The sequence below is a fragment of the Microvirga sp. BSC39 genome (genome assembly GCF_000739015.1).
Classification (GTDB): Bacteria; Pseudomonadota; Alphaproteobacteria; order Rhizobiales; family Beijerinckiaceae; genus Microvirga.
Window position 1 is genome coordinate 1 of record NZ_JPUG01000056.1, and the last position, 55161, is coordinate 55161.

57 protein-coding genes and 1 pseudogene (1 of these 58 only partly in view) are annotated in these 55161 nt (G+C 65.7%); 33 read left to right on the plus strand and 25 right to left on the minus strand.

Annotated features, from left to right (window positions below):
* The 3 genes from infB to truB all read left to right on the plus strand — a co-directional run.
* Positions 1 to 2237: translation initiation factor IF-2 (gene infB, locus MA07_RS08790; protein ID WP_036349515.1), on the plus strand; the 2237-nt coding region annotated here is incomplete at its 5' end.
* A gap of 104 nt (positions 2238 to 2341) precedes the next feature.
* Complete coding sequence (gene rbfA / locus MA07_RS08795; RefSeq protein WP_036349517.1) at positions 2342 to 2776, plus strand: 30S ribosome-binding factor RbfA; 435 nt, start codon at positions 2342 to 2344, stop codon at positions 2774 to 2776.
* Complete coding sequence (gene truB / locus MA07_RS08800; RefSeq protein WP_036349520.1) at positions 2773 to 3693, plus strand: tRNA pseudouridine(55) synthase TruB; 921 nt, start codon at positions 2773 to 2775, stop codon at positions 3691 to 3693. Before rbfA ends, truB begins: the two co-directional genes overlap by 4 nt.
* A 231-nt stretch (positions 3694 to 3924) precedes the next feature.
* On the opposite strand, the gene MA07_RS08805 is transcribed toward truB, so the two are convergent.
* Positions 3925 to 4467, minus strand: a complete 543-nt coding sequence (locus MA07_RS08805) for a ferritin-like domain-containing protein (protein WP_081928860.1) — start codon at positions 4465 to 4467, stop codon at positions 3925 to 3927.
* 296 nt (positions 4468 to 4763) lie between these two features.
* On the opposite strand from MA07_RS08805, the gene rpsO reads away from it, so the two are divergent.
* Positions 4764 to 5033 carry a 30S ribosomal protein S15 gene (gene rpsO, locus MA07_RS08810; protein ID WP_036349523.1) on the plus strand — a complete coding sequence of 90 codons (270 nt, stop codon included), beginning with the start codon at positions 4764 to 4766 and terminating at the stop codon, positions 5031 to 5033.
* A gap of 220 nt (positions 5034 to 5253) precedes the next feature.
* Positions 5254 to 7428, plus strand: coding sequence for a polyribonucleotide nucleotidyltransferase (pnp, locus tag MA07_RS08815; RefSeq protein WP_036349526.1), 2175 nt, complete (start codon positions 5254 to 5256; stop codon positions 7426 to 7428).
* Between the two features lie 85 nt (positions 7429 to 7513).
* Here pnp and MA07_RS08820 read toward each other — a convergent pair whose 3' ends face one another.
* Positions 7514 to 9193, minus strand: a complete 1680-nt coding sequence (locus MA07_RS08820; RefSeq protein WP_081928861.1) for an adenylate/guanylate cyclase domain-containing protein — start codon at positions 9191 to 9193, stop codon at positions 7514 to 7516.
* Positions 9194 to 9338: 145 nt separating this feature from the next.
* On the opposite strand from MA07_RS08820, the pseudogene MA07_RS08825 reads away from it, so the two are divergent.
* Positions 9339 to 9953 (plus strand): annotated as a pseudogene (locus tag MA07_RS08825) (pyridoxamine 5'-phosphate oxidase family protein).
* Positions 9954 to 10026: 73 nt separating this feature from the next.
* Positions 10027 to 10377 (plus strand): RidA family protein, encoded by a 351-nt coding sequence (locus MA07_RS08830; RefSeq protein ID WP_036349533.1) that lies wholly within the window; start codon positions 10027 to 10029, stop codon positions 10375 to 10377.
* A 59-nt stretch (positions 10378 to 10436) separates the two neighbouring features.
* Here the strand turns inward: MA07_RS08830 and MA07_RS29555 are convergent, their stop codons facing one another.
* The 4 genes from MA07_RS29555 to hslV form a co-directional block, all read right to left on the minus strand.
* The gene (locus MA07_RS29555; RefSeq protein WP_244445199.1) at positions 10437 to 10904 is read right to left on the minus strand and encodes a BA14K family protein; all 468 of its coding nucleotides are present in this window, start codon (positions 10902 to 10904) and stop codon (positions 10437 to 10439) included.
* A gap of 72 nt (positions 10905 to 10976) precedes the next feature.
* A complete protein-coding gene (locus MA07_RS08840) occupies positions 10977 to 11747 on the minus strand; it encodes a Fe-S cluster assembly protein HesB (protein ID WP_036349535.1) in 771 nt (256 codons plus the stop codon).
* Positions 11748 to 11956: 209 nt separating this feature from the next.
* Positions 11957 to 13267, minus strand: a complete 1311-nt coding sequence (gene hslU, locus MA07_RS08845) for an ATP-dependent protease ATPase subunit HslU (protein ID WP_036349538.1) — start codon at positions 13265 to 13267, stop codon at positions 11957 to 11959.
* 139 nt (positions 13268 to 13406) lie between these two features.
* Entirely contained in the window at positions 13407 to 13937 is a 531-nt protein-coding gene (gene hslV / locus MA07_RS08850) for an ATP-dependent protease subunit HslV (protein ID WP_036349541.1), read from the minus strand.
* A gap of 284 nt (positions 13938 to 14221) precedes the next feature.
* Here hslV and hisB point away from each other — a divergent pair, with 284 nt between their 5' ends.
* From hisB to MA07_RS08900, 10 genes are all read left to right on the plus strand, one after another.
* Entirely contained in the window at positions 14222 to 14809 is a 588-nt protein-coding gene (hisB, locus tag MA07_RS08855; RefSeq protein ID WP_036349657.1) for an imidazoleglycerol-phosphate dehydratase HisB, read from the plus strand.
* Positions 14810 to 14880: 71 nt separating this feature from the next.
* Positions 14881 to 15372: a DUF2628 domain-containing protein gene (locus MA07_RS08860; protein WP_036349544.1), complete on the plus strand. Its 492-nt coding sequence runs from the start codon at positions 14881 to 14883 to the stop codon at positions 15370 to 15372.
* Complete coding sequence (hisH, locus tag MA07_RS08865; RefSeq protein WP_036349546.1) at positions 15369 to 16019, plus strand: imidazole glycerol phosphate synthase subunit HisH; 651 nt, start codon at positions 15369 to 15371, stop codon at positions 16017 to 16019. The genes MA07_RS08860 and hisH overlap by 4 nt, the downstream gene beginning before the upstream one ends.
* Positions 16007 to 16762 (plus strand): 1-(5-phosphoribosyl)-5-[(5-phosphoribosylamino)methylideneamino]imidazole-4-carboxamide isomerase, encoded by a 756-nt coding sequence (gene hisA / locus MA07_RS08870; RefSeq protein WP_200879342.1) that lies wholly within the window; start codon positions 16007 to 16009, stop codon positions 16760 to 16762. The genes hisH and hisA overlap by 13 nt, the downstream gene beginning before the upstream one ends.
* 138 nt (positions 16763 to 16900) lie before the next feature.
* Positions 16901 to 17707 (plus strand): imidazole glycerol phosphate synthase subunit HisF, encoded by an 807-nt coding sequence (gene hisF, locus MA07_RS08875; RefSeq protein ID WP_036349552.1) that lies wholly within the window; start codon positions 16901 to 16903, stop codon positions 17705 to 17707.
* A 13-nt stretch (positions 17708 to 17720) separates the two neighbouring features.
* The gene (map, locus tag MA07_RS08880) at positions 17721 to 18470 is read left to right on the plus strand and encodes a type I methionyl aminopeptidase (protein WP_036349555.1); all 750 of its coding nucleotides are present in this window, start codon (positions 17721 to 17723) and stop codon (positions 18468 to 18470) included.
* A gap of 7 nt (positions 18471 to 18477) precedes the next feature.
* Positions 18478 to 18798, plus strand: a complete 321-nt coding sequence (locus MA07_RS08885) for a phosphoribosyl-ATP diphosphatase (RefSeq protein ID WP_036349557.1) — start codon at positions 18478 to 18480, stop codon at positions 18796 to 18798.
* A 19-nt stretch (positions 18799 to 18817) separates the two neighbouring features.
* On the plus strand, positions 18818 to 19795 hold the full coding sequence (gene coaA / locus MA07_RS08890) for a type I pantothenate kinase (RefSeq protein ID WP_052002975.1): 978 nt from the start codon (positions 18818 to 18820) through the stop codon (positions 19793 to 19795).
* A gap of 7 nt (positions 19796 to 19802) precedes the next feature.
* Positions 19803 to 20156, plus strand: coding sequence for a hypothetical protein (locus MA07_RS08895; protein WP_036349560.1), 354 nt, complete (start codon positions 19803 to 19805; stop codon positions 20154 to 20156).
* A 50-nt stretch (positions 20157 to 20206) separates the two neighbouring features.
* Positions 20207 to 20749 (plus strand): DUF202 domain-containing protein, encoded by a 543-nt coding sequence (locus tag MA07_RS08900; RefSeq protein WP_036349563.1) that lies wholly within the window; start codon positions 20207 to 20209, stop codon positions 20747 to 20749.
* 153 nt (positions 20750 to 20902) lie between these two features.
* On the opposite strand, the gene MA07_RS08905 is transcribed toward MA07_RS08900, so the two are convergent.
* From MA07_RS08905 to MA07_RS08925, 5 genes are all read right to left on the minus strand, one after another.
* Positions 20903 to 21904 carry an adenosine kinase gene (locus tag MA07_RS08905; protein ID WP_036349566.1) on the minus strand — a complete coding sequence of 334 codons (1002 nt, stop codon included), beginning with the start codon at positions 21902 to 21904 and terminating at the stop codon, positions 20903 to 20905.
* A 121-nt stretch (positions 21905 to 22025) separates the two neighbouring features.
* Positions 22026 to 22445: a helix-turn-helix domain-containing protein gene (locus MA07_RS08910; RefSeq protein WP_052002982.1), complete on the minus strand. Its 420-nt coding sequence runs from the start codon at positions 22443 to 22445 to the stop codon at positions 22026 to 22028.
* Between the two features lie 4 nt (positions 22446 to 22449).
* The gene (locus MA07_RS08915; protein WP_036349567.1) at positions 22450 to 23016 is read right to left on the minus strand and encodes a Smr/MutS family protein; all 567 of its coding nucleotides are present in this window, start codon (positions 23014 to 23016) and stop codon (positions 22450 to 22452) included.
* Positions 23013 to 24131, minus strand: coding sequence for an MltA domain-containing protein (locus MA07_RS08920; RefSeq protein WP_036349664.1), 1119 nt, complete (start codon positions 24129 to 24131; stop codon positions 23013 to 23015). The genes MA07_RS08915 and MA07_RS08920 overlap by 4 nt, the downstream gene beginning before the upstream one ends.
* A gap of 62 nt (positions 24132 to 24193) precedes the next feature.
* Positions 24194 to 24916 carry a Tim44/TimA family putative adaptor protein gene (locus tag MA07_RS08925; protein ID WP_036349570.1) on the minus strand — a complete coding sequence of 241 codons (723 nt, stop codon included), beginning with the start codon at positions 24914 to 24916 and terminating at the stop codon, positions 24194 to 24196.
* Between the two features lie 268 nt (positions 24917 to 25184).
* On the opposite strand from MA07_RS08925, the gene secB reads away from it, so the two are divergent.
* Positions 25185 to 25667 carry a protein-export chaperone SecB gene (secB, locus tag MA07_RS08930; RefSeq protein ID WP_036349572.1) on the plus strand — a complete coding sequence of 161 codons (483 nt, stop codon included), beginning with the start codon at positions 25185 to 25187 and terminating at the stop codon, positions 25665 to 25667.
* Positions 25668 to 25854: 187 nt separating this feature from the next.
* A complete protein-coding gene (locus tag MA07_RS08935; RefSeq protein WP_152568789.1) occupies positions 25855 to 26496 on the plus strand; it encodes an alpha/beta hydrolase in 642 nt (213 codons plus the stop codon).
* Positions 26497 to 26511: 15 nt separating this feature from the next.
* On the opposite strand, the gene dnaQ is transcribed toward MA07_RS08935, so the two are convergent.
* The 5 genes from dnaQ to MA07_RS08960 are packed head-to-tail and all read right to left on the minus strand — an operon-like array spanning position 26512 to position 30157.
* Positions 26512 to 27231 (minus strand): DNA polymerase III subunit epsilon, encoded by a 720-nt coding sequence (dnaQ, locus tag MA07_RS08940; protein WP_036349574.1) that lies wholly within the window; start codon positions 27229 to 27231, stop codon positions 26512 to 26514.
* A gap of 15 nt (positions 27232 to 27246) precedes the next feature.
* Complete coding sequence (gene coaE / locus MA07_RS08945) at positions 27247 to 27849, minus strand: dephospho-CoA kinase (RefSeq protein ID WP_036349577.1); 603 nt, start codon at positions 27847 to 27849, stop codon at positions 27247 to 27249.
* Complete coding sequence (locus tag MA07_RS08950; RefSeq protein ID WP_036349580.1) at positions 27846 to 28694, minus strand: shikimate dehydrogenase; 849 nt, start codon at positions 28692 to 28694, stop codon at positions 27846 to 27848. The genes coaE and MA07_RS08950 overlap by 4 nt, the downstream gene beginning before the upstream one ends.
* Positions 28695 to 28705: 11 nt before the next feature.
* The gene (locus MA07_RS08955) at positions 28706 to 29323 is read right to left on the minus strand and encodes a nucleoside triphosphate pyrophosphatase (protein ID WP_036349583.1); all 618 of its coding nucleotides are present in this window, start codon (positions 29321 to 29323) and stop codon (positions 28706 to 28708) included.
* Positions 29324 to 29326: 3 nt separating this feature from the next.
* Entirely contained in the window at positions 29327 to 30157 is an 831-nt protein-coding gene (locus tag MA07_RS08960; RefSeq protein ID WP_036349586.1) for a pyruvate, water dikinase regulatory protein, read from the minus strand.
* 380 nt (positions 30158 to 30537) lie between these two features.
* On the opposite strand from MA07_RS08960, the gene hemE reads away from it, so the two are divergent.
* The 5 genes from hemE to MA07_RS08985 all read left to right on the plus strand — a co-directional run bounded on the left by hemE (position 30538) and on the right by MA07_RS08985 (position 35358).
* On the plus strand, positions 30538 to 31575 hold the full coding sequence (hemE, locus tag MA07_RS08965; protein WP_036349588.1) for a uroporphyrinogen decarboxylase: 1038 nt from the start codon (positions 30538 to 30540) through the stop codon (positions 31573 to 31575).
* 9 nt (positions 31576 to 31584) lie between these two features.
* The gene (gene hemJ / locus MA07_RS08970) at positions 31585 to 32013 is read left to right on the plus strand and encodes a protoporphyrinogen oxidase HemJ (RefSeq protein ID WP_036349668.1); all 429 of its coding nucleotides are present in this window, start codon (positions 31585 to 31587) and stop codon (positions 32011 to 32013) included.
* 8 nt (positions 32014 to 32021) lie between these two features.
* Positions 32022 to 32354: a hypothetical protein gene (locus tag MA07_RS08975; protein WP_036349591.1), complete on the plus strand. Its 333-nt coding sequence runs from the start codon at positions 32022 to 32024 to the stop codon at positions 32352 to 32354.
* A 220-nt stretch (positions 32355 to 32574) separates the two neighbouring features.
* Positions 32575 to 33840 (plus strand): transcription termination factor Rho, encoded by a 1266-nt coding sequence (gene rho / locus MA07_RS08980; RefSeq protein WP_081928863.1) that lies wholly within the window; start codon positions 32575 to 32577, stop codon positions 33838 to 33840.
* A gap of 138 nt (positions 33841 to 33978) precedes the next feature.
* A complete protein-coding gene (locus MA07_RS08985; RefSeq protein ID WP_052002977.1) occupies positions 33979 to 35358 on the plus strand; it encodes a DUF2254 domain-containing protein in 1380 nt (459 codons plus the stop codon).
* A 79-nt stretch (positions 35359 to 35437) separates the two neighbouring features.
* Here the strand turns inward: MA07_RS08985 and MA07_RS08990 are convergent, their stop codons facing one another.
* The gene (locus MA07_RS08990; RefSeq protein ID WP_036349593.1) at positions 35438 to 36367 is read right to left on the minus strand and encodes a DMT family transporter; all 930 of its coding nucleotides are present in this window, start codon (positions 36365 to 36367) and stop codon (positions 35438 to 35440) included.
* 124 nt (positions 36368 to 36491) lie between these two features.
* Here MA07_RS08990 and MA07_RS08995 point away from each other — a divergent pair, with 124 nt between their 5' ends.
* Complete coding sequence (locus tag MA07_RS08995; protein ID WP_036349596.1) at positions 36492 to 37001, plus strand: Lrp/AsnC family transcriptional regulator; 510 nt, start codon at positions 36492 to 36494, stop codon at positions 36999 to 37001.
* 9 nt (positions 37002 to 37010) lie between these two features.
* On the opposite strand, the gene MA07_RS09000 is transcribed toward MA07_RS08995, so the two are convergent.
* Entirely contained in the window at positions 37011 to 39035 is a 2025-nt protein-coding gene (locus tag MA07_RS09000; RefSeq protein WP_036349599.1) for a thioredoxin domain-containing protein, read from the minus strand.
* A gap of 127 nt (positions 39036 to 39162) precedes the next feature.
* Between MA07_RS09000 and mnmE the strand changes: the two genes are divergently transcribed.
* The 5 genes from mnmE (at position 39163) to MA07_RS09025 (ending at position 44930) form a co-directional block, all read left to right on the plus strand.
* Positions 39163 to 40473: a tRNA uridine-5-carboxymethylaminomethyl(34) synthesis GTPase MnmE gene (gene mnmE / locus MA07_RS09005; RefSeq protein ID WP_036349601.1), complete on the plus strand. Its 1311-nt coding sequence runs from the start codon at positions 39163 to 39165 to the stop codon at positions 40471 to 40473.
* 215 nt (positions 40474 to 40688) lie between these two features.
* Positions 40689 to 42575 carry a tRNA uridine-5-carboxymethylaminomethyl(34) synthesis enzyme MnmG gene (gene mnmG / locus MA07_RS09010; protein ID WP_244445202.1) on the plus strand — a complete coding sequence of 629 codons (1887 nt, stop codon included), beginning with the start codon at positions 40689 to 40691 and terminating at the stop codon, positions 42573 to 42575.
* Complete coding sequence (gene rsmG / locus MA07_RS09015; protein WP_036349606.1) at positions 42572 to 43195, plus strand: 16S rRNA (guanine(527)-N(7))-methyltransferase RsmG; 624 nt, start codon at positions 42572 to 42574, stop codon at positions 43193 to 43195. Before mnmG ends, rsmG begins: the two co-directional genes overlap by 4 nt.
* A complete protein-coding gene (locus MA07_RS09020) occupies positions 43192 to 44031 on the plus strand; it encodes a ParA family protein (protein WP_152568791.1) in 840 nt (279 codons plus the stop codon). Before rsmG ends, MA07_RS09020 begins: the two co-directional genes overlap by 4 nt.
* Positions 44032 to 44048: 17 nt before the next feature.
* The gene (locus tag MA07_RS09025; RefSeq protein WP_036349610.1) at positions 44049 to 44930 is read left to right on the plus strand and encodes a ParB/RepB/Spo0J family partition protein; all 882 of its coding nucleotides are present in this window, start codon (positions 44049 to 44051) and stop codon (positions 44928 to 44930) included.
* Between the two features lie 213 nt (positions 44931 to 45143).
* Here the strand turns inward: MA07_RS09025 and holA are convergent, their stop codons facing one another.
* Genes holA through leuS form a run of 3 tightly spaced genes read right to left on the minus strand, consistent with a single transcriptional unit; the run spans position 45144 to position 49312 of the window.
* Positions 45144 to 46163: a DNA polymerase III subunit delta gene (gene holA / locus MA07_RS09030; protein ID WP_036349612.1), complete on the minus strand. Its 1020-nt coding sequence runs from the start codon at positions 46161 to 46163 to the stop codon at positions 45144 to 45146.
* 4 nt (positions 46164 to 46167) lie between these two features.
* Positions 46168 to 46704, minus strand: a complete 537-nt coding sequence (gene lptE / locus MA07_RS09035) for an LPS assembly lipoprotein LptE (protein ID WP_036349615.1) — start codon at positions 46702 to 46704, stop codon at positions 46168 to 46170.
* Positions 46691 to 49312, minus strand: coding sequence for a leucine--tRNA ligase (gene leuS / locus MA07_RS09040; protein ID WP_036349618.1), 2622 nt, complete (start codon positions 49310 to 49312; stop codon positions 46691 to 46693). The genes lptE and leuS overlap by 14 nt, the downstream gene beginning before the upstream one ends.
* A 126-nt stretch (positions 49313 to 49438) precedes the next feature.
* On the opposite strand from leuS, the gene MA07_RS09045 reads away from it, so the two are divergent.
* Positions 49439 to 50122 carry a YggS family pyridoxal phosphate-dependent enzyme gene (locus MA07_RS09045; RefSeq protein WP_036349620.1) on the plus strand — a complete coding sequence of 228 codons (684 nt, stop codon included), beginning with the start codon at positions 49439 to 49441 and terminating at the stop codon, positions 50120 to 50122.
* Positions 50123 to 50272: 150 nt separating this feature from the next.
* Here the strand turns inward: MA07_RS09045 and MA07_RS09050 are convergent, their stop codons facing one another.
* Complete coding sequence (locus tag MA07_RS09050; RefSeq protein ID WP_036349623.1) at positions 50273 to 51268, minus strand: aldo/keto reductase; 996 nt, start codon at positions 51266 to 51268, stop codon at positions 50273 to 50275.
* Positions 51269 to 51386: 118 nt separating this feature from the next.
* Here MA07_RS09050 and MA07_RS09055 point away from each other — a divergent pair, with 118 nt between their 5' ends.
* Together MA07_RS09055 and MA07_RS09060 are read left to right on the plus strand one after the other, a co-directional pair.
* Complete coding sequence (locus MA07_RS09055; protein ID WP_036349626.1) at positions 51387 to 52322, plus strand: LysR family transcriptional regulator; 936 nt, start codon at positions 51387 to 51389, stop codon at positions 52320 to 52322.
* Between the two features lie 279 nt (positions 52323 to 52601).
* A complete protein-coding gene (locus MA07_RS09060) occupies positions 52602 to 54116 on the plus strand; it encodes an ABC-F family ATP-binding cassette domain-containing protein (RefSeq protein ID WP_036349629.1) in 1515 nt (504 codons plus the stop codon).
* Between the two features lie 60 nt (positions 54117 to 54176).
* Here the strand turns inward: MA07_RS09060 and MA07_RS27650 are convergent, their stop codons facing one another.
* The 3 genes in view from MA07_RS27650 to MA07_RS09070 are tightly spaced (at most 9 nt apart) and all read right to left on the minus strand, a layout consistent with a single transcriptional unit that may run on beyond the window.
* Positions 54177 to 54620, minus strand: a complete 444-nt coding sequence (locus MA07_RS27650; RefSeq protein ID WP_160195409.1) for a hypothetical protein — start codon at positions 54618 to 54620, stop codon at positions 54177 to 54179.
* Between the two features lie 9 nt (positions 54621 to 54629).
* The gene (locus tag MA07_RS27655; protein WP_052002979.1) at positions 54630 to 55013 is read right to left on the minus strand and encodes a hypothetical protein; all 384 of its coding nucleotides are present in this window, start codon (positions 55011 to 55013) and stop codon (positions 54630 to 54632) included.
* Between the two features lie 4 nt (positions 55014 to 55017).
* Positions 55018 to 55161 carry the 3' portion of a L,D-transpeptidase family protein gene (locus tag MA07_RS09070; protein ID WP_036349632.1) on the minus strand. The gene runs 390 nt beyond the window's last position, so only the last 144 of its 534 coding nucleotides appear in the window; its start codon lies beyond the right edge, outside the window — the gene reads right to left on this strand; the stop codon is at positions 55018 to 55020.

The window sequence follows — 55161 nt, forward strand, 5'->3', positions numbered from 1 at the left end:
CCCGCTCCGATGGGCCGCGTCCCGCCGGCGCCCGTTCGGACGGCCCGCGCCCCGGCGGCCCGCGCCAGGATGGTCCCCGTCCGGGTGGCTATGGTGGCCCCCGCAGTGGCGGTGGCACCATGGGAGGCCGTCCGCCGAGCCTGAACCACATGGCACGACCGGCTGCCCCGGTCGTTCCCGATCCGGAGACGGCAAAGCCCCATGCCCGCACGGCTCCGCCCGTTGCGGCCCGTGCCGCCGTGGTGGATGACGAGGAGGGCGCACGCACCATTCGTCGTCCCGGTGTTGCAGCTAAGCCCGCAGCCCTGCCGAAGACCCCCAAGGCCGCTCCCGGCGAAGAGAAGCGCCGCGGCCGCCTGACCCTTGCCAATGCGACCTCGGGCGAGGACGAGCGCACCCGCTCGCTCGCCGCCTTCCGGCGCCGCAACCAGCGTCTCATGGGCCACCGTCAGGTGGAGCAGAAGGAAAAGATCGCCCGCGAGGTGATCATTCCCGAGACGATCACCATCCAGGAGCTCGCCAACCGCATGTCGGAGCGCGCCGTGGACGTGATCAAGATGCTGATGAAGCAAGGTCAGATGCACAAGATCACGGACGTGATCGATTCCGACTCGGCCCAGCTGATCGCGGAAGAGCTCGGCCACACGGTGAAGCGCGTCGCGGAATCGGACGTCGAGGAAGGCCTGTTCGATACCCCGGACGTGGACGACAACCTCGTCACCCGTCCGCCGGTCGTGACCATCATGGGCCACGTCGACCACGGCAAGACCTCGCTGCTCGACGCGATCCGCAAGACCAACGTGGTGTCCGGCGAGGCCGGCGGCATCACCCAGCATATCGGCGCCTATCAGGTGACCTCGCCGCTCGGCGGCAAGATCACCTTCATCGACACGCCCGGCCACGCGGCCTTCACGGCCATGCGCGCCCGCGGCGCCAAGGTGACGGACATCGTCGTGCTGGTGGTGGCGGCCGATGACGGCGTCATGCCGCAGACCATCGAGGCGATCAACCATGCGCAGGCGGCCGGCGTGCCCCTGATCGTGGCGATCAACAAGGTGGACAAGCCCGATGCCAACCCGCAGCGGGTGCGCACCGAGCTGCTGCAGCACTCCATCGTGGTGGAATCCATGGGCGGCGAGACCCTCGAGTTCGAGGTGTCGGCCAAGACCGGTGACGGTCTCGAGACCCTGCTCGAAGGTCTTCAGCTCCAGGCTGAAATCCTCGAGCTCAAGGCCAATGCCGAGCGCTCGGCGGAAGGCACCGTCATCGAGGCCAAGCTCGATCGCGGCCGCGGTCCCGTGGCCACCGTGCTCGTGCAGCGCGGAACGCTCCGCACCGGCGACATCGTCGTGGCCGGCGCCGAGTGGGGTCGCGTGCGTGCGCTCATCAACGATCTCGGCACCAACGTGAAGGAGGCAGGTCCCTCCGTCCCGGTCGAGGTTCTGGGCTTCAACGGCACCCCCGAGGCCGGCGACCGCGTGGCGGTGGTCGAGTCGGAGGCCCGCGCCCGCGAGGTCACCGAGTACCGCACCCGCCAGAAGCGCGAGCGTCAGGCGGCGCGCATGGGCTCGGCCGGGCGTACGCTCGCCGACATGATGCACGATCTCAAGGCCGGAGCGGGCCGCAAGGAATTCCCGCTCGTGGTTCGCGCGGACGTGCAGGGCTCGGCGGAAGCCATCGTGGGTGCGCTCGAGAAGGTCGGCAACGAGGAAGTGGCCGCCCGCATCATCCAGGCCGGCGTCGGCGGCATCTCCGAGTCCGATGTCACACTGGCAGAAGCCTCGAACGCCATCATCCTGGCCTTCAACGTGCGTGCCCACAAGGAAGCCCGTGAGGCGGCCGAGCGTGCCGGCATCGAGATCCGCTACTACAACATCATCTACGACCTCGTGGATGACGTGAAGGCGGCGATGTCCGGTCTGCTCGCTCCGACGCTCCGCGAGGAGCGGCTCGGCGAGGCGCAGATCCTCGAGGTGTTCAACGTGTCGAAGGTCGGCAAGATCGCCGGCTGCCGCGTCCTCGACGGCGTGGTCCAGCGCGGCGCCCATGTGCGCCTGATCCGCGACAACGTGGTCATCCACGAAGGCAGGCTCTCGCAGCTCAAGCGCTTCAAGGACGATGCCCGCGAGGTCACCTCGGGTCAGGAATGCGGTATGTCCTTCGAGAGCTACCAGGACATGCGCGTCGGCGACCAGATCGAGTGCTACCGCGTGGAAGAGGTGAAGCGGTCGCTGTAAGCCGCTTCCCATCTCTTTTCACTGTATGGAACATCAGTCATGGCCGGGTCATTCCCGGCCATGATCCCTTTTGAACGATCCGGTCCAACCCCGGAGATATAAAAATGGCCAAACGTTTCGAACAAACCACTGGACCCTCGCAGCGCCAGCAGCGCGTGGCCGAGCTTATCCGCCACGCCCTTGCGGAGGTCCTCTCCCGCGGCGACCTGCAGGACGACGTGCTGACCAAGAACGTCATCACGATTCCGGAAGTGCGCATGTCGCCGGACCTCAAGCTCGCCACGGCCTATGTCATGCCGCTCGGCGGCCGCGATGAGGCCGCCGTGATCAAGGCCCTGGACAAGAACAAGAAGATCCTGCGCCAGGAGGTCGCCCGCCGGGTGAACCTGAAATTCGCCCCCGACCTGCGCTTCCTGCGCGACGAGAGCTTCGACGAGGCGGCCCGCATCGACGCGCTCCTGCGCACCGAGCGGGTGGCCCGTGACACGGGCAGGACCGGCATCGACCTCTCCGACGACAGCGACGAGCAGGATTCATGAGCGACGAACGCCCGCAGCGGAAGCCCCACGGGGACCGACCGAAGAAGCGCGACGTCAATGGGTGGATCATCCTCGACAAGGGCGTCGGCATGACCTCGACCCACGCGGTGGCGGTGGTCAAGCGCGGCCTCTCGGCCAAGAAGGCCGGGCACGCCGGAACCCTGGACCCGCTGGCCTCCGGCATCCTGCCGATTGCGCTCGGCGAAGCGACCAAGACCGTGCCCTTCGTCATGGACGGGCGCAAATCCTACGTGTTCACCGTCGCCTGGGGCGCGGAGACCACCACGGACGATACTGAGGGCGAGGTTGTCGAGCGTACGGACAGGCTTCCAGAGCCCTCCGACATCGAGGCGCTCCTGCCCCGTTTCACCGGCTCCGTCCAACAGGTGCCGCCGCGCTTTTCGGCCATCAAGATTGCCGGTGAGCGCGCCTACGATCTTGCCCGCGACGGCGAGGTGGTGGAGCTGCAGCCGCGCACGGTCGAGATCGACCGGCTGGCCCTCGTACACCACGACGGCAACCGCTCGGTAATCGAGGCCGATTGCGGCAAGGGCACCTATGTGCGGGCGATTGCCCGCGATCTCGGCCGGGCGCTCGGCTGCCTCGGCCATATCACGGCGCTCCGGCGCACCCGCGTCGGACCCTTCACGGAGCACGACGCCGTCACCGTGGACGATGTCGCGGCGGATCCGGCGGCCCTGCGGCCGGTGGAGACGGCGCTCAGCGAGATTCCGTCGATTACGGTCAGCCGCGACATGGCCGGCCGCCTCATGCGCGGCCAGTCCATCATCCTGCGCGGGCGCGAGGCGCCCCTGTCGGGGAAGATCTATGCCACGTGCAACGGCGTACTCATCGCCGTGGGCGACGTGGAGCGCGGCGAACTCGTGCCGCATCGGGTGTTCAACCTGGGGGCTTAAAACAAACCTACCCAGTGTCATTCCGGGGCAGCCATAGGCTGAGCCCGGAATCCATAAACATGACGGCTCAAGAAGATACGGCTCACTTTGCCTGTAATCCTGCACCGTCAGCGGTTATGGATTCCGGGCTCTCGCTGCGCTCGCCCCGGAATGACATTGAGGACGTTTCAGAGACGACAATGGCCGGGACAAGCCCGGCCATGACGATGTTGAAGATGTATCTGCGGGACCTTACCGGTCGGCCTTCAGCCCCTGCGCCGAGCGCGTCAGGAACTTCTGGGTGATCGGCACGATCATGTCGTAAACCGCCTGGGCGGTCTTTTCCTCTTCGCGCAACGACTCCTGAAGAGCCGGGACGAACTTCTGGTTTCCGGAGGCTTCAGCCATGGCGATCAGGGACTTGTAGGACGCGATCTCGAAGTTCTCGAAGGCGTGGTTGGCAAAGGTGTTCTTCAGAACCTCGTCGGCCATTGGCATGTGGCCGGCAGCCGCCAGGTTGGCCATGAACTGGGTAGCCATGTCCTTCAGGATCGAGCGATCCGCACCGAAGCTGTGCAGGGCTTCGTCGAGGCGGCGGATCTGGCCTTCGGTTTCGACGATGTGCCGGCGCAGGAGGTCCGACATCTCCGGATAGTTCTCGAACCGCTCGACCTGCCGCTCCATGAGCTGAATGGCTTGCTTCTCAAGGGCGTGGGCGTTCTCCAGGCCGGTGATGAAGATGTTCCGGATGTCTTCCGAGGACGTAAGGTCGGCCATGCCGGTGGTGGCAGTCATGATGTCAGTTTCCTATGTTTGGGGTCTCCAACACCAACAGCCGCCGCAAAAACTAGTTCCGGCCAACCTTGCCGAAGTGGCGCATCTTATTGCTCCGCTTGAGAAAAATGATTTCTCTGGCACTCCGGCGCATTTCGTGTATGGTGCGCCATCTTTTGACAGGCTTTCAGCCGCGAGAGACGCGTCCGAGTTCGGACCGCGCTGGACGACATCCCGGCCCGGCCCTTCCGGATGCCCCGGACCCGAAGCCCTGAAGGCCAAGGTCTCCCTATAAAACCAACCTGAAAGGACACACGATGTCGATTACGGCTGAGCGCAAGAACGCGCTTGTAAAGGAATTCGCCCAGAAGGCTGGCGATACCGGCTCCCCCGAGGTGCAGGTCGCCATTCTGACCGAGCGGATCAACAACCTGACCGGTCACTTCAAGAGCCACAACAAGGATAACCACTCCCGTCGTGGCCTCCTGAAGATGGTGTCGTCGCGCCGTTCGCTTCTCGACTATCTGAAGAAGAAGGACGAGAGCCGCTACCGCACGCTGATCGAGAAGCTCGGCATCCGCCGCTAAGCTTCTTTATTGAGACTTCCGTCCGGAGCCCGGCTCCGGACGGCTTCTACACCGGTTAGGACCACGAGGTCCCGGTGTCCTCTGAGGAGACGGCCGACACGATGACCATGGCAGGATCGCAAGGGGCTTATGAGGTGGGCTTGCCCACCGGCGCGAGCCTCTTGCCGTCTTGCTCATGGCATCGAGCCCCCGCTCCTGCTGTCATGAAAGACGAAAAAGCATGTTCGATACTCAACGCGAAGAACTGATCTGGGCCGGCCGCAAGCTCGTGCTCGAAACGGGCAAGATGGCCCGTCAGGCGGACGGCGCCGTCGTCGCCACCTACGGTGAGACCACCGTTCTCGCCACCGTGGTCTCGGCCAAGGAGCCGAAGGCCGGTGTCGACTTCTTCCCGCTCACGGTGAACTACCAGGAGCGCACCTACGCCGCCGGCCGCATCCCGGGCGGCTATTTCAAGCGCGAAGGCCGTCCGACCGAGAAGGAGACGCTGGTCTCCCGCCTCATCGACCGCCCGATCCGCCCCCTCTTCGTCGAGGGCTACAAGAACGACACCCAGGTGGTCGTGACCGTGCTCTCGCACGATCTTGAGAACGATCCCGACATCGTCGGCATGGTGGCGGCCTCCGCCGCTCTCACCCTCTCGGGCGTTCCCTTCATGGGTCCCGTGGGCGCCGCCCGCGTCGGCTACATCGGCGGCCAGTACAAGCTGAACCCGCCCCTGCAGGAGATGGACCAGACGTCCCTCGATCTCGTGGTCGCCGGCACGGCCGATGCCGTGCTCATGGTCGAGTCCGAGGCCAAGGAACTGGCGGAAGACGTGATGCTCGGCGCTGTGATGTTCGGCCACAAGCACTTCCAGCCGGTGATCGAGGCCATCATCCGCCTCGCCGAGAAGGCCGCCAAGGAGCCGCGCGACTACCAGCCGGCCGACATGTCCGAAGTCGAGCAGGCCGTTCTGGCCATCGCCGAGACCGACCTGCGCGAAGCCTACAAGATCACCAAGAAGCAGGACCGCTACACCGCCGTCGACGCCGTGAAAGCGAAGGTGATGGCCGAGCTTCTGCCTGCGGACGGCGAGCCCAAGTTCGAGCCCGAGAAGGTCAAGGCGGCCTTCAAGGAAGTGCAGGCCAAGGTCGTGCGCTGGAACATCCTCGACACCGGCTCCCGCATCGACGGCCGCGACCTCAAGACCGTTCGCCAGATCGTCTCCGAGGTCGGCGTTCTGCCCCGCACCCACGGCTCGGCCGTGTTCACCCGCGGCGAAACGCAGGCTCTCGTGGTTGCCACGCTCGGCACCGGCGAGGATGAGCAGTTCATCGACCAGCTCGAGGGCACCCGCAAGGAAACCTTCCTGCTGCACTACAACTTCCCGCCCTATTCCGTGGGCGAGACGGGCCGCATGGGCTCGCCTGGCCGCCGCGAAATCGGCCACGGCAAGCTCGCCTGGCGCGCCATCCACCCGATGCTGCCGGCCGCTCACGACTTCCCCTACACGATCCGCGTCGTCAGCGAGATCACCGAGTCCAACGGCTCCTCGTCCATGGCCTCCGTCTGCGGCGCTTCGCTGGCCCTGATGGATGCGGGCGTGCCGCTTCGCCGTCCGGTGGCGGGCATCGCCATGGGCCTCATCCTCGAGGGTGAGCGTTATGCGGTCCTGTCCGACATCCTCGGCGACGAGGATCACCTCGGCGACATGGACTTCAAGGTGGCCGGCACGGAGCAGGGCATCACCTCGCTCCAGATGGACATCAAGATCGCCGGCATCACGGAAGAGATCATGCGCGTGGCGCTGGACCAGGCTCAGGCCGGCCGCACGCACATCCTCGCCGAGATGAACAAGGCGCTGACCGCACCGCGCGCCGAGCTCGGCGAGCATGCTCCGCGCATCGAGACCATGCAGATCCCGGTCGACAAGATCCGCGAAGTCATCGGTTCGGGCGGCAAGGTCATCCGCGAGATCGTGGAGAAGACCGGCGCGAAGATCGACATCAACGACGACGGCCTCATCAAGATCGCGTCCGCCGACGGCAAGTCGATCAAGGCGGCCTACAACTGGATCCGCTCCATCGTGGCCGAGCCCGAGATCAACACGATCTACGAGGGCACGGTCGTGAAGGTGATGGAGTTCGGCGCCTTCGTGAACTTCTTCGGTTCCCGCGACGGCCTCGTGCACATCTCGGAGCTCGCCAAGAACCGCGTCGGCAAGGTCACCGACGTGGTCAAGGAAGGCGACAAGGTGAAGGTGAAGTTCCTCGGCATGGACGAGCGCGGCAAGGTCCGTCTCTCCATGAAGGTGGTCAACCAGGAGACTGGCGAAGACATCACCGAGCAGCTCAAGGCCGAACGCGACGCCGAACGCGCCCAGCGCGATCAGCAGAAGGCTGCCGGCGAGTAAGATCGCTTCAAACCTGAATAAGACCAGAGAAGGCGCGGCTCGAAACCGCGCCTTTTTCTTTGCCCCGATGGGACCTCGCTGATGATCACCGCCCCAAGCTCTCCGCCTCCGGAATGATCCAGCTGCCCAGCGGCGCGGCGCGGCCGCGGATGGAGACGATCTGGCGGTTGCGGCTGGAGAGGTCGAGGCCGGCCCGGGTGGCGAGGTCCTCGGAGATCACCAGCTCCACGTCGAGTTCCTTGGCGAGCCCCTCCAGGCGGCTTGCCGCGTTGATGGTGTCGCCCACGGCTGTCAGGCTGGTGGCCTGACCGTAGCCCATCTGGCCGACGATGGCCGGGCCCGCATGCAGGCTCATGGCGATGCGCAGGGGATGCTCGAACTCGCTGGCGTAATCCTCGTTGAGGCGGGCGAGGCCGGCCTTGATCCTCAGCGCCGCATCGAGGGCCTGACGGGCTGCTTCCTGCGGGGTCGTGTGCAGGCCGAACAGGGCCAGAACCCCGTCGCCGATGAACTTGTCGATGTAGCCGCCTGCATCCTCCACTGCCTCACCCACCGCCTCGAAATAGCGGTTGAGGATGAACACCGTGTCGAAGGGCAGGCGCTTCTCCGTGAGGCTCGTGAAGCCGCGCAGGTCGCAGAACAGCACCGCGACCTCCCGCTCCTGACCCTGGGCACGGCCTCCGCGCACCAGGGCGGTCACGCCGTTTCGGCCCGTGGCCAGGATCGGCACGACGGCGATCTCGCCGACCGGCCGGAACTGGCAGGCGAGCCTCACATTGGGACCCGCCTTGATGCGCGCCAGTGTCCCGCGTTCCTGGGCGGTGGGCGGCGGCTGGTGCTCCAGGCCGTCGATCACCCGCACCCGGCAGGTGGAGCAGCGGCCGCGGCCGCCGCAGACCGAGATGTGCGGGATCCCGGCCGTGCGGCTGGCCTCCAGCACGCTGAAGCCCGCCGGCACGGTGACGACCTGATCGTTGGGGTAGCGGATGCGGACCCGGCGCGACCACAGATTGGCGCTGCGCACGATGCGGCCTGCAATCGTCAGGACCAGGAGCCCACCGAAAAAGGCATAGAGGACCGGGCCAACCAGCGGCAGGAGATCGGATGCGGGAGGCATGCGTGGGGCAAAGCGCTCCGGCGCCTCGGCGATCTCCTGACCGGCTTCCGCAAAGCCGAGCAGCGCCAGGATAGGGATGAGAATGGCTCCCGTGTAGAGAAGGAGCGCCCAAGCGGGAAACCAGGGTTTCGGCCGCAGCCAGAAGTAGATCCCGAGGCATCCGTGCAGCCACGCAATGACGAGCGCAACCGCCTGGCGTGCGCCGATCCCGGGGCTCAGCAGCCAGAGGCTCCTGACCACTTCGGGATAGCCGGAATCGTGGCCTGTCAGGGCCCATTCGATCCGCGTCCCCGTCACATGCCCGATCAGCAGGAAGGGCAGGCTCAATCCCAGGCTCAGCTGCGCCGCCTCGCGGACCGGCATGCGCAGGGTGCGGCGGCGGTAGAGGGCCTGAAGCGCCAGCAGGAAGTGCAGAAGAAGGGAGCCGTAGAGGAGGGTCGTGCCCACCGGGTTGCGCCACAGGCGGTTGAACCAGGCGCGGCCGGCTTCCATCGCCTCGATCGAGACGAGCCCCAGGGCGTGATTGCTGAAATGGGTGAGCAGGAACGTCGCGAGCACGAGCCCCGAGGTCAGCCGGATTTCCCGCCAGGGAAGCGGGGCTCCGGGCAAGCCCGTCTCGGATGCCTGCTTTGTGCGCGATGGCTTCATGGGCGGATGAGGGGTCCCGGTCCTGCATCAAAGGCGTGCTGTCAGCTATGCAGGTGCAGCCGCTCGGACCAAAGTCAAATCACAGTCGCTGGACCGAGGCCGTGGACCGTATATTCCTAAGCGCCGCACAGGCAGAACCCGAATCATGTCCCACATCGTTACCAGCCTTCCGGAACTCGAAGCCCTCTACGGCGAGGTCAACAAGGCGTCGCTCCTGAAGGAGGCGGACCGGCTGGTGCCGGAATACCGCGCCCTAATCGAGGCCTCTCCCTTCGCCGCGCTGGCCACCCGCGGGCCCAGGGGGCTCGACTGCTCGCCCCGGGGCGACGGGCCGGGCTTCGTGCGCATCCGGGACGAGAAGACCCTGCTCCTGCCGGACCGGCGCGGCAACAACCGCATCGATTCGCTGCGCAACATCGTGCAGGACCCTTCAGTCGCCCTGCTCTTCCTGATCCCCGGCATCGGCGAGACCCTGCGGGTGAACGGGCAGGCAGTGATTTCCGTCGAGCCGAGCCTGCTGGAGAGTTCTGCCGTCGAGGGCAAGCCGCCGAAATCGGTCGTCGTGATTACCGTCAATACGGTGTTCTTCCAATGCGCCCGCGCGATCCTGCGCTCGGAGCTATGGAACCCGGCCCGTCACGTGCCGCGCGAGAGCCTGCCGAGCGCCGGCTAGATCCTAGCCGCGCTCACGAACAACGAAGCGGGCGGCGAGACCTATGACAGGGCTTTGCCCGAGCGGCAGCGCGGTACACTCTATTGATGACTTGACCTCACGCCCCCTGCCCCCGAAAAGGCAGGTCCCGTTTTCGTAAAGTGAGGCTCAAGGACAATCCATGACGATCCAGCGCATCAAGCCCGGCCCGCGCATGAGCGGCGCCGTCGTTCACGGCAATACGGTCTATCTCGCAGGCCAGGTCGCTCACGAGAGCGCAGGCAAGAGCGTCACCGAGCAGACGAAGGAAATCCTGTCCATCATCGACAGCCTGCTGGCTGAGGCCGGCACTGACAAGTCGAAGATCCTGATGGCCAATATCTGGATCACCGACATGGGCACGTTCCAGGAGATGAACGCCGTGTGGGATGCCTGGGTGTCGCCCGGCAATACGCCTGCCCGTGCGACCGTCGAGGCGAAGCTCGCGACCCCCGCCTTCAAGGTCGAGATCGCGGTTATCGCGGCAAAGTAAGCTCATCAAAAAAGAAGCGGGCCGCAGGGCCCGCTTCGTTCATTGTCGCTGCGTCGCGCTTACGGGCACGGGTGGCGCATGCCGTCGTAGCCGAGATAAGTGCCGGAACGCGGATCATAGGACTTGTAGCGCTGGGCGCAGTAAGCCGCGTTGCCGCCATAGGCCGGAGCGGCCTGAGCCTGCGACTGGGCGATCGCGCCGCCGATGATGGCGCCTGTGGCGAGACCCAGAGCACCGGCCGCCAAGGAGTTCCCACGGTCACGGCGATAGTAGCGGCGATCACCATAATAGCGACGATCACCGTAGTAGCGGCGATCGCCATAGTAGCGACGCTCCACCACGCGGGGACTGCGGTAGACGCGGCGTTCCACGTACTGGGAGTAGTCGCTGTTCACGGTGCCGTTCTGGATGGCGGAGACGATCTGGTTGACCGGCGCAGTGTGGGCCTCGGCGGCGGAGGCCGGAGCCGAAAGGCCGAAGGCGCCGAGCGCGGCCGTGGCGGCCACAGCCATGAAGAATTTACGCATGGATTCACTCCTCCAATGTTGGGAGGCGAACGCAGAAAAACGGATGTCGTTCCGTTTTCGGGGAATTCGGGACTAGCTCTCGCGGGAACGTGAGGAATGAAGATCGTCGGAGGCAGCCTCGGATCTGACCGACGAAACCCGCCTCCCCTCCACCCTGCCCTGCCCGGTCGGGCAGAGATCCAGCACCGCGCAGCGGTGGCAAGCCGGGTTCTTGAAGAAGCAGCAGCGCTGGCCGTGCAGCATCATGACTTCGTGATTGTCGTAGACCTGCTGCGCATCCCAATCCTCCGGCAGGAGAGCGGCCAACACCGCATGGGACGGCCCGACCGCCGTCGATTGCGGGATGAGGGCCGTGCGCTGGGCCACCCGATGATGGTGGCTGTCCACGGGAAGGGCTGCCTTGCGCAGCACCGAGAAGGACAGCACCGCCGCACTGGTTTTCGGGCCGATGCCCGGAATGCTCTCGAGCCAGGACCGCGCCTCCTCGACCGGCATGTCCTTCAGGAAATCGAGCGAAAGACTGCCGTGCCGCTCCTCGATGGCATGCAGCACCGCCTGCAGGCGCGGCGCCTTCTGCTCCGGCCAGGTCACGCCTTCAATCGTCGCCTCCACGTCCTCTGTCGGCGCATGCATCATCGCGCGCCAATCGGGATAGCGTGTTCGCAGCGCCTTGAAGGCGCGGCCGGAATCCGCGTTGCGGGTGCGATGCGACAGGAGTGAGGAGATCAGCTCGCTCACCGGATCGAGGGTATGGAAATACGGAATCGGACAGCCATAGACCGCGCAGAGGCGCTCATGAATGACGAGCGCCTTCGCTTTCAGATCCTGCAGGTCCGGATTCATCCCGTGGCAAGTCGCGAATCGGCCGAGTGGTTCCCTACGCCTGTCGCACTGTCATTCCGGGGCGGCTCATCAGAGCCGAGCCCGGAATCCAGAACCGTGACGTTGCAGGACGAGGCGTAACGCTGCCCACTCTTGCTTGACCTGTCGTGGTTTTGGATTCCGGGCTCCGCTACGCGGCCCCGGAATGACAGGCTAGTTTGATCAGTGGATCACAAAATAAACCGGCTCAGATCCGTGTTCTTCGCCAGTTCCTCCACCTCGCCGCGCACATAAGCCGAGTCGATCTTCACCGTTTCGCCGGAGCGGTCGGGCGCCGTGTAGGACACGTCGTCGAGCACCCGCTCCAGCACAGTCTGCAGGCGGCGCGCGCCGATGTTCTCGACGGTGTTGTTCACCTCGACGGCCACTTCGGCCAGCGCATCGATGGCATCGTCCGTGAACACGAGTTCGACGCCCTCCGTCTTCATCAACGCGACGGACTGCTTGATGAGGCTCGCTTCCGTCTCGGTGAGGATGCGCCGGAAATCCTCGACGGTGAGCGGCGAGAGCTCCACGCGGATCGGCAGGCGGCCCTGCAATTCCGGCAAGAGATCCGACGGCTTCGACACATGAAACGCGCCGGACGCAATGAACAGGATGTGGTCCGTCTTCACCGGCCCGTATTTCGTCGACACGGTGGTGCCCTCGATCAGCGGCAGCAGATCGCGCTGCACGCCTTCGCGCGACACATCCGCGCCGGTGCGACCCTCGCGGCCGGCGATCTTGTCGATCTCGTCGAGGAACACGATGCCGTTGTTCTCCACCTGGCGCAGGGCCTCCTGCACGATGGCGTCCTGGTCGAGCATCTTGTCGGCCTCTTCCGTGACCAGCGGGTCATAGGCCTCGCGCACGGTGGTGCGGCGCGTCTTGCGCTGTCCGCCGAAGGCCTTGCCGAACATGTCGGAGAGATTGATCGCGCCCACGGACGCGCCCGGCATGCCGGGGATCTCGAACATGGGCATCCCCTGCCCTCCGCCCGACTGCAGCTCGATCTCGATCTCCTTGTCGTCGAGCTCGTTGGCGCGCAGCTTGCGGCGGAAAGAATCGCGGGTGACGGCGCTCGCCGTGGTTCCCACGAGCGCATCGAGCACGCGCTCCTCCGCGGCGATATGCGCCTTCGCCTGCACCTGACGGCGGCGCTCCTCCTTCACCAAGCCGATGCCGATCTCCACGAGATCGCGCACGATCTGCTCCACGTCGCGGCCCACATAGCCTACCTCCGTGAACTTGGTGGCCTCGACCTTGAGAAACGGCGCCCCTGCGAGCTTGGCGAGACGGCGCGAAATCTCGGTCTTGCCGCAGCCCGTGGGGCCGATCATCAGGATGTTCTTGGGCGCCACCTCTTCACGAAGGGAGCCCTCGAGCTGCTGCCGGCGCCAGCGGTTGCGCAAGGCAATGGCGACGGCGCGCTTGGCGTCGTTCTGGCCGACGATGTAGCGGTCGAGTTCGGAAACGATTTCGCGGGGAGAATAGGTGGTCATGACTTTTGTCTTCCGGTGTCATCCCCGGCCGGAGGCAGCGAAAGCTGCTGGAGGGGAAGGGGATCCACAATCAAGGCGCTCCGTGTCTGGATCCCCTTCCCGGCCGCTGTGCGGCCGCCGGGGATGACACGAACGATTTTTAGGCAGCGTCCAACGTTTCGATGACGATGTTCGCATTCGTATAGACGCAGATCTCGGCTGCAATGCCGAGCGACCGGCGCACGATAGCCTCCGGGTCGGTCTCGTATTCGGCGAGCGCCCGTGCTGCCGCGAGCGCGTAGTTGCCGCCGGACCCGATGGCCATGATGCCGTTTTCCGGCTCCAGCACGTCGCCGGCGCCTGAGAGCAGCAGGCCCACCTCCTTGTCGGCCACCAGCATCATGGCTTCCAGGCGGCGCAGATATCGGTCGGTGCGCCAGTCCTTGGTGAGCTCGACGCAGGCGCGGGTGAGCTGGCCGGGATATTGCTCGAGCTTGGCCTCGAGGCGCTCGAACAGGGTGAAGGCATCCGCCGTGGAGCCGGCAAAGCCGCCGATCACGCTGCCCTTGGACAGGCGGCGGACTTTTTTCGCATTGCCCTTCACCACGGTCTGGCCGAGGCTGACCTGCCCGTCACCGCCGATGACGACGCGGCCTCCTCTCCGGACCATGAGGATCGTGGTGGCGTGCATGCGGGGGGCGGCGTCTTCGGACAAGGCTGGGCTCCGGCGGGAAAGAACTGGGCGGCCATGGGCCGTTATCCGGCTGACTTAATCATTGATCGGCCAAAAGCAACGCGGGTGGCGTTTCTCCGCGCGGCTTGCCAGAGCATCGGACCCAAAAGTGGATTTGCACTTTTGGATCAATCCGATGCTCCGCATTTTATGAGCACATTGTTGGCTGCGGAAAACCGGATCCACTTTTCCGCACAATGTGCTAGAAGGCCCCGTCTCTTGTTCCGCAAAGGATTGTGATGATGCGCTCCGCGAGCGTCAGCCGTCGTACCGCCGAGACCGATATCGCCCTGTCGATCGCCCTCGATGGCACTGGCAAGGCCGAGATCTCCACCGGCGTCGGCTTCCTCGACCATATGCTCGAACTGTTCGCCCGACACGGTCACTTCGACCTCTCCGTGAAGGTGACCGGCGACCTGCATGTGGACCAGCATCATACCACCGAGGACACCGGAATCGCCTTGGGACAAGCCATCCTGAAGGCGCTTGGCGATAAGAAGGGCATCACGCGCTATGCCAGCATCCATCTGCCGATGGACGAGACCTTGACCCGCATCGCCCTCGACATCTCGGGCCGTCCCTTCCTGGTGTTCCGGACCACCTTCCCGACGGAGAAGATCGGCGTGTTCGACACCGAGCTGGTGCGCGAGTTCTTCCAGGCGTTCGCCATCCAGTCGGGGCTGACGCTCCACGTGGAGACGCTCTACGGCGAGAACAGCCATCATATCGCCGAGAGCTGCTTCAAGGGCTTAGCCCGGGCCTTGCGTCAGGCCGTGGCACTGGACCCAAGGGAAGAGGGCCGCGTTCCCTCCACCAAGGGTACGCTCTAGATCCATCAAGAGATGCCTTGTCCGGCAACCCGAGGTTCCCCTCACCGGACAGGGCTCGAGGAAACGTCGCCATGACCACCTATACCCTGCACCTCCCGCGCGATGCGCGGCCGGGTGATCCGAGCGCTTTGGACGAATCCGAACTCGTGAAGGACGCCTTCTCCTGGGGCGCCTTCTTCTTCACCTTCCTGTGGTTCTTCGTCCATCGCCTGTGGCTCGCCGGTCTCGCGGTGCTGCTTCTGGTGCTGGCCTTCGGCGGCCTCATGGCCTTGCTGGACGTGCACCCGCTGGCCGGCTCCGTTGCCCAGCTCCTGCTGCAGAGCCTGATCGGCCTGGAGGCCAACAGCCTGCGGCGCTGGACGCTTTCGCGCCGCGGCCGCCCGGCGGTCGATGCGGTGACGGCCGCTGACCTGGACGAGGCGGAGGCCAAGGCCTTCGCCCGCTGGCTTGATGCCAAGTCGGCCCCCCTGCCCCGCAGCCCGGCGCCTTCGCCGATCCTGTCCACCCCGAGGCGGCCCGAGCCGGTGATCGGTCTCTTCCCCGACGCGGAGCGTCCCCGGTGAGTGTCGTGATCATCGATTACGGATCCGGCAACCTGCACTCCGCCGCCAAGGCCTTCGAGCGGGCGGCGCGCGAGGCGGAGCTCGATTGTCCCGTGACTGTCTCGTCCGACCCTGCTGTCGTCGCCAAGGCGGACCGCATCGTGCTGCCGGGGGTCGGCGCCTTCGCCGATTGCCGCCGCGGCCTCGATTCCGTGCCCGGCATGGTCGAGATGCTGCAAAGGCGCGTCCACGAGGACAAGCGTCCCTTCTTCGGCATCTGCGTGGGCATGCAGCTCATGGCCACGCGCGGCCTGGAGCATACGACCAGCTATGGCCTCGACTGGATCAAGGGCGACGTGAAGGCGATCACACCGAGCGATCCGGCCTTGAAGATTCCGCATATGGGCTGGAACACGCTGACCCAGGTCAAACCGCATCCGCTACTCGACGGCATCCCCACCGGATCCGACGGGCTGCACGCCTATTTCGTGCATTCCTATGCGTTCACGCTCGCAAACCCTGAGGATGCGGTCGCCACCACTGATTACGGCGGGCCGGTGACGGCCATCGTCGGGCGCGACAACCTCGTCGGCGCGCAATTCCATCCCGAAAAGAGCCAGGCCCTCGGCCTCAGGCTCATCGCCAATTTCCTGAGGTGGCGCCCGTGATCCTCTATCCTGCCATCGACCTCAAAGAGGGCCGCTGCGTCCGCCTGATCCAGGGCGACATGGACCAGGCGACCGTCTTCAACGACGATCCGGCCGACCAGGCAGCCACCTTCGAGGCTCAAGGCTTCGAATGGCTGCACGTGGTCGACCTGGACGGCGCCTTTGCCGGCAAGCCGATGAATGCGGCGGCCGTCGAAGGCATCCTCAAGCGCATAAACATTCCGGTGCAGCTCGGCGGCGGCATCCGCGACATGAAGACCGTGGAGGGCTGGCTCGCCAAGGGCGTGTCCCGCGTGATCATCGGCACGGCCGCCGTGCGCGATCCCGATTTCGTGCGCGAGGCCGCCCGGCTCCATCCGGGCAAGATCGCGGTGGGCATCGACGCCAAGGACGGGCTCGTGGCCGTGGAGGGCTGGGCCCAGACCTCGACCCTGTCGGCGGAAGAGCTCGGCCGGCGCTTCGAGGATGCGGGCGTCGCCGCCATCATCTACACGGACATCGCCCGCGACGGCATCCTCAAGGGCCTCAACTTCCCGATGACATTGGGGCTCGCCCGCGCCGTCTCGATCCCGGTCATCGCTTCGGGCGGCCTGGCCTCCATGGCCGATATCGAGCGCCTCACCCAACCCGACTGCGCCGTGCTCAACGGCGCCATCTCCGGCCGCGCGCTTTATGACGGGCGCATCGATCCGGTTGAGGCGCTGGCGCTGTTGAAAAAAGTGCCTGTTCCATCCTCCCCTTGAGGGGGAGGGTCGACGCTGCGCGAGCAGCAGCGGGACAGGGGTGGAACCGCCCCGTTCTGCAAGCCTCGCGCATCCACCCCATCCCGGACCTTGCGGTCCGACCTTCCCCCTCAAGGGGAAGGTGATTAAGAGTGAACCATGCTGAAAGTCCGTCTCATTCCCTGCCTCGACGTGAAGGACGGGCGCGTCGTGAAGGGCGTGCAGTTCGTGGACCTCGTCGATGCGGGCGATCCGGTGGAAGCCGCCAAGGCCTATGACGCGGCCGGCGCCGATGAGCTGTGCTTCCTCGACATCACGGCCAGCCACGAGGCGAGGGGGATCCTGCTCGACGTGGTGCAGCGCACGGCCGAGGCCTGCTTCATGCCGCTCACCGTGGGCGGCGGCGTGCGCAGTGTCGAGGACATCCGCAAGTTGCTGCTCGCCGGCGCCGACAAGGTTTCGATCAACACCGCTGCGGTGAAGAACCCGGATTTCGTGCGCGAGGCGTCGGAAAAGTTCGGCAACCAATGCATCGTCGTGGCCATCGATGCGAAGAAAGTCTCAGGGGAGGGCGAACCGCCGCGCTGGGAGATCTTCACCCATGGCGGCCGCACGGCCACCGGCATCGACGCCATCGCGTTCGCCAAACAGGTGGCCGAACTCGGGGCAGGGGAGCTTCTGGTCACCTCCATGGACCGGGACGGCACCAAGGGCGGCTACGATCTCGCGCTCGTGCGGGCCATCGCGGACGCAGTCTCCGTGCCGGTGATCGCCTCGGGCGGCGTCGGCAATCTCGATCACCTGGTCGACGGCGTGAAGGATGGCCATGCCAGCGCCGTGCTCGCCGCCTCGATCTTCCACTTTGGCACCCATACGATCTCGGAAGCCAAGGGTTACATGGCAAAGGCAGGACTGAAGATGCGGCTGGATGAGCCGGCGCACAGCGCTTCAAGCCGGACAGCATGAAAGAACTCAGCCCATGACGGTCTCCAACGAAGACGATCTGAACAAGCTCCAGGAGATCGGCAGGATCGTGGCCAACACCCTTGAGGCCATGGCGGCTGCGCTTGAGCCGGGCATGACCACGGCGGAGCTCGACTTGATTGGGCGCCGCCTTCTCGAGAAGGCGGGCGCCCGGTCCGGCCCGGAGCTCGTCTACGATTTCCCCGGTGCGACCTGCATCAGCGTGAACGAGGAGGTCGCCCACGGCATTCCCGGATCGCGGCGGATCCAGGCGGGCGATCTCGTCAACATCGATATCTCGGCGGAAAAGAACGGCGTGTTCGCCGACACGGGCGCTTCCTTCCCGGTCCCGCCGATCACGAACGCCACCAAGCGCCTGTGCCGGGATGGCAAGCGCGCCCTATGGATCGGATTGCGCCAGGTCGGGGCCAACAAGCCAATTGCCGGCATCGGCCAAGCCATCGGGCAATTTGCCGAGAAGAACGGCTATACCCTGGTGCGCAACCTGGCCAGCCATGGCATCGGCCATTCCCTGCACGAGGAGCCGAAGGAGATCGCCACCTGGCCCGACCGCTCGGAGCGCCGGATCATGAACGAGGGTCTCGTCTTCACCGTGGAGCCCTTCCTGTCCCTGGGGGCGGAATGGGCCGAGGACGGGGACGATCCCTGGACCCTGTTCAGCGAGCCGCGCGCGCCCACCGTCCAGTACGAACACACCGTCGTTGCCACCCGCAACGGTCCCCTTGTCGTCACCCTGCCGGGCTAGTGCACCGATGACCTCCTTCACGCTCAACGATCTCGCCCGCATCGTGGCCGAACGCGCCGCGGCGCCTGAGGCCGAGTCCTATACGGCCAAGCTCATCGGCGGTGGCCCGGCCAAGGCGGCCAAGAAGCTGGGCGAGGAGGCGGTGGAAGCGGCGATTGCTGCCGTGCAGGGCGACCGCGAAAACCTCACGGCGGAAGCCGCCGATGTGCTGTATCATCTTTTGGTCGTGTTGCAGGGCGCGAATATTCCTCTAAGTGACGTCATGGCCGAACTGGAGCGCCGCACGGCGCAGTCGGGTCTTGCGGAGAAGGCCGCGCGCAAGACCTAAAACGGAAAAGGTGGTTCGCATGGACCAGCCCAACGTGGTTTCCGCCGCCGAGACCGATGACGGCCTGTCGCCCTACCGGGTCTTTTCCCGGGACGAATGGGCGAAGCTGCGTGCTGACGCGCCCATGACGCTCACCGCCGACGAGGTGGTGCAGCTGCAATCCCTCAACGATCCGATCTCGCTGGATGAGGTCGCGGCGATCTATCTGCCGCTCTCGCGCCTGCTCTCCCTCTACGTTGCGGCGACCCAGGGCCTGTTCAAGGCGACACAGCGCTTCCTGCTCGCCGAGAAGGACGCCAAGGTGCCCTACATCATCGGCGTGGCGGGCTCGGTGGCGGTGGGCAAATCCACCACGGCCCGTGTGCTCAAGGCGCTGCTCGCCCGCTGGCCCAACACCCCGAAGGTGGACCTCGTCACCACGGACGGCTTCCTCCTGCCCAACGCCGAGCTGACGCGGCTCGGGCTCATGGAGCGAAAGGGATTCCCGGAGAGCTACGACACCGGAAAGCTCCTGCACTTCCTGGCCGACATCAAGGCCGGCAAGCGCAACGTGAAGGCGCCTCTCTACTCCCACCTCGTCTATGACGTGGTGCCCGGCGAGGAGACCAATGTCGACCGGCCGGACATCCTCATCGTCGAGGGGCTCAACGTGCTCCAGCCGGCGCGCATGCCCAAGGACGGCACGGCCATTCCCTTCGTGTCCGACTTCTTCGACTTCTCGGTCTATATCGACGCCGACGAGGCCGACCTGCACCGCTGGTACGTGAACCGCTTCCTGCGCCTGCGCCACACCGCTTTCCGCGATCCGCTCTCCTATTTCCGGCGCTATGCGGAGCTACCCGAGGCGGAGGCCATCGGCATCGCCGAGGGCCTGTGGACCCGCATCAACCTGTTGAACCTGCAGGAGAACATCGTGCCGACCCGCCAGCGCGCGAGCCTGATCCTGAAGAAGGGCGCGAGCCACCGGATCGAGACGGTGGCGTTGCGGCGGCTGTGAGTCTGACGTGAAGCGGTTCGCCAAAGGATTGACCGTTCTCAACATCCTGGCGCTGATCGTCACGGCTTTGGCTGTGTGGCTCCTCGACCGGCGCTCCGCCATCGAGATGTTCGATATCGCAACGTATGTGGGATTGGGCATGGGTGCGCTCGGAGCCCTCATGTTCTTCGGCTCCGCCAGGGGGGTGAGCGCGTCCGCGGCAATGGCCGCCAGCGCGGCGGATCAGCCGAGCCGGATCATGGATGCGCTGTGGGGCGACAAGACTTCCAGCATATCCACGGGAGCCCTGTTCGTTCTCGCCGGTCTCACCTGGCTCGCGATTGCGTGGCCGCTGTCCATCCTGTTCGGCACAGGCCCCTGAAGCCAACCATTTCGCAATCTTGGGCGTTGTGCCTCCGAAGAGGAGGTTGCATGGCAACGCCACCGGTCGACGAGAAGATCAAGCGCAGCGCCGAGCATGCGCAGGAAGCGGCTGTTCAGACCCAGGAGGCCGCTGAGCAGACTCAGGAGGCTGCGGAAAACACCCAGGAGGCGGCGGAGCACACGCAGAAAGCGGCCAAGACGACAGCGGTCGCCAGCGTGCAGATGAAGGACTCCGCCGACCGGCGCACGGAGCTGGCCGCCAACCGCACGGTCTTTGCCGCCGAGCGGACCTATGCGGCCTGGGTGCGCACCGGCCTGGCGTCGCTGGCTTCGGGCATCGGCGCGAAAAAACTGCTTGAGGGCGTGGTGCCGGACTGGATGATCGTCTCCACCGGTTCGGTCCTGATCCTCTTCAGCGCCTTCTGCTTCGCGGCCGCCGTCTGGCGTCAGCTGTTCCAGGGCGCCCAGCCGCCGCAGCCCGACGTGCAGCGCATCCCGCCGTTCCTGTTCGTGGCCTTCAACGGTTTTCTCGCCCTCGTCTCGCTCGCCGCTCTGTTTGGGCTGTGGTTCGGGCAGACGGGCGGGGATTAGTCTAAACGCCATCCTCCAGTGTCATCCCCGTGCAGGCGGAGATCCGTAAGCACGACGCTTCAGGAAGTGCGACTCGCGTCCCACCTCATTCTGCACCGTCAGCGGTTATGGATCCCGGGCTCCGCTGACGCGGCCCCGGGATGACAGCGTGCATCAGCTCAGCAGACCCTGCTGCTCGGCCAGCTCCTTGAGGCTGGTCTGCGGGCGGGCGCCGAGGTGGCTGATGATCTCGGCGGCGGCAAGCCCCCCGAGGCGGGCGCAGTCGGTCAGATCCAGGTTTTTCACGAGCCCGGCGAGGAAGCCGGAGGCGAAGAGATCGCCGGCGCCGGTGGTGTCGACCACGCGCTCCACCGGGAAGGCCGGCACGGCCTTGGTCTCGCCGCGGCTCACGATCAGCGCGCCCTCGGCCGAGCGGGTGATGGCGCCGAGCACGTTTTCCTCGCGCAGCGCTGCCAGAGCGGTGTCGGCGTCCGAGGTGCCGTAGAGGCTCTGCAGCTCGTGGATGTTGGCGAACAGAATGTCGAGGCTGCCGTCGCGCATCAGACCCAAGAACTCGTCGCGGTAGCGGTCGACGCAGAAGGCGTCGGACAGGGTGAGCGCGACCTTGTTGCCGGCCTCATGGGCGATCTTCACAGCCTTGCGGAAGGCCTCCTTGGCGGCCGGCGGATCCCAGAGATAGCCTTCGAGATAGACGATGGATGAGGCGCGCACCGTGTCCGGGTTCACGTCGTCGGGGGTGAGGTTCTGGCAGGCGCCGAGATAGGTGTTCATGGTGCGCTCGCCGTCCGGCGTCACCAGGATGAAGCTGCGGGCGGTGGCCGGGCCATCCTCGGCGGGCTTCACGTCGTAATGCACGTCGATGGCCTTGAGGTCGTGGGCGAAGAGCTTGCCCGTCTCGTCGTTCTTCACCTTGCCGATGAAGCCTGCCTTGACCCCGAAGGAGGCCACGCCCGCCGCCGTGTTGGCGCCGGAGCCCCCCGACACGATGATGGCCGGACCCATATCGCCGTAGAGCTCTTCCGCCCGTGCCTCGTCGATGAGCTGCATGGCGCCCTTGTGGACCTTCTTCTGCAGCAGAAAGGCCTCGTCCGTATGGGCGAGCACGTCAACGATGGCGTTGCCGAGGGTGAGAACGTCGATGCGGGTCTGGGACATGAGCCACCGGGTTTGAGAAAGACGGGGCGCTTTCGCATCCGGGGCAGGGGAGGTCAAGCTCTTAGGACATCGAGCATCGAATGGATCCTAAAAGTGCCTTCGGCTTTTAGGTTCGAGGCTCTTACCGAGGTGAGACGGGTGCCTGGGCGTCGCTCGGAACTGCGCAACCGGCCCCGCGCTCCCGCTCCTGCGCCTGGTCGAGCACTGCGACCATCCGGTCGAGTTCGTCGGGGGTCAGGCCGCGGATCTCCCGCGCCAAGCGGTTGGCCAGCAGGGTGGCCTTGGGGTCGGTGTTGGCCGTGTCGATCTTCACCCGGGGATCGGAGAGGTCGGCCAGCCGCGTGAGCTCATCGGCCTCGTCCCAGATGATGTGGAAATACTGCAGCACGCCCTGGATGAGCGTCCAGGTGGGCTTTCCTCGTTCACCGCGCTCCAGCGCCGAGAGATAGGCGCTCGACACGCCGAGATGCGCGGCCATGTCCTTCAACATGCGCCCGCGCTCCTGGCGCAGCTGCCGCACCCGTTCTCCGAAGGGAGTCATCGTGTTACCCCACGCTCCGCCGCCGGCGGAGCCTGACATAGAGTGCACCGGATCCGCCATGCTGGGGAGAGGCCTCCTCGAAGCCGACCACCAGATGGCGCAGGTCGGGCAGGCGCAGCCAGTGCGGCACCATGCGCCGCAGCACGCCGCGCTCCTCGAACAGGCCGTTGCTGACGGCAGCCCCGCCCTTGCCGGTGATCACGAGCACGAGGGCATGGCCGGAGCCCTGCGCCCTGTGCAGGAAGCCGAGAAGGGCGAAATGCGCCTCCTCCTGGCGCATCCCGTGCAGGTCTATGACGCTGTCCACATCCTTGCGGCCGCGACGCAGGGCCTGGAGCGTCTTGCGCTCCACCGGGGCCATCGGGGGCAGGGCAGGTTTGGCGGGCGGGAGAGGGGGCAGGGCTGGCGGGAGCTTCGCCGCCACAGGAGCAGGAGCCTTGGCAGGCGCTGCTTCGGGCTCAGGCTCCGGCGGCAGGGCTTTGCCCTGCATGGGCTTCACGTGCCGGGCCACATGGGACCAGAGCCGCTTCTCCTCGGGGCTGAGCTGTCGGGTGCGGCTCTTGCGGGTCATGAACGGGGTTTGGGCTGCAGGACCACGAAGCGCACGGGATGGCGCAGGAGCCCGGCGCGGCGGCCCGCCTCCTCGCCGCTGCCGAAGAAGAAGTCGCCCCTGGCCGGGCCGACGATGGCCGAGCCCGTATCCTGGGCAATCATGAGGCGCCGGAGCGGCTCGGCCTTGTCGAGGGTCAGGGGCAATTGCCCGTCGAGCCAGACCGGAAGGCCGTAGGCCCAGAGGGAGCGGTCGACGGCGAGGCTCCGGCCGGGCACGAGCGGGTGGCCTGCCCCGCCGATGGGGCCGTCCTCGGGCGCCAGCTCCGCGGCCTCGCGGAAGAAGATGTAGGACTGGTTCTGCCCCATCAGGGCCTTGGCCTGTTCCGGATGGTCCTTCAGCCATCCCATGAGCTTTTCGAGCGTCATGGATTCCAGGTCCATCTCGCCCTGCTGCACCAGAACCCGGCCTATGGAGGTGTAGGGCCGCCCGTTGCGCCCGGCATAGGCGACCCGCATCACCGAGCCGTCGGCGAGGCGGATGCGGGCCGAGCCCTGCACATGGATGATGAAGGCCTCGCCCGGCTCGCGAAGCCAGACGATGGGCCGGGCCAGCTTGCCCAGGGCACCGCTCTCGATGGCGGCGCGGTCCGGATAGGGCTCGTGGCCGTCAGCCGTGCGCCGGGCTGCCTGAAGGCCCTTCTCGATCCCCGGCAGGGTCTCGCCCTGCGGGATGGTCACGAGGTCCTGCGGCCGGTCGAGCAGGGGAACCCGGTAGGTGGTATCCGGCGTGCGTGAGCCCTGAAATTCGGGTTCGTAATAGCCGGTGAGAAAGCCCCCGCCCGTATGGGGAATGACCAGTTGGGGCTGGAAAGACGTCTCGAAGAAGCGTTTTGCCTCCGCCTTATCGGCATCGGGCATCTTCAGGGCCTCGCGACACACAGCAAGAAGGTCTCCTTGAGGTGCCTGCGCCGGCCGCAGCCCGGCGGACGCGGCCTCAAGCGCCCGGCAGGAGCGCAGGAAGGCCCGGAAGGCCCCCGCGTGATCGTCCGCGTCCCATCCGGCGAGATCCGCGAATGCGAGGGGCTCCAGGCGTGCGAGGTCCTTCAGGGCCGGTCCGGCCACGGCATCGGGCATGCTCAGCGTCCAGATACTGAGGCTGGCAACCAGACAGGCGACAAGGCCCCGCCCGGCATGGATCATTGCCCCGCTTCGGTCGCCACGAGCAGCCAGTTGGGATCGCGGCTGCCGAGCGTGCGGGCGAAGGTCCACACGTCGGTGACGTCGGCCACGGTCTCGAGGCTGCCGTCCACCACGGCCCCGGAGGCATCGCGGGTGGCGGTGATCAGCTTGGACAGGAAGCGCACCACCACCTGAGCATTCTTGCCCTGGAGCTCGGCCCCGGCCATCTCGGCCTTGTCGATGGACACGAAGGTGGTCTCCACCGTCTCGCCCCGGCGCTCGCGCTCGGTGATCGCCCGCTCGAAGCCCTCATAGACCTCGCGGGAGAGAAGATCCTTGAGGGTGCTGCGGTCGCCCTGGGCAAAAGCCGTGACGATCATCTCGTAAGCGGACTTGGCCCCTTCAAGAAAGTCGGCGGCATCGAAATTCGGCTCGAGGCGGGCGATGCCGTCCAGCGCCTGAGCGGTGGGCGTACCGGGCTCGGCGATACCCTTCCAGCGCTCGGCCGGCGGAACCTCGGCGGCGGGACGGGGGCCAGCGGCGCCGGGAAGGCGCACCACATTGTGATCGGGCTCGGCCGGCGCATTGCCCGGGCGCAGGGGGGCATCCCGGCGTGACATGGGATCGAAGGGGGGCTGTTCGCTTCCGGTCTTCTGTCCCAGCACCGAGCGGAGACGCCAGATCACGAATACGGCGAGAACAATGAAAATGAGGGTCGTGATGTCGAAGGAATCCTGCATCGTCGATCCGTTGTAAGCCTGCCCGCGCCCGGTTGTCGCCGGGCGTTGTGTCGAGGAGGTGAAGGTGTCATCCTTCGCATATGGGGTCTTGAGGTCGTAACATCCACCTGTGCCCCCGACAAGCGAATGAGTTGGCTCAAAATCTTGCTTCCCGCATGAGAAGCATGGTAGCGCGAAGATCCATGGCCCGCCGCCGCAGACGCTTCGCTTTTGGGGAAGCGTTCCGCCCGGGCTTGACGAGACACACCCCCTTAGGGAGCATGAACCCATGGCCGATAATGCGGCAAACAACGCAGCGCCCTCGCTGAACGCCCTTGCGCAATACTGCAAGGACTTCTCCTTCGAGAACCCCAACGCCCCCCGCTCCCTGCAGCAGCAGACGGAAGGCCCGCAGATCAACCTGCAGGTCAACGTGAACGCCAAGCAGCTCGCCGAGGCCGACTTCGAGATCGACCTAACCCTTGAGGGCGATGCCAAGATCGGCGGCAAGGACGTGCTGTTCGCCTTCGAGCTCACCTATTCGGGCGTGTTCCGGATCCAGAACATCCCGCAGGAGCAGCTGCACCCGGTGGTGATGATCGAGTGCCCGCGCCTGCTCTTCCCCTTCGCCCGCCAGATGGTGGCCGATGCGGTCCGCAACGGCGGCTTCCCGCCCCTCTACATCGACCCGATCGACTTCGTGGCCCTCTACCGCCAGCGCGCCGCCGAGGTCCAGGGGCAGCAGGACGGCGCAGGCCAGACCCTGTCGTAAGCACTCGGACAAGTTTCGGAATTTTTCAGATCGGGCGAGGCGGAAGCTTCGCCCGATTTTTTTGTGCGATCGGTGCCCACCGGGTTATAGCTCGGCCATCAGGTTACATAATTGCAGGCAGATGATGGACGGTTCTCGCTTCTTCATATCGCCATTGAGGGACGGCCCGCATTCATTCGAGGTTGTGGTGCTTGAAGCGGCGCAGCCCTCCCGCACGGCTTTGTTTGCCGCCGGGCGGGGCGGGGATCCGCGGCGTCATCTTCCGCTGCTGCAAGCCCTCGCGCAGCACGGCTGCACAGTGGTCGCGCCGCATTTCGAGCCAATGGCGTCTCCGGTGCCCCGCGAGGATGAGATGCAGGCGCGGACGCGCCGCCTTGAACTGGCTGTTCGCTCGTTCGCGCAAGAAGACCTTCCGATCGCTGGAATCGGTCATTCGATCGGCGCCACGATGGTGCTCGTGATGGCGGGAGGCCATGCTCAGACGTTGGCCGGACAGAGGGTATCCGTAGCGTCGACGATCAACTTCGATTGCTTGGTGCTTTTCACCCCGGCCATGGATTTCTTCCGGGCGCCGGGTGCGCTGGCGTCTGTGGATGCGCCTATCCTGTCATGGGCCGGAGCGAAGGACACCGTGACCCCTCCAGCGCAGGCGGCATTCCTGAAGGAAGCGCTGGAGCCGAGATCGCCGGTGGAGGTCCGCCTGGTGGAAGAGGCCGGCCACTTCACCTTCATGCACGAACTGCCGCCCCACATCGTGGACTCGCATCCTGACCGGGATGCGTTTCTGGCGTCTCTCACCGACGATGTCTGTCGCTTCGTGGTAAGCTGACGAGAGTTCCGGCGCTCAGGAGGCTTCCGGCTTCGTCTCGCCAAGGTACTCGCGCCAGATGGCGCTCGGCCCGATGGACTGGATGAAGGCCTCGTGGGCAGCGCGCTCGGCGTCCGTCAGGCGGGAGATCAGGGTGCGTGGCCTTGCATCCCGGGCGGCGCGTTCCGCCGCCGCGGCACTCCGGCGGGCCGTCGGCTGCAGCGAGAGGTCGAAGCCCACCTGCCGGCCGCCGATCAGCTCGATATAGACCTCGGCCAGGATCTCGGCGTCGAGGAGCGCCCCGTGCTTGGTGCGCCGGGAATTGTCGATCCCGTAGCGGCTGCACAGCGCATCGAGGTTGTTGGCCGCCCCCGGGTGCTTGCGCCGGGCCATCGAGAGCGTATCGACCGCATCCGCGAGGTTGAACTGCGGATGCCCGGTGCGGGCGAGTTCCGCGTTGAGGAAGCCGATATCGAAGGCCGCATTGTGGATGACGAGGCGGGCATCGGCGACGAAGTCCATGAACTCGTCCGCGATTGTCGCAAAGACCGGCTTGTCGGCCAGGAACTCGTCCGAGAGCCCATGGACCGCGAAGGCGCCGGGCGACACGGGACATTCCGGGTTGATGTAGACGTGATAGCTCTTGCCTGTGGGGATGTGGTTGAGCATCTCCACGCAGCCGATTTCGATCACCCGGTCGCCGCTTGCATGACTGGTTCCGGTGGTTTCGGTGTCGAGAACGATTTCACGCAACATCACAAACACTCTTCATCAAAAACGGTGACGCCGTCCGGGACGGCCGGCGAGGCAAACGAGAATGGAGCGCACCTGCGCCTCGGCGGAAGAAAAGCCGCGGCTGGTGTCGACCAGGAAATGTGCCCGGGCGCGCTTGTCGGCGTCGGGCATCTGCTTGGCCAGGATGGCAGAAAATTTCTCCGCCGTCATGCCGGGCCGGGCCAGCACCCGCTCCCGCTGCACCTCGGCCGGCGCCGTGACCACCAGGGTGGCGTCGCAGCGCGTCTCGCCCCTGGTCTCGAACAGCAGGGGGATGTCGAGCACGGCGATGGGGAGGGCCGAAACGCGAGCGAGAAAAGTCTCCTCCTCCTCCCGCACCAGCGGATGCACGATGGCTTCGAGTTCCTTCATGCGCGCCGGGCTGTTGAGAACGGCGGCACCGAGTTTCGGGCGATCAACAGTTCCGTCCGCCACGGTGCCGGGAAAGGCTTTCTCGATCAGCGGCGCGGCGCGGCCGCGATAGAGCCGGTGCACGGTGGCGTCGGCATCATGGACCGGGACGCCCAGCTTGCGGAAGAGATCGGCGGTGGCCGACTTGCCCATGCCGATGGAGCCGGTGAGTCCGAGCACGAAGGTCATCGGGCCGCCTCCAGATCGGCGAGGATGAGGGAGCGCAGTTCCGGGGTGACCTCCGGGGTGACGCCGAACCAGCGCCGGAAGCCCGGCACCGCCTGGTGCAGCAGCATGCCGAGACCATCGACGGTCCTCAGGCCCTGCGCGGCGGCGGCAGCGAGCAGAGGCGTTTCCAGGGGCACATAGACGATGTCCGTCACCACGGCGTTGCGAGGCGCACGGGAGAGATCGATGGCCAACGGTGGCTGGCCCGCCATGCCCAGAGACGTGGTGTTGACGATGAGCTGGGCATGCGGGATCACCCGCCCGAGGGCCTCCCAGGCGGCGGTCTCCAGGGAGACCGCACTGCCCGGCCTGAGATCGCGGGCCAGGTCCTCCGCCTTCGACCCGGTGCGGTTCGCCACGAAGATGCGCTTGAGGGGCCGGTCCTGCAGACCCGCCACCACGGCGCGCGCGGCACCGCCGGCCCCGAGCACGAGGGCGGTTTCCACATCCTGTTCCCAGCCTGTCCCCAGCGTGGCATCGAGATTGCCGATGAACCCGACGGCGTCCGTGTTGTCGCCCCAGAGCACGCCGTCCTCGACCCAGAGGGTGTTGACCGCGCCGACCCGCTGCGCCCGCTCGGTCCTGCGGCGGACACCGAGGAAAGCCGCCTCTTTGTGGGGGAGGGTGACGTTGCCGCCGGCAAAGCCGCGCGCGTAGAAACTCTCCAGAAAATTCCCGAAATCCACAGGCGCCACATCGATGCGCTCATAGGAGCCGTCGAGGCCATAGGTCTTCAGCCAGTGGCCGTGGATCAGCGGCGAGCGCGAATGCTTGATCGGATGGCCGACGACGAAGGCCTTCGCCATGAATGCTTGTCCTAAAGAGCCAGGCAGCCGAGACGGCGCAGGGCGGCGAGAAGCGGCAGAAGGGGGAGCCCCAGGATCGTCGAATGATCCCCCTCGACCGTCTCGAACAGATGGATGCCAAACCCTTCGAGCTGGTAAACGCCGACGCTTTTGAGCACGTCGGGGCCGGCAAGGTCGAGATAAAGATCGATGGCCTGGTCCGTCAGCGGCCGCAGGGTGAGATGCGCGCTTTCCGAGAGGCGCTCCACGGCCTGCCCGCCGATGGCAAGGGCTCCGGCGGAATGAAGAGAGTGCCGCCGGCCGGCGAGGCGCTTGAGCTGAAGGCGGGCTGCCTCGCGGTCCGCCGGCTTGTGAAACACCTGCGCATCGCAGGCGAGCACCTGGTCGGCCCCGAGCACCACCCTGTCCGGGTGGCGGCGGCTGACCGCCAGGGCCTTTTCCGCCGCAAGCCTGCCCGCGAGCGACGGCGGATCGAGGCCCTCGTGCGCGGCGGCCCCTTCGACCGCCCGCTCGTCGATGCCGGAGTCTTGCGTCTCCACCGGGAGCCCCGCGCTCACGAGGAGCATCAGGCGGGTGGCACTCGTGGAGGCCAGCAGCAGCTTGTCCGAAGGGGTCCAGAGGGCGGGCATGGCTTAACTCGTGCTCAGGCGCTGGCGGCGGTCGCGGTGAAGATCGATGATCGCCGCTGCCGTCTCCTCGATGGAGCGGCGGGTCACGTCGATCACCGGCCAGCCGTTGCGGGCGAAGAGCCGCCGGGAGGCCGCCAGTTCCTCGGCCACCGCCTCGCGGTCCACGTAAGAAGTGTCGTCGTCGGCATTCAGGCTCAGGAGACGGTTCTGCCGGATCTGCACGATGCGCTCCGGCGTCGCCACGAGGCCGACGATCAGGGCCGTCTTCGCCGTCTCCAGCACCGCCGGCGGCGGCACGCCGGGCACGAGGGGGATGTTGGCGGTCTTGAGGCCCCGGTTGGCGAGATAGATGGAGGTCGGCGTCTTCGAGGTGCGGCTCACGCCCACCAGGATCACATCCGCGTCGTCGAGATCGTGCGGCAGATGCCCGTCATCGTGCAGGAGCGTGAAGTTCATGGCGTCGATGCGCTTGAAGTACTCGGCGTTCAGCATGTGCTGTGCGCCGGGACGCGCCGTCGAGTGCGTGCCGAGATAGGAAGAGAGCAGGGCGTGAACCGGCTCGAGCACGGACAGATGCGGCGAGCCGGTGGCGCGGCAGACCTCTTCCAGGCGGCTGGCCAGTTCCTGCTCCACCAGGGTGTAGAGCACGATGCCCGGCGCGGTCTCGATCTCGTGGATCACCCGCTCGAGCTGGGTGGTGGAGCGCACGAGCGGGTAAACGTGCTCGATGGCCGCCACGCCCTCGTATTGCGCCACCACCGCGCGGGCGACGGTGATCAGGGTTTCGCCCGTCGAGTCGGAGACGAGATGGAGATGAAAATAGCTGCGTCCCACGGCCCGATGTCTCCATGAAGAGGAGTCGATGAGTGTGGATAAAACGCTTGTGTTCGGAGGTCCAGCAAAAGGCCCTGTGGGATTCGTCGCAAACCATCAACAAGGCTGGCCGCTGTGTGAGTCTGGAATCGACCCTTTGGGAGAATCCGGCACGAATCAGGGCCAGGAATTCGATTCAGTTTTGGTTAAGCTTCGTTAACGGGCTGTTAAGCTTTAAGATTTCGGAAAGGATTGTGGCGGGCCCGCCCCATCCGTTAAGGATCCCTTAAAGCCTCGGGCCATGTGGACCATCTGTGGACGGGGTTGCGGCTTTGTGATTCACGGCCCAAGAGAAACATCAGATTCTAAGATTCAAAGATTCTTCTTTTAAGAGAGGGCCTGTGAGCACACGTTCCACCAAGGCGATTTTGCGCGTGCTGAACGGCGAGCCGGTCTGGCCTCTGCCGATCTGGATCATGCGTCAGGCCGGCCGCTACCTGCCGGAATACCGGGAGACCCGAAAACAGGCCGGCTCCTTCCTCGATCTCTGCTACAACCCAAGGCTCGCCGAGGAGGTGACGCTCCAGCCGATCCGCCGCTTCGGCTTCGACGCCTCGATCCTGTTCTCCGACATCCTGGTCATTCCCCATGCGCTCGGCCAAGACGTGCGCTTCGTGGAGAACGAGGGACCCAAGCTCGATCCGATCACCGAGGCGAAGGATTTTTCCAGGCTTGCCGACGAGCTGCCCCTGGAGCGGCTCGATCCCGTCTTCGAGACCCTCGACCGCCTGAGCAAGTCCCTGCCGAAGGAGACTACGCTGCTGGGCTTCTGCGGCGCGCCCTGGACCGTGGCGAGCTACATGATCGCCGGCAAGGGCACGCCTGACCAGGCGCCGGCGCGCATCACCGCCTATCGCGATCCGGCCTTCATGGAACAGCTCATCGACCGGCTCGTGCGCGCCTCCACGGCCTATCTCATCCGCCAGATCGATGCGGGCGCGGAAGCCGTGCAGATCTTCGAGAGCTTCGGGTCGGCCCTGCCGCCGGCCCTGTTCGACCGGCTGTCGCTCAACCCGATCCGCCGCATGGTGGAGGGTCTCAAAGCGGAACGCCCTGACGCCAAGGTGATCGTTTTCGTGCGCGGCGGCGGTGCGAACCTTCATCGCTTCGCATCGGCCGGCATCGGCGACGGGCTGGCGCTCGACTGGACCCTCGATCCGGCCCTCGTGCTCCCGACCCTGCCGAATACGCTCGCCACGCAGGGCAACCTCGATCCGCTGGCCCTGATCGCCGGCGGACAGCCGCTGGAGCAGGGGATCGATCATGTCCTCGCGGCGACCCGCGGCCGCCCGCATATCTTCAATCTCGGGCACGGCATCCTGCCGGAGACCCCGGTCGACCACGTGGCGCAGATGATCGCCCGCGTGCGGGGGGCTTAAAACAAAATGCTGTATCTGTGGCTCAAGGCGTTTCACGTCATCGCCGTCATCGCCTGGATGGCCGGCATGCTCTACCTGCCGCGCCTCTTCGTCTATCACAGCGAGACCCCCAAGGGTTCGATCCAATCCGAGACCTTCAAGATCATGGAGCGGCGCCTGCTCAAGGCGATCATCAACCCGGCCATGATCGTCACCTGGGTGCTCGGTCTGTACCTCGTCTGGGACGGCGGCTGGTACACCTCCGGCTGGCTGCACGGGAAGCTGCTGCTCGTGCTGATCCTCTCGGGCCTGCACGGGGTCTACGTGCGCCGTCTCAAGGAATTCGCCGCCGACAGGAACACGCGTCCGGCGAAATATTATCGCATCCTCAACGAGGTGCCGACCGTGCTGATGATCGGCATCGTGATCCTGGTGATCGTGAAGCCGTTCTCGGGCTAGGAACACCTGTGACCCAGGAGGCGGTCAGCCGTCTTTGCCGAATCGTGCCGGTTCTGTCGGATCAGCTCGGTCCCGCGCAGCTCGATGCGGCCGTGAGGCTTCTCGATGCTCTCGTTCATCCCTTGTCTTCGGACGACATCAGAGCGTTGATGCGCCTTCTGCCCCGCGAAGGGGACCTGGCGCACGGCCTGAACTGGACCATCCTTCATGCCATCGAGGCCTCTCCCGACTGGCCGCTGTGGGATACGCTCGAGGACCGGGAGAGCGAACGGGTTCGTATCTTCCTCGTCAGGCTCGCCAATGACGGCTGTCATCCACCCTGGGAGAGGGGCGAAGGGTGAAGGATTCGGGGTTTGTGGCTGATCGTCCGATTAGCCCCTTGAGACTTGCGCCGAAAACCGCTACATAAGACTTCTCTTCCTCAAAGACAGGTGCGCTGCACGGGCCCTCAGGGCTCTCCAGTCACGGTTCGTGAACCCGGCGGCCCTGTCGAACGTTTCCCCTGTCTCCTCCCGCGTACAGCCCAACCTGCCCGCGACCTTACCCCGAGAGTGTTCCCCGATGAGGGAAATCAAACTTCAAGACCTGAAATCCAAGACGCCGACCGAACTCATCGCTTTCGCCGAGGAGCTCGAGGTCGAGAATGCGAGCACCATGCGCAAGCAGGAGCTCATGTTCGCGATCCTCAAGCAGCTGGCGGCGCGCGAGGTGGAGATCATCGGCGCGGGCGTCGTCGAGGTGCTGCAGGACGGCTTCGGCTTCCTGCGCTCGGCGGATTCCAACTACCTGCCCGGCCCGGACGACATCTACGTGTCGCCCTCGCAGATCCGCAAGTTCGGCCTGCGCACCGGCGACACGGTGGACGGCCCGATCCGCGGCCCTAAGGAAGGCGAGCGCTACTTCGCGCTCCTGAAGGTCAACACGATCAATTTCGAGGATCCGGAGAAGATCCGGCACAAGGTCCATTTCGACAACCTGACGCCGCTCTTCCCGCACGAGCGCTTCAACCTCGAGATCGCCGATCCCACGCGCAAGGATTTCTCGCCGCGCATCATCGACATCGTGTCGCCTATCGGCAAAGGCCAGCGCGCGCTCATCGTGGCGCCGCCGCGCACGGGTAAGACCGTGCTGATGCAGAACGTGGCGCAGTCGATCACCACCAACCATCCCGAGTGCTACCTCATCGTGCTGCTCATCGACGAGCGCCCGGAGGAAGTCACCGACATGCAGCGCTCCGTGAAGGGCGAGGTCGTGGCCTCCACCTTCGACGAGCCGGCGACCCGCCACGTGCAGGTGGCCGAGATGGTGATCGAGAAGGCCAAGCGCCTCGTGGAGCACGGCCGCGACGTGGTCATCCTGCTCGACTCGATCACGCGCCTGGGCCGCGCCTACAACACGGTGGTGCCGTCTTCCGGCAAGGTGCTCACCGGCGGTGTCGACGCCAACGCCCTGCAGCGCCCGAAGCGCTTCTTCGGTGCGGCGCGCAATATCGAGGAGGGCGGCTCGCTCACCATCATCGCGACGGCGCTCATCGACACCGGCTCGCGCATGGACGAGGTGATCTTCGAGGAGTTCAAGGGCACCGGCAACTCGGAAATCATCCTGGACCGCAAGGTCGCCGACAAGCGCACCTTCCCGGCCATCGACATCACCCGCTCGGGCACCCGCAAGGAAGAGCTGCTGGTTCCGGCCGACACGCTCAAGAAGATGTACGTGCTGCGCCGCATCCTCAACCCGATGGGCACGGTGGACGCCATCGAGTTCCTGCTCGACAAGCTGCGTCAGACCAAGTCGAACGGCGACTTCTTCGACTCCATGAATACCTGATTGGAACACCTGAGGCGGACCGTCCGCCTGCGGAATATGAGCCCCATCCTCTCAAATCGAGAGGGTGGGGTTTTTTTATTGCCTGGATGAAACGGGGCGGAGCGGAACCCGCATGAGTTCTCCGTGCGTTGAGGAGGAATGCTGAATCGATTCCTCACCTTATGGGACAGTGTCAGAACCAGCCTGTGGTTCATCCCCTCGATTCTGATGGTCGTCGGCACCGGTCTGGCGGTGCTCATGCTTCAGGTGGATGAAGGTTACGGATCCGAGGATCAGGTTCGGACCTGGTGGATCAACAGCGGCGACGGAGAGGACGCCCGCAACCTCCTCTCCACCCTGCTCTCCGCCATCATCACCATGGCCAGCATGGCTTTCTCGGTGACCGTGGTGGCCATCACGCTGGCGGCCAATTCCTACGGCTCCCGCCTTATTCGGATTTTCCGGGCCGATCTGCGGACGCAGACCGTTCTCGGCATTTTCGTCATGACCATCGTCTACTGCCTGATCGTGCTGCGCTCGATCCACGGCAAGGCGCCCATGCCGGAGGTGCCGCATGCCTCCGTGACCGTCGGCACGGTCCTGGCCCTGATCTGCGTCCTGGCGCTCATCGCCTTCATCCAGGGAGTGGCCCACTCGATCGTCGCCGACGAGGTGGTGCGGCGGGTCCGGCAGGATCTGGACAAGGCCGTGAAGAACCTGCCCGAGCTGGATGAACGCGCCCCGAAACACGCACCCGGCGGCCTGCCGGACGATTTCGACGAGAGGGCGGAGCGGATCGCCCTGCCGTATGAGGGCTACGTGCAGGCGGTGGATTATGAGGCCATGGTCGCCTGGGCCGGGAAGCGCGATGCCGTCGTGAGACTGGATTTCCGCGCCGGCGATTTCATCGTCGACGGCGATCGCCGCGTGCTGGTCTATCCGCCCACGGGCGAGCCCAGGAAGATCCGGGGCGAGATCGGCGAGTTCATCGTCAGCGGCAACGAGCGCACCCCCACCCAGGATCTGGAATTTCCCATCCGCCATCTGGTGGAGATTGCGCTGCGCGCCCTCTCGCCGGGAATCAACGATCCCTTCACCGCCACCGTCGTCATCGACCGGTTGCGGGGCGCCCTGTCGCGGGCGATGGGCCGGTGCCTTCCCGCCGAGACCCTACGCGCCGAATCGGGCCGGGTGCGGGTCTATCGGCAGGTCAGCACCTACGAGGGTCTCCTCGACGCCGCGTTCCACCAGATCCGGCAGGCCGGGTCGTCCCATCCGGCGATCCTCATCCACATGCTGGAGGCGATCAGGCGCATGGCCGAGCATGCGAATCTTGAGGAACAGTGCCGGGCGCTTCTCCGTCACGCGCATCTGATCAGGGCAGCGGCCGAACGCGACGTGGCCGAAGCAGCCGACCGGAACGATGTCGAGCGAAGCTTCCTGCGGGCGGTCAGGGCCTGCGAACAGGCGAGGGCTCAAACCGCCGCCGCGTCAGAACACCCCCATGAGCGCCAGCACGATCAGGGTCAGCACGGCTGAAATCAGCAGCGAGCCTGCGCAGCCCAGTCGGTTCGAGAAGAAAAAGAACATCGGCGCTCCCGTTCGTTGTGCATCCTCCTCATGCCCTGGGACCTGACGTATCCTGGCCGAAGATGCCGCTCGCCAGCACAACGCCCGAGGTGGCCAGGATTATCCCAATCCAGGCGGCGGGATTTGGGATTTCATTCAAGACCGGTATGGCGAGCAGGGCTGCCAGCACGATGGACAGGGGCGACACGGCTGCCGCCCGCGAGGCGCCGAGGCGGTCGATGGCCATGCCGTAGAGAACGATTCCGCCTACGCCTGCAACAAGGCCCTGAAGAAGCGCCTGCAGGATGATCGGTCCGGCCAGACCCTTGCCGAGCACCTGCATGAGTGAGGGGAGGCCGAAGGGCAGCAGGATCAGGAAGGACCAGAGCCCGATGAGGGCGGCCGCCTGCAGGGCGGACAGGCCGCTGCGGCGGTAGGCATGGGTGTAGATGCCCCACAGGCAGGCGCCGGTGAGCAGCAGGAGGTGACCGCGCCAGGCGCCATCGGCGGCGAACAAGACTCCGTAGCCGCCGATGCCCACGATGCCGGCCAGGACAAGGGCGAAGCCGAGGACCCGCACGCCCGTGAGCCGGTCCCCGAAAACCACCCAGCCGATGAGGGCCACGAAGAGCGGCATGGTGCCCGGGAGGAGCGGACCGATCTCCGCCGCAGGGGCGAACTGCATGCCCGCCGCGACGATGAGAAAGAACGGGGCGCCGGAGCCGAGAAGACCCAAGCCTTTGGCCAGGCTCAGGCCTTTCGGAAACAGACCGGCTCGCCAACTGAAGGGAAGCAGCACCAGGGCCGGGACGCCGAACCGGACCAGCCCGATCGCGGCAGGCGGCAGATCGTGGGTGACCGCATGGCGGGTGCCAACCGCCCACAGAGCCCAGATCGTCACAGTCGCCAGGGCCGCGATCCAGCCCAGGAGGGCAGGACGAACCTTCGGGGGAGAGGTGGTGCAGGCGAGGTCGGACATAACAAGCCTCCTTCGATGGTTCGGAGCATAGGCTTGCGGGGCGGGGCATGTCCTTGCGAAGTTCGACTTGCCGTCAGGCAGTCCTTGGCAGAATATTGCGTGAAACCCTGATGGCGGTGAGCCCATGCCCTATATCGATCTCGACGGCATCGATCTGCGGATTCTGCATGCCCTTCAGGCGGATGGTCGCCTCACCAACCAGGAACTCGCCGATCAGGTCGGCCTCTCGCCCTCACCCTGCCTGCGCCGTGTCCGCCGCCTGGAGCGCGACGGTTTCATCCGCACCTACCGGGCCGTGCTCGACCGGGAATCGGTGGGCTTGGGGCTCACGGTCTTCGTCGAGATCAAGGTCGAAAAGCATTCCCGCGACAACGCCCAGGGCCTGCAGGAGGCGCTCTCATGTATGCCCGAGGTGGTGGCCTGCCACATGGTCTCCGGCACCGCAGACTTCATGGCCGAGATCGTGGTGCCGAACCTGAAGGCCTATGAGCGGCTGCTCACGGAGAAGCTCCTGACCCTGCCGATGATCGGCGACATCCGGTCCAACTTCGCGCTCACCCGGGTGAAATCCGACGCGGCTCTCCCGCTGACCCATCTCAAGCGGGAAGGGACCAAACCGGAGCCGGATTGCTGAGGCGGGATTCTATACCGGACTGCCGGGCTCCGTAGCCAGCATCTCCCGCACCCGCGCGTTCAGCCCCTCCGCATCCGTCACTGGGAACGAGCAGCGCTGGCCGGCGCAGACGAGCGCCTGGGCGTTCGCGCCTGAAGCGGCCAGGGCTTTGGCCGGATGGTTGTCGTCTAGGGCTTCGCCCGCGCGCAGGAGGCGAACGCTGCGGTCGGGGTAGGGGACTTGCAGGGCCGTCTCGTAGAGCGATTGCGCATTGTTTCCCGTGACGACGATGCTCAGGCCCCTCAGGTGCAGGTCGAGGGCATTGAGGATCGAGGTGTGGCCGAGGGGCGAGGTGCGGGCGACGCCGATGAGCCGGTCCAGGGTGTCGGCGGCGCGCTTGATGTCGTCGGAGGCTTCGGTGATCTGCGCCAGCCTGACCAGGGCCTCGGCGAAGACGCCGTTGGCGTTCGGCACCGCCTCGTCATGAACCGGCTGGGGACGGACGACGAGGGGGTCTGCGCCTTTCGCCGTCATGGCGAGGCAGCCGGTCTCCTCCACCATGAACTCCGTCAGCAGGATGTCCCGCCAGGTCTGCGCATCCCGCAGATAGGACGCGTCCGAGGTCGCCTCATGGAGCGCGAGCGCCGCCCGCATCATGGCGGCATGGTCGAGGGCGAAGCCCGGGAAGATCAGGGATCCGCCGCGCCAGGAATGGCCGAGTTGCCCGTCCCGGCTCATCGCGTCCGACACGAAACGATAGGCTCGGCTCGCCAGCGCTATCCAGTAGGGCCGGCCGAGGAGGGGAGCGGCCCGCACCAGCGCGCCGATCATCAGCCCGTTCCAGTCCGCCAGCACCTTGTCGTCGAGGCCGGGCCGCACCCGAGAGGCCCGTCGCTCCAGGAGCTTCGCCCGCATGACGGAGAGCCGCTGTTCCACGGGATCGGGCGCCTCGCCGGAGATGAGCCGGTTCGGGATGTTGTGGCCTTCGAAGTTGCCCGCTGCGGTGATGTCGTAGACCTTGGCGAAAAAGGCAGCGTCCTCCTCGCCGAGCACCTCGCGGATCTCGGCCAGGCTCCAGACATAGAAGCGGCCTTCCTCGCCTTCCGAGTCGGCGTCGAGGCTGGACGCGAAGGCGCCTTCCGGCGTGGTCATCTCCCGCTCAAGCCAGGCGACGATGCCCTCGGCCGCCTGCCGGAAGAGGGGGCGGCCCGTCTCCGCAAAGCCCAAGGCATAGAGCTCCAGGAGCTGCGCGTTGTCGTAGAGCATCTTCTCGAAATGCGGCACGAGCCAGCGCTCGTCGACGGAATAGCGGGCAAAGCCGCCGCCGAGATGATCCTGGATGCCGCCGAGCGCCATCCGCTCCAGGGTCAGGAGGAAGCGATGCCGCGCCGCGCCGTCACTGGCTCTCCGGGCGTAGCGCAGGAGATATTCGAGGATCGGCGGGTTGGGAAATTTCGGCGCGCCCTGGAGCCCGCCATGCTCCGTGTCGATCAGCTCCGTCAGGCGCAAGGCCATCCGGTCGAGATCCGCGAGCCCCAGAACGCCGCCGTCGCCCGCCTCCACCTTGGCGAGCTGGTGCTTGATGGCGTCGCGGTTCTTGAGAACCCGCTCGGGCTCGGCATGGTAGAGGCGGCTGATCTCGCGCAGAACCTGGGTGAAGCCCGGTCGGCCGAAGCGCGGCTCCTTGGGGAAATAGGTGCCGCCCCAGAACGGCTCGCCGTCCGGCGTCAGGAACATGGTCAGCGGCCAGCCTCCGGGCTCGCCGAGAAGATGCAGGGCGCTCATATAGACATGGTCCACATCGGGCCGCTCCTCCCGGTCGACCTTGATGTTCACGAAGAGGTCGTTCATGACCGCTGCGGTGTCGGCGTCCTCGAAGCTCTCGTGCGCCATCACGTGGCACCAGTGGCAGGCGGCATAGCCGATGGAGATCAGGATCGGTTTGTTCTGCCGCTTGGCCTCGGCCAGGGCCTCGGGACCCCATTCCCACCAATGAGCAGGATTGTCCCGATGCTGCAGGAGATAAGGGGACGAGGCGTCCTTGAGGCGGTTCATGGGTCCTGCTCCTGACTTCGGGGTAATTCGGCGGGGATGATCGATCCGGATCTGAACCGATCCGGGGCGCCTTTGATTTAGGGCTTCGCCAGGGTTAAGTCCTGTTCTCCTCACGAGGTTCACGCGCATGCGGTCTGACGACACGATCTTCGCCATCGCCTCCGGCCACGGCCGGTCCGCCGTGTGCCTGATCCGGATCAGCGGACCGGCAAGCCGTCACCTGCTGGAGCGGATGACGGGCGGTTCGCCGGAGCCTCGCCGGGCCGTGGTGCGGACCTTGCGAGACCCCAGGACCGGCGATCCCCTCGACCAGGCCCTCGTGCTCTGGATGCCTGGACCCGGGAGCTTCACGGGCGAGGACCAGGCGGAGCTGCACATCCACGGCGGGCTTGCCACGCGCTCTGCCGTGCTGCGGGCGCTCTCCTCCATCGAGAACTGCCGCCCGGCCGAAGCCGGGGAGTTCACCCGCCGGGCCTTTCTCAATGGGCGGATGGACCTCTCCCGGGTGGAGGGGCTTGCCGATATCATCGATGCCGAGACCGAGGCTCAGCGTCGGCAGGCGATACTCCAGCTTGGCGGACGCCTCGGCAATGCCGCCGAGGAATGGCGCGAGAGCATCCTGCAGGTTCTGGCGCTGCTCGAGGCGAGCCTCGACTTTTCCGACGAAGGCGACGTGCCGGAGGATCTGGAGGCCGACATTCTCCGGATGATCGACCGGGTTCAGGGGGAGATCGGTCGGGCATTGGCCAACCGCAGCGGAGAGCGGCTGCGGGAGGGTCTCACGGTGGTGCTTGCCGGCCCACCCAATGCCGGCAAATCGACCCTCCTCAATGCTCTAGCCCAGCGGGATGTCGCCATCGTGTCGCCGATCGCCGGCACCACCCGCGACGTGATCGAGGTTCATTGCGACCTCGGCGGCCTGCCGGTGATCATCGTCGACACGGCGGGCCTGCGGGAGAGTGCCGATCTGATCGAGCAGGAGGGGGTCTCCCGCGCCCTGGCACGCGCGCAGGATGCGGACCTCGTCCTCTGGCTCGTGCCGCCGGACGGGGAGGAGAGTGCGCCTCCCTCTGCGCGGCGCCTGCTGAAGGTCGGGACGAAGGCGGACCTGCAGCCGTCCAGGCAGGATTGCGACGTGATGATCGCGGCTGCAACCGGCGAGGGGCTGCCGGACCTGATCGCCCGCCTGGAGGCTGAAGCCGCGAGCCTGATGGGGCAGGGGGATGCGGTGATCACCCGCGAGCGCCATCGAAATGCTTTAGGCCGTGCCCATGAAGGTCTGGCGCGGGCAAGGGCCATGCTGGAGAGCCAGGGACCCCTGGAGCTTGCAGCGGAAGAGGCCAGGCTCGTCACCCGCGCCATCGGCGAGATTACGGGCCGGGTGGACGTGGAGGACATGCTCGACAGGCTGTTCTCCAGCTTCTGCATCGGCAAATAGACCGGCCCGCGCGCCGCTCCGATAACCATTCGGCGAATCTGTGCGAGTCCGGATTTCGCCTGTTCACGAATCGGTGGAACGGTGCTGAGTTCGCTCTGGATAGCCTGTGGAACGGCTGTGCGGAGATGGGGATCGCCCAAAATGTTTCACGTGAAACATTTTGCCCTTTTGACCTCCGGTTCGTCGCTGCGTAGACCCCTCTTATGGAAAGCGTCATGAGTTCTTCGTTCGATGTGATTGTCGTGGGCGGCGGCCATGCTGGAGCCGAGGCGGCTGCGGCTGCCGCGCGCCTGGGCGCGCGCACGGCCTTGGTCACGCATAAGCTCTCGACCGTCGGCGCTATGTCCTGCAACCCGGCCATCGGAGGCCTCGGCAAGGGCCACTTGGTGCGCGAGATCGATGCTCTCGACGGGGTCATGGGCCGCATCGCCGACCGGGCCGGCATCCAGTTCCGGCTCCTCAACCGCCGCAAGGGTCCGGCCGTGCGCGGACCCCGCACCCAGGCCGACCGTAAGCTCTACGCCCGCGCCATGCAGGCGGAACTGCTGAACACGGAGAACCTCTCCATCGTCGAGGGCGAGGCCGACGACCTTGTCGTGCAGGAGGACCGCATCGCCGGTCTTCTGCTCACGGATGGGCGGCAGCTTGCAGCCGGTGCCGTGGTCATCACCACCGGCACATTCCTGTCGGGCCTGATCCATATCGGCGAGAAGAAGATCCCGGCCGGCCGGTTGGGCGAGCGCCCGTCCCTGGGCCTGCCCAAGACCTTTGCCCGGCTCGGCTTCACCCTCGGACGCCTGAAAACTGGCACCCCGCCCCGCCTCGACGGTCGCACCATCGACTGGGCCGGCGTCGACAAGCAGGCGGCCGACGACGAGCCGGTGCCGTTTTCGCTTCTCACCACCTGCATCACCAATCCGCAGATCGAATGCGGTGTCACCCGCACCACGGCCAAGGTGCACGACATTATCCGGAGCAACCTGCAACGCTCGGCCATGTATTCGGGAGAGATCCAGGGCACCGGACCGCGCTACTGCCCGTCCATCGAGGACAAGGTGGTGCGTTTCGGCGACCGGGACGGGCACCAGATCTTCCTTGAGCCGGAGGGTCTGGATGACAGCACCGTCTATCCCAATGGGATCTCCACCTCCCTGCCGGAGGATGTGCAGATCGAATTCCTCAAGCATATTCCCGGCCTGGAGAGGGTGCGCATGCTCCAGCCGGCCTATGCCATCGAGTACGACTATGTGGATCCGCGCAACCTGACCGCCGGGCTCGAGACCAAGGCCTTGCAGGGGCTGTTCCTGGCCGGTCAGATCAATGGCACCACCGGCTATGAAGAGGCGGCCGCTCAGGGGCTGGTCGCCGGCCTCAATGCAGCCCGTCGTGCCTGCGGTCAGGACGGCATCGTGTTCGACCGGGCCGAGTCCTACATCGGCGTGCTTGTCGATGATCTGATCACCCGGGGCGTGAGCGAGCCCTACCGCATGTTCACGTCGCGCTCCGAGTACCGGCTGAGCCTGCGCATCGACAATGTGGACGAGCGCCTGACCGGAAGGGGCCTGGAGATCGGCTGCGTCGGAACAGAGCGCGAGGCACATTTCCGGCGCTCTCAGAGTGAGATCCGGGAAGCGCGGCTGCGGCTTCAGACCCTCGCCGTTACTCCCCAGGAAGCAGCCCGCCACGGGCTGGAGCTGAACCAGGACGGCATCCGCCGCTCGGCTTATCAGCTTCTCTCCTACCCCAATATCGGCTGGTCGGACCTGCTGCGGATCTGGCCGGATCTTGCTGCGGTCAGCACCCCTGTGCGCGAGCGGCTGGAGACGGACGCCACCTACGCAGTGTATCTCGACCGGCAACAGGCGGATATCGCGGCCTACCGACGGGACGAGAGTGTGGTTCTGGAGGAAAGCATCGACTTTCAGCGGCTGCCGGGTCTCTCGAATGAGATCAAGGCCAAGCTCGATCTGGTGCGTCCAAGGACCATCGGCCAAGCTGCCCGGATCGAGGGTATCACGCCTGCGGCCCTGACATTGCTGGCTGCTCATGCCCGCAAGGCGCCGGGCCAGTCCTCCCGCTCGACCGCTTCGGTGCAGGCATGACGTCGGACATCACGGCATCGGGGCTCAATGTTTCACGTGAAACATTCGAGAAGCTTGAGCTGCTGGAGCGGGAGCTCCGCCGCTGGCAGGCCATCAAGAACCTCGTCGGGCCGGCGACGCTCGATCAGATCTGGGAGCGGCATATCGTCGACTCGCTCCAGCTTCTCGAGCTCGCGCCTGAGGCGAAGACGTGGCTCGACCTCGGATCCGGAGCTGGTTTTCCGGGCTTGGTCCTCGCTATTGCGGGGGCGGAGAGGGGGCTGAAAGTCCATCTCGTTGAGAGCAATTCGCGCAAATGCGCCTTCCTCCGGCACATCGTCCGACTGACCGGCTCGGCCACGACGATCCATGAGGCGCGACTGGAAACCGTCATTCCGGGCTTCGTGGCCAAGGTCGATGTGGTCTCGGCCCGGGCTCTGGCATCGCTTGTCCAGCTGCTGGATTGGACCGCGCCCATGTTGAAAGCGGGGACAATCGGCCTCTTCCCAAAGGGCCGCGACGCTGAGATCGAATTGACCGAGGCCCGGAAAAAGTGGACATTCGAAGCGGAGACCCTGCCGAGCGCGACCGATTCCAGCGCCAGGATTCTTCGCATAACCTCCATCGAGAGCCATTCATGATGACCGACCGCAACGGACCCGAAGCAGGCGCGCGTGGGGTGAAGCCGCGCGTTCTCGTGCTCGCCAACCAGAAAGGCGGCGTCGGCAAGACTACGACGGCGATCAACCTCGGCACGGCACTGGCCGCCATCGGCGAGAGGGTGCTGATCGTCGATCTCGACCCGCAGGGCAACGCCTCGACGGGTCTCGGCATCGACCGCAAGAACCGGCAGACCTCGACCTACCACGTGCTCGCCGGCGAAGCTTCCCTGGAGGAGAGCATCACCGAGACGGTGGTGCCCGGACTGTCGGTCGCGCCCTCGACTCTCGACCTCCTCGGGATCGAGCTGGAGATCGCCAACGAGCGGAACCGCGCCCATCGCCTCCGCTCGGCGATTCAGGAACTTTCGGGCTCCGAGGTAAGTGAACCTTTTACCTATATTTTGATCGACTGCCCGCCATCGCTGAATCTTCTGACTATCAACGCCTTGACCGCTGCTGACGCGGTTCTGGTGCCGCTTCAATGCGAATTTTTTGCTTTGGAAGGCCTCAGCCAGCTGCTCAAGACGGTCGAGCAGGTCCGTTCCGCCCTCAACCCGGAGCTCACGATCCACGGTGTCGTGCTGACCATGTTCGACCCGCGCAACAACCTGTCGGGCCAAGTCGTGGCCGATGTGCGCCAGTTCATGGGTTCCAAGGTCTATGAGACCATGATCCCGCGTAACGTGCGCGTGTCCGAGGCGCCGTCCCACGGCAAGCCGGTTCTGCTCTACGATCTGAAATGCGCCGGCTCGCAGGCCTATCTGCGGCTGGCCTCCGAAGTCATCCAGCGCGAACGCGCGCTGCGCGCTGCCTGAGAGTTTGAGAGACCGCAATGGCTAAAGAGATGAAATCGCTGGGCCGTGGACTGGCCGCCCTCATCGGCGAAGTGGGCGAGGAGATGGGCAATCTCGAGCGCAAGGGTTTTGTGCCGAAATCCGTGCCCGTCGAGTTCCTGCGTGCGAACCCGCGCAACCCGCGCAAGGTCTTCGACGACACGGACCTGAGTGAGCTGACCCAGTCGATCAAGGATCGCGGCATCATCCAGCCCATCGTCGTGCGACCGATCACGAACAGCACCGACCAATACGAGATCGTCGCCGGTGAACGCCGCTGGCGCGCAGCCCAGAAGGCCGGCCTGCATCGGGTGCCGGTGGTGGTCGTCCATATCGACGATAAGACTTCGCTCGAATATGCCATCCTCGAGAACGTCCAGCGCGCCGATCTCAACCCCATCGAGGAGGCGGAGGGCTACTCGCGCCTGATGGCCGAGTTCTCCTACACGCAGGAAAACCTGTCGAAGATCATCGGCAAGAGCCGCAGCCACATCGCCAACATGCTGCGCCTCACCGAGCTGCCGGCTCCGGTGCGCAAGCTGCTGATCGACCGCAAGCTCACGGCCGGCCACGGCCGCGCCCTGCTCTCCGTGACCGACCCGGTCCAGGTGGCCAAGCGCGTCATCGACGAGGGCATGAGCGTGCGCCAGGTGGAGGAGATCGCTCAGGGCGATACAGGCGCCTCATCGAAGGCGGCGGCGAAAGCCGGCAAGCCTGGCCCGGCGGAGAAGGACCCCGACACCCGCGCGCTCGAGAAGGCCCTGCAGGACGTGCTCGGCCTCACGGTCAGCATCGATCACAAGGGCCAGGGCGGCGAATTACGCATCAAGTACAAGACCTTGGACCAGCTCGACGGGCTGTGCCGCCGGTTGAATCCGTAGAGAGCCTGATCAAGCAGCTTCACGTCATCACCGGCCTTGTGCCGGTGATCTCGATTTGAGAGGTGCGGCACTCTTCAAAACGAGATGGCCGGGACGAGCCCGGCCATGACCGGAAGGGTGTCCATAGCGCTGAAGCTTCGGGGGGATTCCCTTCCTCTCCGCTGCGCTCCGACTGGGAATGACAATCCGGGATTTCCGGTTCTCAGCGTAACTCTACCGCCTTGCCGCCCTTGCAATATCGAGCAGGGTCTTGGCCGCGATGGTGTCGTCGAGAGCGGCCATGCGGCGGGTCTGGAGCAGGTTGGCTTGCAGCAGGGAGATGGCGTTTTTCAGGCTGTCGCCGGTCCAGCGCTGGAGGTGACGCTCGACCAGCGGTTTTCGCCGGAAATGCAGGCTGCGCATGGTCTCCATGACCGCCGGGATGGGGCGGCCTTCCTCGACGGAGATCCGGGCCGTCAGCAGCATCAGGGCATGGCGGAGCGCAGCACCAAGCAGTACGCCCGCATTCACACCCTCGGCCGCAAGACGCCGGGAGCCGGTCTCGAGGCCCGTGCCTTCGCCGGCAAAAGCGGCGTCGATCACCGCATCCATCGCGAGACTCGACACGTCGCTCATGATGGCGTCCACGTCGGCGAGCGTGATCTCCCGCTGGCCATGGGCATAGAGCATGAGCTTGTTGAGCTCTCCCCGGGTGGCGAGGCGGTCGCTGCCGAGGCTTGCGATCAAGGCGGTGCGGGCGTCGCGCTGGATCGAAAAGCCGCCGGCCTTCAGGGTCTCGTCCACCACCGCGCCGAGATTTCTGGCCTCGTCCGCATAGCAGGGCAGGGCAAGCGCCTTCTGCGAGCGCTCGCAGAGGGTGCGCAGCGGTGACGATTTCTGCAGGTCGCCGCCCTCGATGACGATCACCGTATCCTGCAGCTCGCCCTTCAAGACGGCGTCCACGGCCGGCGCTATGTTGCGCGAGGTGGATTTCACCCAGATGGCGCGCTTGCCCCCGAACAACCCCATGGTGCCGGCCTCGTCCGCCAGCCGTCCGGGATCGGCCGCGATGTCGTCGCCGTCGATGCGGATCATCTGGAACGGGTCGGAGGCATCGTCCACGGAGCGCTCGGCTACCATCCGGGCGCGCTCGTTGATGAGGCCCATGTCGGGCCCGTAGAACAGGAACAGGCCGATGCGCGGATCGGGGCGTCGCAGCGCTCCTTCCACGTCGCCTGCTTTGACGGCCACCATGATGTCAGGTTCGGGTGGCGAGCACCGCCGACAGCCGGGTTCTCACCTGGTCGGCCAGATCCTTGGACAGCCTGATCTCGGCATCGCGCGCCGCACGGATATTGGCGAAACGCTGCGGGAAGCGGTCGAAGCTCGCCGTGGAGGTGGCCGTGCCCTGGGTGATCACCGTGGCTCCGTCGAGGGTTGTCAGCGTATAGGTCAACGTTCCGCCGACGATCACGGAGCTTGCCGTGCCGTACTGCGTGTCGACAACCGGGCTTGTCTGCGATTTCGTGAAGGCGAGACGCAGGTTGTAGCGCTTAGGGATAGCCGATCCCGAGCCGTTCAGCGCATAGATCAGCTCGCTGCGCAGGTAATGTCCCGCATTGGCCAGCTGAGGCGGCCATTCCACCTCCGGCACATCGATGGAGGCAAGCTCCGTCTGGAGCGTCTGCCCCGAGGCCGTTGGGCCGTGAAGAGGCCGGAAGCAGGCGGACAAGCCTAGGGAGAGGCCTGCCACAAGAGCGACGTGGGCAAGGCCCTTCAGGTTAAGCGACGACATTCACGATCCTCTGGGGAACGACGATAATCTTGCGGGCAGGCTTGCCTTCCATGGCCTTCTGCACGGCCTCGAGAGCAAGCACGGCCGCCTCGACTGTAGCCTGATCCGCGTCGCGGGCAACCGTCACGTCGGCACGCTTCTTGCCGTTGACCTGCACCGGCAGGGTCACCGTGTCCTCGACCAGCAACGCGCGCTCCACCTGCGGCCACGGGGCGTCGGCCACGAGGCCGGATTGACCTAAGCCCTCCCAGCATTCCTCTGCCAGGTGAGGCATCATGGGGGCGAGCAGCTGCACGAAGATGCGCCCGGCTTCGGCAAAAGCCGCGGCCACGCCCGGCTCGTTGGCGCTCTTGGCCTGGTTCGCCAGATCCTGCAGGGAATTGGCCAGCTCGTAGAGATGGGCGACGCAGCGGTTGAAGCGCAGGCGCTCCACATCCTCCTCGACGGCGGCGAGCGCCCTGTGGGCAGCCTTGCGCACGGCGAGCGCAATCGGACCCTCGGCCGAAGCGCCATTGGAGCCTGCCATCCGGTCCGCGATCTCGCCGATCAGGCGCCACACGCGCTGGATGAAGCGGCCTGCACCCTGCACGCCCTCCTCGGTCCAGATCACGTCGCGCTCCGGCGGCGAGTCGGACAGCATGAACCAGCGGGCCGTGTCGGCGCCGTAGGATGCGATGATCTCGTCCGGATCGACGGTATTCTTCTTCGACTTCGACATCTTCTCAATGGAGCCGATCTCGATGGGAGCGCCGGTCTCTACATGGAAGGCTTTTCGCGTGTTGCCGTCGCTCTCGAAGCGCACGTCGGAGGGCAGCACCCAGGCGCCGCTCTGGTCCTTGTAGGTTTCGTGCACCACCATGCCCTGGGTGAACAGGCCGGCGAACGGCTCATCCAAGCCGGCATGGCCCGTCTTCTTCATCGCGCGGGTGAAGAAGCGCGAATAGAGCAGGTGCAGGATCGCGTGCTCGATGCCGCCGATATACTGATCGACCGGCAGCCAGGAATCCACGGTCGCGCGATCCGTCGGTTGCTCCGTCAGGGTCGGATCGGTGAAGCGGGCGAAGTACCAGGACGAATCCACGAAGGTGTCCATGGTGTCCGTCTCGCGCCGGGCCTTGGCGCCGCATTGCGGGCAGTCCACGTGCTTCCAGGTCGCGTGACGGTCGAGCGGGTTGCCCGGCACGTCGAAGGACACGTCCTCCGGCAGCACCACGGGCAGCTGATCCTTCGGCACCGGAACGACACCGCAGGCATCGCAATGGATGATCGGAATCGGGCAGCCCCAGTAGCGCTGGCGCGAGATGCCCCAGTCGCGCAGGCGGAAGTTCACCTTGCGCTCAGCCACAGAACGGTTGCCGCGGGTCTCGGCTTCCAGCCGGCGGGCGACCTCTTCTTTCGCCTCCGCGATGGTCATGCCATCGAGGAAGCGGGAATTGATCATCCGGCCTTCGCCGTCATAGGCCACGTCCGTGACCACGAAGGCGGCCGGGTCCACATCCGGCGGGCACACCACCGGCGTGTTGCCCAGGCCGTACTTGTTGACGAAGTCCAGGTCGCGCTGGTCGTGCGCCGGGCAGCCGAAGATGGCCCCGGTGCCGTATTCCATCAGGATGAAGTTCGCCACATAGACCGGCAGGGTCCAGTTCGGGTCGAACGGATGCTCGGCGCGGATGCCGGTGTCGAAGCCCAGCTTCTCCGCCTTGTCGATGGCCTCCTGGGCCGTGCCGACGCGCTTGCACTCCTCGATGAAGGCGGCAAGCTCCGGGTTCTTGTCGGCTGCGGCCTTCGCCAGCGGATGATCGGGCGCAACCGCCATGAACTTGGCGCCGAACAGGGTGTCCGGGCGCGTGGTGTAGATCTGCAGCTCAGTCTCGCCGTTCGGCACGGTCTCCGGCTTCAGGGCGAAGCGCACCAGCAGGCCTTCGGAGCGGCCGATCCAGTTGCGCTGCATCAGGCGCACCTTCTCGGGCCAGCGGTCCAGGGTATCGAGCCGATCGTCCAGATCCTGGGCGAAATCGGTGATCTTCAGGAACCACTGGGTCAGCTCGCGCTGCTCGACCAGGGCGCCCGAGCGCCAGCCGCGCCCGTCGATCACCTGCTCGTTGGCGAGCACCGTGTGATCCACCGGGTCCCAGTTCACCTTGGCCGTCTTGCGGTCGACGAGGCCGGCCTCCAGAAAGTCCAGGAACATGCGCTGTTGGTGGCGATAGTAGCTCGGGTCGCAGGTGGCGATCTCGCGGCTCCAGTCGATGGCCAGACCCATGCTCTGCAGCTGGGCGCGCATGGTGGCGATGTTCGCGTAGGTCCATTCCTTCGGGTGGACCTTGTTCTGCATGGCGGCGTTCTCGGCCGGCATGCCGAAGGCGTCCCAGCCCATCGGGTGGAGCACGTTGAAGCCTCTGGCCCGCTTGTAGCGCGCCACCACGTCGCCCATGGTGTAGTTGCGCACGTGGCCCATGTGGATGCGCCCCGACGGATAGGGGAACATCTCGAGCACGTAGTATTTCGGACGCGGGTCGTCGTTGCTGGTCTTGAACAGGTCGCGGTCGTTCCAGACCTTCCGCCATTTCAGCTCGGCTTCCTTGGCGTTGTAGCGCTCGGGCCTCATTTTTCTCAGATCATCCGTCGTTTAGAGATTCAAGCGGCTTGCGCCGCCACGTTGCGGCGGACTAGGACACAGCTCTCCGGCGCGGTCAACGGTTTCGCGTGTGCGAGATGATCTCGAGAGGATCCCATGAGCGAGAACGACGCAGTCGATGGCCTGAAGCAGGTGCAGGAAAGCATCCGGCGCTCCGCCTCCGATTACGACCGTGACCCTGCCTCCATCACCCTCGTGGCTGTTTCAAAAATCTTTCCAGCCGAGGTCATCGAGCCGGTGCTCGCCGCGGGGCAGCGGGTGTTCGGCGAGAACTACGTGCAGGAGGCGAAGGCCAAGTGGCCCGCTTTGCGCGAGCGCTACGCGGACGTGGAGCTGCACATGATCGGCCCGCTCCAGTCCAACAAGGCCAGGGAGGCCGTGGAGCTCTTCGACGTGATCCACACCCTCGACCGCCCGTCGCTCGCGGAGGCGCTGGCCAAGGAAATCGTCCGGCAAGGCAAGACACCGCGCCTGCTGGTGCAGGTGAACACCGGCGAGGAGCCGCAGAAGGGCGGGGTCATCCCCACCGAGATCGACGCCTTCCTCGATGCCTGCCGCAGCAAGTACGGCCTCACGATCGAAGGCCTCATGTGCATCCCGCCGGCCGAGGACCCGCCGTCGCCGCACTTCGCCCTCCTCAACACCATCGCCGGGCGGCATGGCTTGAAGGTGCTCTCCATGGGCATGAGCGCCGACTTCGATGCGGCGATCCAGCTGGGCGCCACCCATGTGCGGGTGGGCAGCGCGATCTTCGGGGCGAGACCGCGGCCGGCTCAGTAAGGCTGTTGGTCGGCGCCTTCACATGGCAGTCGGGCTTTGCCCTCTACGTCATGGCCGGTCTTGTGCCGGCCATCCCGATCCTGTGAAGCACAGCGCCCTTCGCATCGAGATCACCGACGCGAGGCCGGTGACGACGTGGAGGGACACGGATCAAACCCTCTCACTGTCCAGCATCGCCATCTGGGCGGCGGGATAGCGCTCGCCGGCGGCGGCTCCCTTCGGGACGACCCGCTCGATGACGGCAAGATCTTCTCTCGTCAGCGTCACATCGAGAGCGCCGAGGGCCTCGGCGAGCCGGTCGCGGCGGCGGGCGCCGATGAGGGGGACGATGTCCGCGCCCTGTGCCGCTACCCAGGCGATGGCGATCTGGGCTACACTCACGCCTTTGGCCTCTGCCAACCGGCGAAGCGCCTCCACCAGCTGGAGATTCTTCTCGACGTTGCCCTCTTGGAAGCGCGGGCTGTGGGTGCGGAAATCGCCGGGACCGATGCTCTCGCCCTGCCAGTGGCCACTGATCAGGCCGCGGGAGAGTACGCCATAGGCCGTGATGCCGATGCCGAGTTCGCGGCAGACGGGCAGGATGCTGTCCTCGATACCGCGCGAGATGAGGGAATACTCGATCTGCAGGTCGCAGATGGGATGCACGGCGGCGGCGCGGCGGATGGTATCGGGACCGACCTCGGACAGGCCGATATGGCGCACGTGGCCTGCCTTCACCATGTCGGCGATGGCCCCGATGGTCTCCTCGATCGGCACGTTCGGATCGAGCCGGGCCGGGCGATAGATGTCGATATAATCGACGCGCAAACGCTGCAGGGTATAGGCCAGGAAGCTCTTCACCGCCTGAGGCCGCGCATCGTAGCCAAGCCAAGCGCCACTTGGTTCGCGCATGGCGCCGAACTTCACGCTGATGAGCGCCTGATCGCGGCGCCGCCCCTGCAATGCCTCGCCGATCAGCATCTCGTTGTGGCCCATGCCATAGAAATCGCCTGTATCGAGCAGGGTGATGCCGGCCTCCAGAGCCGCATGGATGGTCGCGATGCTCTCCTGCCTGTCAGCCGGGCCGTACATGCCCGACATGCCCATGCAGCCGAGGCCGAGGGCTGAGACGGAAAGGCCGGTTTGTCCGAGACGACGCTGTCGCATGGTGTGATCTCCTCAAATATCGGGCCAGCTCTGTGGGCTGGCATGAACGGATCATGGCCGCTTCCCGCTCGTGCGATAATCCGTCATAACCGGAACAGCCTGTTTGGATTTTCGAACAATGACCGATGTGGATCTGGCGGATCTTGATGCCTTTGCGGCGGTAGCCCGCGCCCGCTCTTTCCGGAGCGTCGCGCGTCTGCGCGGGGTCTCGGCCTCGTCCTTGAGCGAGGCGCTGCGTCGCCTCGAAGCGCGGCTTGGGGTCCGCCTGCTCAACCGCACCACCCGCAGCGTCACGCCCACGGAAGCAGGTCAACGGCTGCTGGAGCGTCTCGCCCCGGCGCTCGGCGAGGTGTCTGCCGCACTTGAGGCCGTGAACGATTTTCGCGACTCGCCGACCGGGACCCTGCGCCTCAACGTACCGACCGCCGTGGCTCGCCTGGTGCTTCCGTCCATCATCGGCCCGTTCCTGGCCGCTCATCCCGGCATCAGTCTGGAGGTGGCGACCGACGACACCTTCGTCGACGTGCTGGCGGCGGGCTTCGATGCGGGAATCCGCTACGACGAGCGGCTGGAAAAGGACATGATCGCCGTGCCCATCGGCCCCAGGGTGCAGCGATTCATGGTTGCCGCTTCACCCGCCTATCTCGATGCGCACGGGCGGCCCGAACATCCGAAGGATCTGCTCACCCATGTCTGCATCCGCCACCGCTTCACCAGCGGTGTGATGCACCCCTGGGAATTCGAGCGCGACGGCGAGATCGTGAAAATCGGTCCCACGGCTCGGGTGATCGCCAACAACATCGACCTGGAGATCGCCGCCGCGATCCAGGGCCTCGGACTGATCGCCACCTTCGCAGGATTTCTGGAAAGCGAGTTGAAGAGCGGTGCCCTGGAGCCGGTGCTGGAGGATTGGCTGCAGCCTTTCTCGGGACCTTTCCTCTACTATCCCAGCCGCCGTCACATGCCTGCACCCCTGCGCGCCTTCGTTGATTACATCAAGCGGAGGCCGGAGCTAGGAGCTGGCGCCGTTGCATCCGCGGCCCATTCCGGTTAAGTTTGAGAAATCGATCCACGTTCGAACCAGGGAGGGCTGCATGATTGAAGCGATGCATCAACGCACGTTCGGCCCTGGGCACGCCCTGCAGCAGGTTGTTGCAGGGCCGGCCATCGAACGGATCTGACGGTCTCTCAACCGTCCTCATCTCATTCTGGTCAGCTCTGAACGGCTTTTCGCGCCCAGGCTCCGCAAGGATCCGACGCGTCTGACACGTTCACGATTTTTCGCGCTCCTTGAGGCCTTTGGCCTGAGCGCGCTGCACCAGAGATTCACCCCATGTCTTCCTTAAGCCTTCGCAATGTCGGCGTCGTTGCCCACACGCCCCTGTTCCAGAACCTGAACCTCGTCATCGGCGAGGGCGACCGCCTCGGTCTCGTGGCGGCCAATGGTGCGGGCAAATCCACTCTCCTGAAATGCCTCGCGGGCCTGATCGAGCCAACGCACGGGGATATCGTACGCTCGCGGGGCCTGCGCGTGGCCCTCGTGGAACAGGACGTGCCGGCCAATCTCCTCGACCTGTCCTTCCACGATGCCCTATACCGGGCGCTCCCCACGGACGAGCGGGAGAGCCAGGGATGGCGCGTCGACATGGTGCTCGACGAATTCGACACGCCGGCCGATCTGCGCACCCTGCCCATGCGGGCGCTCAGCGGCGGATGGCAGCGGCTGGCGCTCATCGCCCGCGCCTGGATCACCGAGCCCGACATCCTGCTGCTGGACGAGCCCACGAACCACCTCGACCTCGAGAAGCTGTTCAAGCTCGAATCATGGATCAAGACGGCGGGCTATACAGCCCCCATCGTGGTGGCGAGCCACGACCGCGATTTCCTCGATGCCTGCACCAGCAAGACGCTTTTCTTGAGACCGGAGGAATCCATCTCCTTTGCGCATCCCTACCGGCGCGCCCGCGATCTGCTGGAGGCGCACGATGCGTCAGCCCAGGCGCAGCGGGAGAAGACCCTGCGCGAGGTGAAGCGCCTGCGCCAGAGCGCGCAAGAACTCCGCAACGTGGGGATCAACAGCGGCAGCGATGCGGCGCAGATCAAATCAGCGCAGATCAAGCGCCGGGCTGATGCTTTGGAGCAAACGGCACGCTCCCTGCACAGGGAACGGCCCGGCGAGATCCGGCTCGGCAATCGCGGCACCCATGCGCGGGTGCTGGTGGCGCTGGAGAACGTGACGGTCGAGGCGCCGGACGGGCGCAGGCTCTTTACGGTCCCCAAGCTCGAGGTGGCGCAGGGCGACCGCATCGTGGTGCTGGGCCGCAACGGGGCCGGCAAGTCGCAAGCCATTCGCCTGCTGCACCGGGCGATGAACGAGCCCGACGGCTTGCCCGGCATCCGGGTGAGCCCGAGCCTTGCGCTGGGCTACGTGGACCAGGACATGCGCCAGCTGCCCGATAAAGCGACGGCGCACGACTTCATCCTGTCGCGGTTTCGGCTGGGCGATCAGCGCAGCCGCGCGGTTCTGGCGGAGGCGGGCTTTTCCATAGAGCGGCAGGGGCTGCCGATCGCCAGGCTGTCGCCGGGCCAGAAGGCGCGGCTCGGGCTCCTGGCGCTGCGCCTCTCCGAGCCGAATTTTTATCTGATGGACGAGCCCACCAACCACGTGGACATTCCGGGCCGCGAGCAGCTGGAGGCCGAGATCCTCGATGCGGAAGCCACCTGCATCGTGGTCTCCCACGACCGCAGCTTCGTGACTGCCATCGGCACCCGCTTCCTGCTCATCGACAAGGGCAGGCTGCGGGAGATCGACGGGCCGGAAGAGTTTTATGAGACGATGCAGGGGTAACGGATCCTGCCCGGTTCACCACGTCATGCCCGGCACAAGGCCGGGCATGACGGCGGGCGGTTACCCAAGCCTCTGAAGCACAGCCCGGGCCATTACATCCGCGCTGCCGGGGGCAAACTCGAGATAGAGATACGGATCGATCAGCTCCAGCTCCATCAGCATGAAACTGTCCCCCCGCACGAGGCCGTCGACGCGGGCGTAAAGCGGCGCCTGCGGCAGGAAATCGACGTAGGCCTGCGCCGTGTCGATCACATCCCGGCTCACCTCCACGCGTTCATAGGTGGTGCCGTATTGCGCATTCGCCCGCCATTCTCCGGGTCTGAGCACACGGCGCACCGCGTGGGAGAACGCGCCTTCGATGAAGGTCATGGTGGTCTCGCCGAGCGCGCCGATATCGCGTTGATATTCCTGCAGCAGCATTTCGCCCGTGGGCCACTGATCCATATTCGACCAATCGATCTTCCGGACACCGTGCCCGCTCTGGCTCGAGACCGGTTTCGCCACGGCCACGGATCAGCCTTCCGCCTCCATGTGCTGCGCGATCATCTCACGGCTGGCGTCCGGCAGGTGGAAGGTCTTCGGCACGGCCAACCCTGCCGCGGCTAGCTCCAGCAGATAGGTCTTGCGAAAATTCCAACGCAGCAGCTCGGGCGGGTTGAGCAGCCTTGCGCCTTTCGCTTCCAGCGCATCGATCCAGGCGAGGAAGCGCCCAGGATCGTCATAATAATCCCAGCAGCACAGGGGCAGCACCGCGTCCGTACCAATGAAGGTCTCCAGCGCGGTCGTCTTCCAGGGCAGATAGTCCGCTTCCATGCCCTGCGCCCTCAAGGCGCTCACCATGGCTTCGAGGTTCGGCGTCGGGTGCGGATATTCGGAACAGGTGGCGATCAGGATCATGCGGTCAGCCTAGGATTTCGATCCGTGTGTTCGGCCCGATCCGCTCCAGGAGCCGCCGGATCATGCGGCGCTCCACGGCCACGCAGCCCTCCGTGGGCAGGAAGCCCGGGCGGGCGAGGTGGAGGAAGATGGCGCTGCCGCGGCCCTT

Coding starts and splice junctions, on each gene's coding strand:
- MA07_RS09060 (WP_036349629.1), top strand. CDS start 52,602: ATGTCTTCCTTAAGCCTTCGCAATGTCGGCGTCGTTGCCCACACGCCC.
- MA07_RS08905 (WP_036349566.1), bottom strand. CDS start 21,904: ATGTCCCAGACCCGCATCGACGTTCTCACCCTCGGCAACGCCATCGTT.
- mnmG (WP_244445202.1), top strand. CDS start 40,689: ATGAGTTCTTCGTTCGATGTGATTGTCGTGGGCGGCGGCCATGCTGGA.
- MA07_RS08885 (WP_036349557.1), top strand. CDS start 18,478: ATGACCTCCTTCACGCTCAACGATCTCGCCCGCATCGTGGCCGAACGC.
- MA07_RS08805 (WP_081928860.1), bottom strand. CDS start 4,467: ATGACTGCCACCACCGGCATGGCCGACCTTACGTCCTCGGAAGACATC.
- MA07_RS09025 (WP_036349610.1), top strand. CDS start 44,049: ATGGCTAAAGAGATGAAATCGCTGGGCCGTGGACTGGCCGCCCTCATC.
- MA07_RS27655 (WP_052002979.1), bottom strand. CDS start 55,013: ATGATCCTGATCGCCACCTGTTCCGAATATCCGCACCCGACGCCGAAC.
- hslU (WP_036349538.1), bottom strand. CDS start 13,267: ATGACCACCTATTCTCCCCGCGAAATCGTTTCCGAACTCGACCGCTAC.
- coaA (WP_052002975.1), top strand. CDS start 18,818: ATGGACCAGCCCAACGTGGTTTCCGCCGCCGAGACCGATGACGGCCTG.
- MA07_RS09055 (WP_036349626.1), top strand. CDS start 51,387: ATGACCGATGTGGATCTGGCGGATCTTGATGCCTTTGCGGCGGTAGCC.
- secB (WP_036349572.1), top strand. CDS start 25,185: ATGGCCGATAATGCGGCAAACAACGCAGCGCCCTCGCTGAACGCCCTT.
- MA07_RS08955 (WP_036349583.1), bottom strand. CDS start 29,323: ATGCCCGCCCTCTGGACCCCTTCGGACAAGCTGCTGCTGGCCTCCACG.
- rpsO (WP_036349523.1), top strand. CDS start 4,764: ATGTCGATTACGGCTGAGCGCAAGAACGCGCTTGTAAAGGAATTCGCC.
- map (WP_036349555.1), top strand. CDS start 17,721: ATGACGGTCTCCAACGAAGACGATCTGAACAAGCTCCAGGAGATCGGC.
- MA07_RS08990 (WP_036349593.1), bottom strand. CDS start 36,367: ATGTCCGACCTCGCCTGCACCACCTCTCCCCCGAAGGTTCGTCCTGCC.
- MA07_RS08860 (WP_036349544.1), top strand. CDS start 14,881: ATGACCACCTATACCCTGCACCTCCCGCGCGATGCGCGGCCGGGTGAT.
- lptE (WP_036349615.1), bottom strand. CDS start 46,704: ATGTCGTCGCTTAACCTGAAGGGCCTTGCCCACGTCGCTCTTGTGGCA.
- MA07_RS08910 (WP_052002982.1), bottom strand. CDS start 22,445: ATGACTCCCTTCGGAGAACGGGTGCGGCAGCTGCGCCAGGAGCGCGGG.
- MA07_RS08950 (WP_036349580.1), bottom strand. CDS start 28,694: ATGGCGAAGGCCTTCGTCGTCGGCCATCCGATCAAGCATTCGCGCTCG.
- holA (WP_036349612.1), bottom strand. CDS start 46,163: ATGGTGGCCGTCAAAGCAGGCGACGTGGAAGGAGCGCTGCGACGCCCC.
- rbfA (WP_036349517.1), top strand. CDS start 2,342: ATGGCCAAACGTTTCGAACAAACCACTGGACCCTCGCAGCGCCAGCAG.
- MA07_RS29555 (WP_244445199.1), bottom strand. CDS start 10,904: ATGCGTAAATTCTTCATGGCTGTGGCCGCCACGGCCGCGCTCGGCGCC.
- coaE (WP_036349577.1), bottom strand. CDS start 27,849: ATGACCTTCGTGCTCGGACTCACCGGCTCCATCGGCATGGGCAAGTCG.
- MA07_RS08820 (WP_081928861.1), bottom strand. CDS start 9,193: ATGAAGCCATCGCGCACAAAGCAGGCATCCGAGACGGGCTTGCCCGGA.
- truB (WP_036349520.1), top strand. CDS start 2,773: ATGAGCGACGAACGCCCGCAGCGGAAGCCCCACGGGGACCGACCGAAG.
- mnmE (WP_036349601.1), top strand. CDS start 39,163: ATGCGGTCTGACGACACGATCTTCGCCATCGCCTCCGGCCACGGCCGG.
- dnaQ (WP_036349574.1), bottom strand. CDS start 27,231: ATGTTGCGTGAAATCGTTCTCGACACCGAAACCACCGGAACCAGTCAT.
- MA07_RS09045 (WP_036349620.1), top strand. CDS start 49,439: ATGAGCGAGAACGACGCAGTCGATGGCCTGAAGCAGGTGCAGGAAAGC.
- MA07_RS08900 (WP_036349563.1), top strand. CDS start 20,207: ATGGCAACGCCACCGGTCGACGAGAAGATCAAGCGCAGCGCCGAGCAT.
- MA07_RS08920 (WP_036349664.1), bottom strand. CDS start 24,131: ATGCCCGATGCCGTGGCCGGACCGGCCCTGAAGGACCTCGCACGCCTG.
- MA07_RS08925 (WP_036349570.1), bottom strand. CDS start 24,916: ATGCAGGATTCCTTCGACATCACGACCCTCATTTTCATTGTTCTCGCC.
- hslV (WP_036349541.1), bottom strand. CDS start 13,937: ATGCACGCCACCACGATCCTCATGGTCCGGAGAGGAGGCCGCGTCGTC.
- MA07_RS08995 (WP_036349596.1), top strand. CDS start 36,492: ATGCCCTATATCGATCTCGACGGCATCGATCTGCGGATTCTGCATGCC.
- pnp (WP_036349526.1), top strand. CDS start 5,254: ATGTTCGATACTCAACGCGAAGAACTGATCTGGGCCGGCCGCAAGCTC.
- MA07_RS09000 (WP_036349599.1), bottom strand. CDS start 39,035: ATGAACCGCCTCAAGGACGCCTCGTCCCCTTATCTCCTGCAGCATCGG.
- MA07_RS08840 (WP_036349535.1), bottom strand. CDS start 11,747: ATGAATCCGGACCTGCAGGATCTGAAAGCGAAGGCGCTCGTCATTCAT.
- rsmG (WP_036349606.1), top strand. CDS start 42,572: ATGACGTCGGACATCACGGCATCGGGGCTCAATGTTTCACGTGAAACA.
- MA07_RS08830 (WP_036349533.1), top strand. CDS start 10,027: ATGACGATCCAGCGCATCAAGCCCGGCCCGCGCATGAGCGGCGCCGTC.
- rho (WP_081928863.1), top strand. CDS start 32,575: ATGAGGGAAATCAAACTTCAAGACCTGAAATCCAAGACGCCGACCGAA.
- leuS (WP_036349618.1), bottom strand. CDS start 49,312: ATGAGGCCCGAGCGCTACAACGCCAAGGAAGCCGAGCTGAAATGGCGG.
- MA07_RS09020 (WP_152568791.1), top strand. CDS start 43,192: ATGATGACCGACCGCAACGGACCCGAAGCAGGCGCGCGTGGGGTGAAG.
- hisF (WP_036349552.1), top strand. CDS start 16,901: ATGCTGAAAGTCCGTCTCATTCCCTGCCTCGACGTGAAGGACGGGCGC.
- MA07_RS08915 (WP_036349567.1), bottom strand. CDS start 23,016: ATGACCCGCAAGAGCCGCACCCGACAGCTCAGCCCCGAGGAGAAGCGG.
- hisB (WP_036349657.1), top strand. CDS start 14,222: ATGCGCTCCGCGAGCGTCAGCCGTCGTACCGCCGAGACCGATATCGCC.
- MA07_RS09050 (WP_036349623.1), bottom strand. CDS start 51,268: ATGCGACAGCGTCGTCTCGGACAAACCGGCCTTTCCGTCTCAGCCCTC.
- MA07_RS08985 (WP_052002977.1), top strand. CDS start 33,979: ATGCTGAATCGATTCCTCACCTTATGGGACAGTGTCAGAACCAGCCTG.